We start from the raw sequence: 57,671 nt of genomic DNA, 5'->3' as shown, positions 1-57,671 counted from the left end.
CAATCTGTATGAAAATACCCTATTTTATCAATTCTCTTATAAGTATGCGCACCAAAATAATCTCTTTGAGCTTGAATTAAATTAGCTGATGAAGAAGAAGTTCGATAACTATCATAATATGATATAGCAGAAGAAAAAGCAGGAACGGGAATACCATATTTTATTCCATATATAACAATATTTCTTAAAGATTTTTCATATTCATTAGATACTTGTGAAAAATAAGATGTTAATAATAAGTTAGATATATTATTATCAATATTAAATGCATCTGTTATTTTTTCTAAAAAATTAGCTCGAATAATACATCCTTCTCTAAAAATTTTAGCAATTTCACCATATTTTAAATCCCAAGAATACTTTTCTGATGCTTTTTTTAATTGAGAAAATCCTTGAGCATAAGAAATAATTTTCCCTAAGTATAAAGCTCTTCGAACTTCTTCAATAAATTGTTTTTTATTTTCAAATGATATATGTTTTAAAGTAGGACCTTTTAGTATTTTTGAAGCAATAATACGTTGTTCTTTCAGCGAAGATAAATATCTTGAAAAAACCGATTCAGTAATTAATGTAAGAGGTTCTCTTAGTTCTAAAGCATTTTTACTGATCCACTTACCAGTACCTTTATCCTCTGCTTGATCTAGAATCAAATCTAACAAATAATTATTTTTTTTATCTTTTTTAAGAAAAATATTTTTTGTTATTTCAATTAAATAACTATTTAATTCCCCTTTATTCCAGTCAGAAAATATACTTGCAAGTTCTTCATTATTTAAATTTAATAAATTTTTTAAAATAAAATATGATTCTGAAATTAATTGCATATCACCATATTCGATTCCATTATGAATCATTTTTACATAGTGTCCAGAGCCATTAGGACCTATATAGGTCACACAAGATTCTTTGTTAAACTTAGCAGATATATCTTTTAAAATAGGAGAAATTAGTTCATATGCTTTTTTTGATCCACCTGGCATAATAGAAGGACCATGTAATGCACCAAATTCTCCGCCAGAAACACCCATTCCAATAAAATGTATACCTTTCTTCAAAAGTTCATTACTTCTTCTAATAGTCTCTTTATAAAAAGTATTACCTCCATCAATTAATATATCTCCTTTTTCTAAATAAGGAAGAATAGATGAAATAGTATTATCTGTAGGAGATCCTGCTTTTACCATTAATAAAATACATCTTGGTTTAATTAAAGAGTTTATAAAATTTTTAATAGAAAAATATGGAAAAATATTTTTTCCTTTATTTTTTCTTACTATTTCTTCCGTTGTTAATCTAGTTCTATTGAAGATAGATACACGGTAATTTTTACTTTCAATATTTAATGCTAAGTTTCTGCCCATTACAGCCATACCTACAACACCAATTTGTTGCTTTAACATTTGTTTCTCCAATTTTAAAAATATATAATTTTTTTAAAATTACACTATTAAATTATATTTATTACACAATAAATGATATTACAACTATTTTCAATTTTTCATTTTTTAAACAAAAAACATTTTAATAAACATATAAAAAATTAAGATTATTACAATACTAAAAATTAATTGTATATCTTGTAATTCTATAAATGTTTTGTTTTTTTGTTTGAATTGATTTGTACAATAAGAAAAATTTACATATATTATATGTTAATTTTATTGAAATTTTTTGAAATTAAAATAAACTTAAAATATTTTAAGTTAAATATTATTTTTATTAATTGTTTTATAAAAAATATCAATTTAAGAATAAAATTTTTACGATCTTATTGTCTTTCTTTTTTTTAAGTTTTCAATAATTAAATTAAAATTTAAATTTTGATCATGTAGTAATACAATTAAATGATAAATTAAATCTGAAGATTCGTTAATTAACTCATGTGTATCTTTTTTCATTGCAGCTAATATTGTTTCTACAGCTTCTTCGCCTACTTTTTGTGCAATTCGTTGAGTTCCAGATTTATATAAACTAGATGTATATGAATCTTTTAAATTATTATTTTTTTTGTCTTCTATTGTTCTTTCTAATTCAGAAAGAAAAGATAAATAACTATTTTTTAAAGAAAAACAACTTTTTTTATTTAAATGACATGTTTTTCCAGTGGGTTCAACTAAAACTAATAATGAATCATTATCACAATCTGTAGTTAGTTCTATCACTCTTAAAAAGTTTCCTGAAGTTTCTCCTTTTGTCCATAATCTTTTTTTACTGCGAGAATAAAAAGTCACAAAACCTTCTTTTTGTGTTTTTAAAAAAGCTTCTTCGTTCATATAACCATGCATCAAAACTTCATTAGACAAATAATCTTGAATAATTGTTGGAACCATACCATGAGTTTTATTCCAATCTAATTTTGGTATTTTTTTTGATTTTATTAACATTTTCGAATCTCTATTCCTTGTTGAATTAAGAAATCTTTTAAAAGTTTTATACTAACTATATTTTTATGAAAAACAGAAGCAGCTAATACACCATCAACATTAGAATAATATAGTGCTTCATAAAAATGCTTTAAATTTCCAGCTCCACCTGATGCAATTAAAGGTACTTTACATAGTTTTTTCATTTCTTTTAATTGCAATAAATCATATCCATTTTGTAATCCATCTTGGTTCATCATATTTAAAACAATTTCTCCAGCACCATATTTTTGAACTTGTTTTATCCAATCAGATGTTGTCCAGTTAGTTTGATAAGTACGATTAATATTACCTGTATATTGTTGTACCATATAATTTTTACTGACTTTATCAAACCATGAATCAATACCAACAACCATACATTGTACACCAAAACGATCTGAAATTCTTGTTATTAAAGTAGGATCAATTAACGCGGAAGAATTAATTGATATTTTATCAGCACCAAAAGATAATATATTTTCCGCATCCTTTACACTTTTAATTCCACCAGCTACACAAAAGGGAATATTAATTACTTCAGCGACTTTTTCAATCCAACTTCTATCGACTAACGTATTATTAGTTGCGGCAGTTATATCATAAAAAACTAATTCGTCAATACCTTCTTTTGCATAGCGTTCAGACAATGAAATTATGTTACCTACAATTTGATGATTTTTAAATTGAACACCTTTTACTACAACTCCATTACTAACATCAAGACATGCTATTATTCGTTTTGCCAACATTTTAAAGCCTCTTTTATTGTAAATCTTTTTTCTAATAAACTACGACCAACAATCACACTACTTACTCCAGTTTTTTTTAAAGAAAAAATATCAGATATACTTGATACTCCTCCTGATGCTTGAAATTGAATATGTTTAAATCTTCTTACAATTTCTTTATACAATATAGTATTAGGACCTGATAAAGTACCATCTTTAGATATATCTGTACAAAGTACATGTTTTAAATTTTCAGAAGAAAAAAAATCGATAATTTCTTCTAATGTAGAATTAGTTTCTTGTAGCCAACCATTAATTAATATTTTTTTTTCATTATTTATAATATTAACATCTAATGCTAAAACAATTTTATTAGAACCATAAATTTTAAACCATTTTTTTACTTCCATTTTATTTGTTACTGCAGAAGAACCAATAACAACTCTTTTAAAACCTAATTCAAATAATGTATTTATATCTTTTTCAGTTCGTATTCCCCCACCAATTTGAATGGGAATTTTAGTATAAGATATTATCTCCTTAAAAAGTTTTAATTGTCTTTTTTCTACATTCTTTGTACCATTTAAATCAACTAAATGAATAATTTTTACTCCTTTCTTTTTATATTCTATAAAATGTTCATATAAATTTATATTATAAAATTTTTTATGTAAATAATTGCCTTGATACAAACGAACTGCTTTTCCTTCTAGAAAATCAAATGCTGGAATAATCATAAAATTATATCTCTAAAAAATTTTTTAGTAATTGAGCCCCTACATCACCTGATTTTTCTGGATGAAATTGAACTCCAAAGAAATTATTTTTTTGAATAACAGAACTAAAAGATATTCCATAATTAGTTGTTGCTAAAGTATATTTATTCACTGGTACAATGTAGCTATGTACAAAATAAAATCTAGAGTTTCTTTGAATATTTTTAAATAATGGATGCACTTTATTAAAAGTAATATAATTCCAGCCAATATGCGGCAAAGATAAATGTGAATTTTTTAACAAAATAGTTGAAGAATTATTTAAAATACCAAGTGTATTTATTCCATTACATTCTTCACTAAATTTACAAAAAATCTGCATTCCAAGACAAATACCTAATACAGGTTGCTTAATACTTTTAATAATATTAATTAAATTTTTTTGGTTTAAAATATTCATGACTGCTGAAGCAGTTCCTACACCAGGTATTATAAGTTTTTTAGATTTTATTAACAAATTAGGATCAGAAGTAATTTGAGACGTATATCCTAATCTTTTAATAGCTATTTTAATTGAAGTTAAATTAGCACATCCAGTATTTAATATCACTATTGTCACTATAATATTCCTTTTGATGTTGGTAATGTTTCCCCTTCTATTTTAATTGATTGACTCAGTGCTTTTCCAAATGCTTTAAATAAACTTTCAACACAATGATGATCGTTATTTCCTTTAAACGATAAATGTAAAGTAATTTTCATAGATTGACAAAGAGAATAAAAAAAATGTTCTACCATATCAGTACTTAAATCCCCAACTTTCTGATATCGAAAACTACCTTTAAAATTTAAATATGGACGATTCGATAAATCAATTACACATTTTGCTATACTTTCATCCATAGGTAAAACAAAACCAAATCTAGATATTCCATTTTTATTTTCTAATGCTTTTAATAGTGCCTCCCCTAAAACAATACCTGTGTCTTCTACTGTATGATGATCATCAACTTTTAAATCTCCTTCAGCCTTTATATAAATAGAAATACCACTATGTATTGACAATTGTTCTAACATATGATCAAAAAAGTTTATTCCCGTTTTAATATTACTTGAATGTTCTGAATCTATCCAAACTTTGACATGTATAGAGGTTTCTTTTGTTTTTCTAAAAATTTCTCCAAATCTATTTTGTTGTGTAATTTCTTTTACAATATTTACCCAATTAAAAGTATCGTCTTTATATTGTATACCTTGTAATTTTATATTTTTTGCTAAATCCATATCTGTTTGTCGATCACCAATAACATAGCTACTTTTTTTTTCAATTTTATTTATCCATGTTTTTAACAATTTAATTTTAGGTTTTCTACATTCACAGTTATCATGTGCAAAATGTGGACAAATTAGAATATCTTCAAATATTATTCCCTCTGATCGAAAAACATCTAAAATAAAAAAATGAGGTATATTAAATTTTTCTAATGGAAATGATTGTGTACCTAATCCATCTTGGTTTGTAACCATAATAAATTTATAACCAAACTTCATTAATTTACATAATGAAGAAATTACCTTTTTTTTAAATATAATTTTATTAATTTTATCAACCTGGAAATTATCTTTAGGCTCATCAATTAAAGTACCATCTCGATCAATTAACAATATTTTTTGTTTCATTTATACAACCTTATAATTACAACATTATAGCTTAGATAAAATTTTAATTTCTTCAATAAAACGTGAACATTCTACATGAGAGCCAATTGATATTCTTAAACATTCTTTTAAATGCATCTTATGATGTTGATTTCTTAAAATTATACCTTTTTCCCATAATTTCTGAAATATTTTCTCAAACATATGAAACTTCACTAAAACATAATTAGCATGACTATTATAAATTTTTTTTACTAAAGAAATTTGTTTCAATTCATTAATCAACCAATTACGATTTAAATTTAGTTTTAAAACTCTATCTTTCATAATTTTTATTGCATTTTTACTTAAAGACTGGATGGCAATATCAGCAACAATTGTAGCAATTGGATACGGACTAATTACTTTATTTAAAATATCAATAATTTCCTTATTTGCTAAAGTAAAACCACATCTTATACCTGCTAATGAAAATGCTTTGGATAAAGTCCTTAAAATAATTAAATGCGGATAATTTTTTAAACAACTAACCATACTATTTTCAGAAGAAAATTCTATATATGCTTCATCAATTACAACTAGAGCACATCCCAAAGTTATTTTTAATAAATTAATAATATCTTTTCTTAAAATAATATTTCCAGTAGGATTGTTAGGATTACATATATATATTAATTTAACTTTATTAAGATTACGTTGAATATTTTCTAAATCTATTTTCCAAGTGTTTTTAAACGTAGGAATTTCTTTTATTTCAACATTTGAAATCTTTGCATTTAAAGCATACATATCATAAGTTGGGGGACAACAAATAATTGCATCTTTTTCAGGATTACAAAAAGCTTTAATTAATAATTCGATACCTTCATCAGCACCTCTAGTGACTAAAATTTGATTACTTAACAAACCAACATATTCAGAATAAGATAAAATTAAATTCTTAGGTTGACATTCAGGGTAACGATTAAATGACTCAATATTAGTTCTAAATAGACTGGGTATAGGACATTCATTTGCATTAAGCCATATATTACCATTTCCACCAATACGTCTTGCTGATTGATAAGGTTTTAAATTTTTTATATTTGATCTAACTAAATGTATTATACTATCCTTCATATCTATCCTTTAAAAAATTTACTCGAATTTTAACAGCATTATTATGTGCTTCTAATTTTTCTGCTTTAGATAAAACATCAAGCGTATTTGATAGATCCATAAATCCTTGAGATGTCAATTCTTGTACTAATATACGTTTTTTAAAATCAGATAAACCTAAAGCAGACTTGGAAATAGATTTTCCATATGTTGGAAGAACATGATTAGTTCCAGAAGCATAATCACCTGCTGATTCAGGAGACCAAGGTCCTAAAAAAATCGAACTAGCATTCAATATGTGACGAAGTAATGATCTTGGTTTTTTTGTATGAATAATTAAATGTTCTGGTGCATATATATTAGATATATTAATAGATTCAACTAAATTTTTTGTTAAAATTATTGAACTATTTTTTAAAGCAGTATATATATTAGAGGACCTAAAAAATTTTTTTAATTGCTTATTAATAGATAAAACAACTTTTTCTGCTAGTTGCATACAAGAAGTTAATAATATTACTTGAGAAGATATTCCATGTTCTGCTTGAGACAATAAATCAGCAGCAATAAAATCTGGATTAGAAGTTTCATCGGAAATAATTAATAATTCAGAAGGACCAGCTAACATATCTATTTCTGGACCATTTAACATAGAACTAACTTGCAATTTTGCTTCTGTAACATAAGTATTGCCTGGTCCAAAAATTTTATCTACTTTAGGAATACTATCAGTTCCAAAAGCCATAGCAGCAATAGCTTGAGCACCACCTATCTGAAATATTTTATTAATTCCACAAACATGTGCAGTATAAATAATTTCATCGCTAATTGGTGGGGGAGAACATAATATTACTTCTTTACAACCGGCAATTTTAGCTGGTATACCAAGCATTAATACAGTAGATAAAAGAGGTGCTATTCCATTAGGAATATAAATTCCAATAGAATTTAAAGGTAAATATATCTGTTGACAACGAATTCCAACTTGCGTTTCAATATCTGTTTCAGGTAAAATTTGGGCCTGATGAAATGCTGTAATATTTTTTTTTGCAACTTCAATTGCTTCTTGTAATATAAAATCAATTCTTAATAAAGAAGATGATATATTTTTTTGAGATAATTGAAATTTATTTAATAAATATTTATCAAATAAGTTGGTGTAATTTTTTACAGCTTTATCACCTAATACTTTCACATTTTTAATTATGTCTTTTACTTTTTTTTTAATAATATTATTTTCTAAATGAATAGGTCTTAATAAAATTTTTTTTTGTTCGTTAGAAGTTAACTTATTCCAATCAATAATTGTGTTAAAATATTGCATAAAACTCTACTCCATCATTTTCTCAATAGGCAAAACTAAAATTGAACTAGCTCCTAATGATTTTAATTTTTCCATTGTTTCCCAAAATAATGTTTCAGTGCTCACCATATGCATAGCGACTCGATTCTTATCTCCAGCTAATTTTAAAATTGTTGGTCTTTCCGCACCATGTAATAAAGATACTACTGCATCAAGCTTGTTAATAGGAGCATGTAACATAATATATTTTGATTCTCGAGCTTTAATAACACCTGTAATACGAGTCATTAATTTATTAATTACTTCTTTTTTTATAAGATTAATATCTCCTGGCTTGCAGATTAGACATGCATATGAACGAAAGATAACTTGTACTTCACGTAATCCATTTGCTTCTAATGTAGCTCCTGTTGATACCAAATCACAAATAGCATCAGCTAATCCAGCTCTAGGCGCAACTTCTACAGAACCGTTTAACATACAAGATTTAAAATTAATTTTTTTTTGATCTAAATAGTTTTTTAATAGATGAGGGTATGAAGTGGCTATTCTAAAGTTTTTTATAGATTCTATACCAATATAGGAAGTATTAACAGGAATTGCAAGAGATAGTCTGCAAACACCAAAATCAAGACGTCTTAACGTAATATAAGAACTATCTATATTTTGTGATTTTCGATTTAATAATTCTTCTTCTAAAACATTTTCTCCTACTATACCCAAATCAACTACTCCATCCATTACTAAACCAGGAATATCATCATCACGCACTAACATAACATCAATAGGCATATTTTCAGCAAAAGCTATTAATTTCTGTTGTTTTAAATTAATTTTAATTCCGCATAATATTAATAATTTTATAGATTCACTGCTTAAACGACCAGTTTTTTGCATGGCTATACGTACACGATTATTATTTAACATCTTCAAAACCCTGTAATATTTTTATGTTTAAAAGTAAATTTATAAAATTACACTTTCTATAAAGCAAAAAAACCCAAAAAAAATTAGGGTTTTTAAAAATTATTTTTATTTTAAAGATATTATTTATTATTATATTTTTAAGTTATACAAATATTTTTAAAAATATATACGTTTAATTTAATTTCTATTTATTATAAATTATATAAATATTTCAAATTATAATATATTTGTTATAAAATATATTTTAAATTTATTTTATCTTCAATTATAAACTTCTACTTTATTTTTAGTTATAAACTTCAATAATTACTATAATCGCAGCATCACTTCCAAAAATTCTAGGAGCTTGGTGAAAAGCAACTATATCAGGATGTTGCGATAACCAAAAAGGTATTTGTTGTTTTAAAATATTTTTTCCGTATCCATGTATAATATGGGCGCAAAAAATTTTTTCTTTTTGACAAATAGTAATTAGTTGACCTAATTTTTTTTGTGCTTGATATTGTGTTAATCCATGTAAATCAAGAGAAATATCTGGCAAATATTTTCCTTGTTTTAATCGTTTTAAAACATTATTTGAATTTTTACTACGTATATAAGAAACTGGGTTTTCCTTAAAAAAATTTTTTTCGTTTTGAAAACGAGAAAAATAATAGCTATGAGCTTCTTGTTCAAAAACCTTTCTTTTTGATGTTATATTTTTATTAACTATTTTATTTATTCTTGAATGAAATATAGTATCTTGTACTATTTCTCGTGTACCATTTAAATACTTACGAAATAAAATATTACCGTTATCAGTATATTCTCGATTTTTGTTCATAATCATTAATTACCAAAGCTTAAATAAATTCATATTGTTTAAAATTATTGTTTTAATAAATATTGTTTTAATTATATAATTTAGTTTTTATAAAAACAACAAAATAAAAATTTTATCATTATATTTTAATAAAAAAATTATTTTTTTATTTTTTTCTGTATAGTTATATTATTTAAATATAAGTTATTTCCATATAAAACAAATAAAAAAGAAGAAAAATATGGCTGGAAATACAATTGGAAAAATATTTTGTGTAACAACTTTTGGCGAATCACATGGAAAATCATTAGGATGTATAGTAGATGGCGTTCCGCCAGGTCTAAAATTATCTTCCGAAGATTTACAAAATGATTTAAATCGACGAAGACCGGGAACTTCTAGATACACTACACAAAGATGTGAATCAGATCAAATTGAAATACTTTCTGGAGTCTTTAATGGAATTACAACAGGAACAAGTATCGGTTTAATTGTTAATAATACTGATCATAGATCTCAAGATTACACAGCAATAAAAGACCTATTTAGACCAGGACATGCTGATTATACTTATCAAAAAAAATATGGTATTAGAGATTATCGAGGAGGTGGAAGAGCATCAGCACGTGAAACTGTGATGCGAGTTGCAGCTGGAGCTATTGCGAAAAAATATCTTAAAACAAAATATGGAATAATTATTAGAGCATATTTATCAACAATAGGTCATATTAAATGTACATTTGAATCATGGGAAGAAGTAAATAAAAATCCTTTTTTTTGTCCTAATTCAAAAAAAATTGAAAATATACAAGAACTAATTAAACAATTAAAAAAAATAGGTGATTCAATCGGAGCTGAAATAACTATTGTTGCTGAAAACATTCCTGTAGGACTTGGAGAACCAGTTTTTGATCGAATAGATGCAGATTTAGCACATGCATTAATGAGTATTAATGCAGTCAAAGGAGTAGAAATTGGAGATGGTTTTTCAGTTATCAACCAAAAAGGAAGTCAAAATCGTGATGAAATTACTCCAGATAGATTTACCAGCAATCATTGTGGAGGTATTTTAGGAGGTATTAGCAATGGTGAAAATATTATACTAAAAGCAGCATTTAAACCTACTTCAAGTATAAAAATACCAGGCAAAACAATTAATATAAACAATGAAAAATCAGAAATAACTGTAAAAGGTCGACATGATCCATGCGTAGGGATTAGAGCTGTACCAATAACTGAAGCAATGGTTGCAATTGTAATTATGGATCATATGTTAAGATTTAGAGCACAATGTGACAAGATAATTGATTAATATATAATTTATCAAAAATAATAACTTATTACTAAAATTATATATTTATTAGCATGATAAAATAGCTTTCAACTATATTTATATTTTAACTTATTTCACTTGATATTTTAGCCAGTTAAATTGAATTTAACTTTATTATAAAAAATAATTAGTATCTATGATATAACTATAAATTTTATTTTTTTTTAAATAAATTCAAATAGTATAATTTAATCGTATTTAATTTGAAATTACAACTTTTAAAAAAACATAATATTTTTGAATTATCTAATAAATTTATTTTATATTTATATAACAAATTTAAAAAACTAACTAAACAAATATTAATTAAACATTCAAAAGTAATCTTTAAAGTATATCATTAATCACATTAAAAAATTTAAATTCATTAAAATCATTTAAATATATTAAAATTGTTATTTGATTGATTTTAAATTTTATATAAATATACCATAAAATATAAAATATTTTTTATGAAGGAAAATAAAACTAATGTTCACAGGAAGTATGGTGGCACTAATTACACCAATGAATAAATCAGGCGGAATTTGTCATTCTAGTTTAAAAAATTTAGTCGACTATCATGTATTAAATAAAACAACAGCAATTGTTTCTGTGGGTACAACTGGAGAATCGGCTACTTTAAGTCAAGAAGAACATATTAAAGTTGTTATGTCAACATTAGAAATTGCAAATGAAAGAATTCCTGTTATTGCAGGAACAGGTGCAAATGCAACAAATGAAGCAATATCTTTAACAAAAAGATTTGAAAAATCTGGAATTTCGGCTTGTCTTACTGTAACTCCATATTATAATAAACCTACTCAAGAAGGATTATATCAACATTTTAAAGCAATATCAGAAAACACAGAACTACCGCAAATTTTATATAACGTTCCTAGTCGTACAGGATGTGATTTGCTACCACCAACTATTGCTCGTTTATCTGAATTTAAAAATATTATCGGAATCAAAGAAGCAACTGGAGAATTATCAAGAATTAATCAAATTAAAAAAATTGTAAAAAATAATTTTCTACTAATTAGTGGTGATGATGCAACAGCATTAGATTTTATACAGTTAGGTGGTCAAGGAGTAATATCAGTAACAGCAAATATTGCTGCTAAAGAAATGACAAAAATGTGTTCATATGCATTACAAGGAGATTTTATTAATGCAAGATTTATAAATGAACGTTTGTCTTTATTACATGAAGCATTATTTATAGAACCAAATCCAATTCCAATTAAATGGATTGCTAAAAAAATGGGTTTAATAAAAAATGATACCCTTCGTTTACCAATGACTCCAATTTCATCTTCTGGACAGATTCAACTTAAAAAAGCTCTTCAATATGCTAACCTTTAATAAAAATGTGTTTTTTTTTAAAAAAAAAATAATCATTTTAAAAATTTTTATTATACTTTCAGTAACTTCTTGCAACATAAATGTTTTACAAAAAAATCATAACCTTTTTATTAATGAAAATAATCAAAATCAATTTAAAAAACTAATTATTCCAAAAGAAATAAATATTCCTACTGAAGATCAAGAATATAAAATACCTTATACAGAAGAAGATTTAAAAAAAGATAAAATTGATATATTTCCTCCTGTATAAATTAATTAGATAAATTAATTAGATAAGAAATATATAAAAAACTTTATTTATATGCTAAAAAACAGGTGCAGATTATCTTAAAAGATTTTCTGCATCATTTATATTTGAATAATTAATAAGTTATTAATGTTTTATACGAATAAATTTTTCATAATATTTTCATAAATTAAAGTTAATATTTTTAAATCAGATATTTTTACACATTCGTTAACTTTATGAATAGTCTTATTAATTAAACCTAATTCAATTATTTGTGCATTAAATTTAGCAATAAAACGTCCATCTGAAGTGCCACCATCTGTAGATAAAATCGGTTTATTTTTGGTAATATTTAAAATAGATTTAATTACAGTATCTGTTAGTAATCCTTTTTTTGTAATGAAAGGAAGTCCAGATAAATGCCATTTTATAGAATAATTAATATTATTTTTTTCTAATATTTTTAAAAAATTTATTTTTATTTGATTTTCAGATATTTCATTGCTAAAACGAAAGTTAAATTGTACAAATAAAGAACCGGGAATTATATTATTACTTCCATTACCTGCATGAATATTGGAAATATTTACACTAGTTGGGGGAAAAAAATTATTACCTTTGTCTAATGGAACAGATAATAATTGCAGAATAACAGGCAATCCTTTATGAATTGGATTATCAGCTAAATGAGGATATGCAATGTGTCCTTGAATACCTAAAATTTTTAAATCTGCTGTCAAAGAGCCACGTCGTCCATTCTTTATAAAATCACCAATTTTATTAGAACTGGTAGGTTCTCCTATTATACAATAATCAATTATGTCTCTTTTAGATATTAAATAATCTACTACTTTTCTTGTTCCATCAATAGCAGAAGACTCTTCATCTGAAGTAATTAAAAAAGATAAACGACCTTTGTAATCAGGATATTTTATTATGAATCTTTTTGATGCTATTAGCATAGCAGCTAAAGCACCTTTCATGTCTGATGCGCCTCGACCAAATAAAACACCATCTTGTATTATAGGATCAAATGGATTATTATTCCAATCTTTATATTCTCCAGGTGATACTATATCGGTATGACCTGCAAATGTTAAAGTTTTTCCTGATCCTCTAGTCGCCCAAAAATTCTTTGTATCATTAATATTAATTTTTTTTATTTTAAATCCAAGATTAGATAAAAAATTTATCATAATATCTTGACAACCTAAATCTTTTGGACTGATAGATGGAATCCGAATTAATTTTTTTGCCAATTCAGTTACTGAACAAGTCATATTTTTCTCTTTAAAATATTTTTTTATAATTTGAAATATTTTTAAAAAATTATTAAAATGGGGCTTAAAGCCCCTTACAACTATTGCTAATAGTTAGAAAATTAATGTTTTAAAAAATTTTTTGATTTGTTAACTATATTATCTACAGTAAAACCAAACTGTTTAAATAAAACATCAGCTGGAGCTGACTTTCCAAAAGTTTCCATACCAATAATTAAACCATTTATTCCTACATATTTATACCAAAAATCTTTTGCACTTGCTTCTATTGCAATTCTTTTAGCAACATAAGAAGGAAGTATACATTCTTTATATTCATTTGTTTGTCTATCAAAAACATTGTTAGAAGGCATTGAAATTACACGCACAGAATAGCCTAAAGAAATAATTTTTTTTGCAGCTAGTAAAGTAATTTCGACTTCTGAGCCGGTTGATATAAAAATAACATCAATAGGTTCTTTAGAAGTATATAATATATACGCACCATATGAAATATTAGTTAATTGTTCTTTATTTCTATGAAACTGAGATAAATTTTGACGTGATAAGATTAATGCTGTCGGTCCTTGTTTCTTCTCAATTGCAAACTTCCATGCTATAGCAGTTTCTACTTGGTCGCAAGGTCGCCATACATCTAGATTAGGAGTCATTCTTAAATTAGCTAATTGTTCTATTGGTTGATGAGTAGGACCATCTTCACCTAAACCAATAGAATCATGGGTATACACAAAAATATGTTTAGTATTCATTAAAGCAGCCATACGAACAGCATTTCTTGCATATTCAACAAACATTAAAAATGTTGAAGTATACGGAATAAACCCACCATGATGTGCAATACCGTTAGCAATTGCAGTCATACCAAATTCACGAACACCATAATGAATATAATTTCCTGATGGATTTTCTGCTATAGAACTAGAAGATGAACAAAGAGTTAAATTGCTAGGAGATAGATCTGCTGATCCACCTATTAATTCAGGCAATAATTTTACAAATTTTTCTAAAGTGTTTTGAGAAGCATTACGACTTGCGATATTTTTAGGATTATTCTGTAATTTAGTAATATACTCATTACTTTCTTTATACCATGTTATAGGTAAATCTTTTTTAAAGCGTCTTAAATACTCTTCTGCAAGTTCAGGATATTTTGATTTATATAAAGCAAATTTTTTATTCCATTCTTTTTCTAATTCTAACCCTTGTTTAATAAAGTTCCATTTTTTATAGATTTCTTGAGGAATCTCAAAAGGTAAATAATTCCATTTTAAATTTTTTCTTGTTAAAATAATTTCAGATTCACCAAGAGGAGCACCATGAGATTCTGATGTACCTGATTTATTAGGAGATCCAAAACCAATAATCGTCTTACAAATAATAATAGAAGGCTTATCTTTTATAAACATTGCTTCTTTAATACTATTCATAATAGAATAGGAATCATGACCATTAACTTTATCTATTACATGCCAATTATAAGACTTAAAACGCATTACTGTATTATCTGTAAACCAATTTGATATTTTCCCATCTATTGAAATACCATTACTATCATAGAAAACAATTAATTTTCCTAACTTTAAAGTTCCAGCTAAAGAACAAACTTCATGTGAGATTCCTTCCATTAAACATCCATCTCCTACAAATACCCAGGTATAATGATTTACTATATCAAAATTTAAACGATTAAAATAAGAACTTAATGTTTTTTCTGCAATAGCCATTCCCACAGCATTTGCTAAACCTTGACCTAATGGACCAGTAGTAGTTTCAACACCTGGTGTTTCTTCTATTTCAGGATGTCCTGGAGTCTTAGAATCGAGTGTTCTAAATTTTTTAATTTCTTCTATTGATAAATTATATCCAGTAAGATGTAGCAAACTATATAGTAACATTGAACCATGACCATTAGATAATACAAAACGGTCTCGATTATCCCATTTAGGATTTTTTGGATTATGTTTTAAGAAATTTCTCCATAATACTTCTGCAATATCAGCCATACCCATTGGCATACCAGGATGACCCGATTTTGCATTTTGAACTGCATCTATACTTAACATACGAATGGCGTTCGATAATTCTTTTTCTAAAGACATAGATTTTTCCCAAATTCTAATTTTGTAAAAAATAAATCAATATTTTATTAAATATTTATATTAATTTTGAAATGATTTTCTCTAAAAGAAATTGATCTTTTCCAAAATTTCTTATACCTTCTGACAATTTTTGGACAGCCATTTCATCTTGATTATGTTCCCATCTAAATTCTGATTCAATAAGAGGGGCAGGTGGTTTAGAAAAAGTAGTAGGTGGATTTAATTTTCTATTAAATACTGTATTATTTAATTCAAGTTCTTTTAATAAGTCAGGAGAAATAGTTAATCGGTCACATCCAGATAATAATAAAATTTGTTGAATATTTCGAAAACTAGCACCCATAATAATAGTTTTATAATTATGTTTTTTATAAAAATTGTATATTTTACAAACAGACTGAACCCCGGGATCTTCGTTATAAGAAAAATTTAATGTTGAATTTTGAGCTATATACCAATCATAAATACGACCAACGAAGGGAGATATTAAAAATACATTAGATTCTGCACAAGCACGTGCTTGAGCAAAAGAAAATAAAAGAGTTAAATTGCAAAAAATATTATCTTTTTTTAATTCTTCTGCTGCTTTTATACATTCCCATGTAGCTGCTAATTTAATTAATACTTTTTTTCTAGAAATACCTTGCTCTTCATACATTTTAATTATTTTTTTTGCTTTTAAAATACATTTTTCTTGATTAAAAGATAAACGAGCATCTACTTCACTCGAAATATAACCCGGTATATATTTTAAAATTTCCACCCCAAGATCAACTAAAATTTTATCACTTGCATTTACTAATTGCTCTTTTTTTGAACCACCCTTTTTTTTAGCATATTTTACTGCTTGATTCAAAAACTTTTGATTGGTATTTAAATTTACTGCTTTCAATATTAAAGACGGATTTGTAGTTGCATCTTCAGGTTTATATTTACAAATAGAATCTATGTCACTTGTATCTGCAACAATTGTTGTAAATTTTCTTAATAATTCTAACTGATTCATATATCACCATTGTTATTAAGGTAGTAAAAATTTAATAAAGATATAAAATATATTTTTTATTGTATTAATAATATTAATATTTTATACATAATTTAAATAATATTTATTTTTATAAAAAAATTAGTATTTTTTTAATATTAAAGAAACATTAGTTCCTCCAAATCCAAAATTGTTAGACATTGCAGTCGTAATTTTTTTAGAAATAGTTTTTTGAATAATATTCATTTTTTTTGCATGAGGTTCTAATATTTCAATATTAATTGAAGGAGCTATAAAATTATATTGTAACATTAATAAAGTATAAATAATTTCATGCACTCCAGATGCCCCTAAAGAATGACCAGTGATAGATTTTGTTGCTGAAATCATTGGTTTTTTTTCATTTGAAAAAGATTTTTCAATTGCTTTTAATTCAATTAAATCACCAATTTTAGTTGATGTTCCATGAACATTTAAATAATCAATAGATAACTGTTTGTTACCTTTTGCTAAATTCATACATCTTAAAGCACCTTCTCCAGAAGGTATAACCATATTATCACCATCAGATGTTGCAGCATATCCAATAATTTCAGCATAAATATTAGCAGAACGAGAAATAGCAGAATTTAAATCTTCAATAACTAAAATTCCTCCTCCACCTGATATTACAAAACCATCTCGATTTAAATCATATACACGAGATGCTTTAATAGGAGTTTTATTAAAATTTGAAGAAAGTGCTTTCATCGAATCAAATTCAGCAGCTAATTCACAACTTACTTCTTCTCCACCACCTGCAAAAATAAGGTCTTGTTTGCCAGATTTAATTAATTCAAAAGCATTTCCAATACAATGTCCAGAAGTTGAACAAGCAGAATTAATAGAATAATTTACACCGTAAATTTTAAATATAGTTGATAAACAAGCCGAAATTCCAGACGTCATAGATTTAATTGCAGTATATGGACTTAAAGAACGAAAACTATAACTATTTTTTACAATATTTATATCTTTTAAATAGTCTTTACGAGAACCTCCTCCAGAACCAACAATCAATCCAACACGAGAATTTTTTTGATAATCTTTATTTTTTAAATTAGCATCTTTAATAGCTTGTTCCATTGATAAAAAAGCATAAATAGAGCCATCAGTCATAAAACGAGATGCTCTTTTACTTATTAAATTTTTATGGTCTAACTTAATATTTCCCCATACTTGACTACGCATACCTAATTCTTTCATTTGTTCTGAAAATGTTATCCCGGAACGACCATGATATAAAGAAGTTAAAACTTCTTGTTTATTATTTCCAATACTAGAAATAATACCAAATCCTGTAATAACAACTCTTTTCACTCACTTTCCTTATTAATAATAAATTTTATTAAATTTAATATTATTTATATAATAAATAATTAATTGTTTTCATTAAAATAAATATAAAATATATTTGGATAAAAAAGTGAGTTTATTTAAAAATACTGGAATTCTTTATATTGTACCAACACCTATTGGCAATTTATCTGATATTACTTATCGTGCTTTAGAAACATTAAAAGAAGTTAATCTAATAGCTTGTGAAAATATTCAACATACTAATATTTTACTAAAACATTTCAATATAAAAAATACTTTAATATCTTTTAGCAAAGATAACGAAGTTCAAAAAACTGATCATTTAATTAATATACTAAAAAAAGGAAAATACATTGCTCTAGTATCTAATGCTGGAACCCCAGTAATCAATGATCCAGGTTATTTACTAATAAAAAAATGCCATTTATTTAACATTAAAATTATTCCTCTCCCTGGACCTTGCGCTGCTATTACTGCATTAAGCGCTTCTGGAATATCTACTCATCGTTTTTGTTATGAAGGATTTCTTCCTTCTAAAAAAAAATTAAGACGTGATTTATTATGTTCTTTAAAAAAAGAAAAACGAACAATTATTTGCTATGAATCAAAACATAGAATAATTGAAACTATTAAAGATATAATAAATGAAATTGGAGAAAATAGACATATAGTAATTGCTAGAGAAATAACAAAAAAATGGGAAATAATTCATGGAAATAAAGCTAGTTTAATGCTTTCTTGGATAAAATCAGATGTAAATCGTCATAAGAAAGGAGAAAATGTTATTATTATAGATGGTTATAAAGAACTAAAAAGCATAAATCCTTCAGATAAGATAATCAATACTTTTACAATATTAAAAAAATTTCTATCACTAAAGCAATCAGTATTTATTACTTCTAAAATCCATAAAATTAATAAAAATAATTTATATCAATATGCAATAAAAAACAAAGAAAAATGACATTATTATTAAAATAACATATAATATTTTTAAGAAGTTGACTAAAACAGTCGCTGTTTAGTAGTTATTCACTAAAGAGAGGAAAGTCCGGGCTCCATAGAGCAAGGTGCCAGGTAACACCTGGAAAGTGCGAACTTATGACTAGTGCAACAGAAAAAAAACCACCAAACTTAATATTAAAGATATATTATTAAAAATGGAAAGGGTGAAAAGGTGTGGTAAGAGCACACCGCATAATTGGTAACAATTTATGGCATGGTAAACTCCACCTGGAGCAAAGTCAAATATAGGTTATTAAGTGTTGCTCGTACTAAAAAAAAACCTGGGTAGACTGCTTGAATTAGCAAGTAATTGCTAATCTAGATGAATGACTGTTTAAAAACAGAACCCGGCTTATCAGTCAACTTCTTAACATAAAATAATTATAATTATCAATAATAAAATATTTCAAAAGGTAATAAATTTATTACCTTTTTACTTAGATTAATTTATTAAAAATAAAAACTAATTTCCTGAAATCTGCATTTCAGATATTAATATAGAACCACATTGAATATTATTTCTAATATCAATATCATTACTAATACTAAGAATATTACACCACATATTTCTTAAATTACCAGATATAGTAATTTCATTTACTGGATATTGAATTTTCCCATTTTCAACCCAGAAACCCATTACACCTTGTGAATAATTTCCACTAACAATGTCTACTCCTTGTCCCATTAATTCCGTTACTAATAATCCGATATTCATATTTTCTAATAAGTTTTGAAATGATATATTTTTATGCGAAATTAACCAGTTATAAATACCTCCAGAATTCCCAGTACTAATTAATCCTAATTTACGAGCATTATAACTATTTAGCAACCAAGTTTTTAATATTCCATTTTCAACTATATATTTTACAGAAGTTGTTACACCTTCATTATCAAATGGTTTGCTGCCTAATCCTTGTTGGATATGTGGATTCTCTAAAATATTCAACCAAGTAGGAAAAATTCTTTTTTGTAAATCATGAAGTAAAAAAGTAGATTTACGATAAACGTTATCACCACTAATAGCCGTTATAAGATGAGAAAAAAAATTAGCAGATATTTCTCTTGAAAATATAATTGAAGCTTTCATAGTATTAATTTTTTTAGGAAATAATCGAGCAATAACACGTTGTGCAGTTTTTTTACCTAAAATATCAGGTTTTTCTAAATTTTCTATTTTTCTAGCAGTTGAATAATAAAAATCTCTTTGCATTGAATTTTTTTCTTTTGCAATCATACAATTATAAGCTGAATAAAGAGTAGACTTATATTTTTCTAACATTCCTAAACTATTTCCAAAAACATTTATAGTAATATGATTACTAAAAAAGCTCCCTTCACTATTAACAATTCTTTTATCAAATTTAAATGCTTCTTTTTCTACTATAGAAGCAAAATCAATTCCATTTTTAATATTCAGTTCAGAAGGATGAAATAAATTAAGATCTTTAGCATGAAAACAAAGTGATTTTAGATCTGGTAATCCCACAAAAAAATCAGAAGAAGAATTTTTAGAAATATCTACAGCAATTTCTAACATTTTTTTAATACTATTAGCACTAAAATCTGTAGATGAAACACTACCTTTAGCAAACTTATTATAAACAGTAATAAATAGTGCACCATCACTATTAAACTCGATATTTTCTACAATATTATTTCTAACATTAACATTAATTCCTATTGTTTTTTTAATAAAAACTTCAATAGAACAATTAGTTGTTTGCTTTGCTAATTGCAGGGTATTTTTTACTGTATTGATTAATAAATTTTCTTCAGTTTTAATTTGATGAATTAATTTCATTTGTAACTCCTAAATAATATATATAATATATAAGTAAGATATATTAATATTAATTTATAAATAACTATATAAAAAAATATAAAAAGGTACATATCAATGAATTATAATAAAATCATTGCAGGTGATAATATACCAAATGATATATATGTTATCATTGAAATACCATCTAATTCATCTCCTATTAAATATGAAGTAGACAAAGAATCAGGCTTTCTTTTTGTAGATCGTTTTATATCTACACCAATGTTTTATCCTTGTAATTATGGATATATTAACCAAACATTATCTATGGATGGTGATCCGTTAGATGTTTTAGTGCCATCTCCATATCCTATACAATCTCATTCAATTATTCACTGTAAACCTATTGGAATGTTACAGATGAAAGACGAATCAGGAGATGATGCTAAAATCATAGCTGTTCCAACAAGTAAAATTTGTACAACATATGAATGTATTAATGATATTTCAGATATATCAGAGTTATTAAAAAAACAAATAGAACATTTTTTCAAATATTATAAAAAAATAGAAACAGAAAAATGGACAAAAATTATAGGATGGGGTAATCATCAAGCTGCAAAATTAGAAATTAGTTCTTCATATGATCGATTTAAAAATAAAAAAAATATATAAAAATTTATTTTTAGTTTATTTTTTCAAAAAATAAAATTTTTTTCATCAATTTTAAAATAAAATAAATGAGATTTTAAATATCCAATTAAATCATATTTTAATAAAAAATAATGTAAATTCAATTGAGAACAAAGATTTAATTTCATTTTTGGAAGTACAAAAAAAAGAACATGATCACTATTAAAAAAAATATTCCATTCTAAAGAAGGAAGAAGATTATTTTTTGGATTTGAATATAATTTAAATAATACATTTCCTTGCTTTATAAAAATTGATTGATTAATTTTAACATATTTAATTAAATTTAAAGAAGGATAAAAAAACAAAACAATATATTTTAGTATTTTATTACTTTTAATATAAAAATTTTTTAAATGAATATCAGCCGATATATGAGGCTGATATAAAGTGCCTAAAAACTTTATATTACCAATACATGTTCCTTCTATTATTGTTGAATGTGGAATAAAAAAATTTAAAATAGAAGAAGGAAAATTCAATAAAAAATATTTACCTTGTATATTCTGTTTATGAAAAAAATCAAATACATTTAAAAATCCAAATAATCTTTTATTTTTATTTTTTAATGGATATATCGCCCAATGAGTGATAAGATTATTTTTTTTAAAATTTACAAATAATTTAAAACAAGATATTTTTTTAAAAAAAGATTTATTTTTTATTTTTTTTTGTAATTTTATATTATTAGCATGTAAAAATATTTTTATATTAGAAAACTTTTTTTTAGTTGTTGATATAAATTTTGTTTGAAAAAATAAATTAGTTTTAAAATTAATAGATGAGTTTAAAATAGACGAATATAAAAATTTTTTAACTATACGAATTTTAGAAGAAATAGAATTTTTATATTTTATTTCGTTTTTTTTATTTATTTCTATATTTTTATAATTATATAAAAATACAACTGGATGATTATTTATAATCCATTGCTTATTAAAAGTTGAAATATTTATTTTTTTAAAAATACCTTTCCAAAATCTTTTTTGATAATTAAATTTTCCATTTACAATAAAATTTATAGTGAAATTTTTATTTTTTAAATAAAAATAAAAATTTTGATTCATCTTATTCCAATGAAACTTAACATTTAAAAAATCTAAATAAAATTTCAAAAACTTTATTTTTTTCATAGTGAAAGAAATATTTTTTTTAGCATTTATATTAATGAGCATTTTAAAACTATTTAAATAAATCATATTATTCCAATTTAGTTTATTTCCTAAAACTAAACCAGAAACAATAGGTGAAAAATAAAAACCATATATATTGAATGTAGATGTAATTGCACCTTTTAAATTAGGTATAAAATAATCTAAATTGTTAGCATTGATAGACGAATTAATATTAATTAAATTTGATATTGATCCTGCTAAAAAGCCTTTATTTTTTCCTGAAAAAAAACTTATTTTAGGTATTTGTATACCATTAATTTGATTGTAGTATAAAGCACCTAATACTAATAATTTTTTATCTATTATATTAGCTTTTACATTAAAACTAGGAATATTAATACTATTTATTCCTTTTTTAAAATTATTTAATATATTAATATTTCCTTTTATTTTAGAAATATATTGATCATTATTTTCTTTATTTAAACCAACTAATTTATTATTTTTATATTTTTTAAAAAATGGAGTACAATGAATTTGATTTAAATAAATATTTGTTAAATTTCCACCACCGAAAATATTTAAAATAACTGATGGCATACCTGGTATATTAATAATATTTTTTAATGATACGTAATAATTATTAATGGTACCTTTTAAAGTTATATTAAAATTTTTTGAAGCAAATATTAAATTTTTCTTAATTGGAAATAATAAACGATGAATATATAGATTAATATATATAGGATGATTTAAATTATTTAATAATACTTTTCCATATAAATTACATTTAAAAAAATCATTAAATTTTAATTTAAATTTAAATTGACTATTAACACTTCCTCGAAATAAAATATTTTTAAATTGATAATGAAAAAAATTCATTTTTTTACATTGTATAGATGTTAAATTTATATTTATTGGAAATGAAAAATTTTTACGATATGAAAGAAAAGATAAAAAATTATTTATTTTTTTTTTATTAAAAATATTTTTTTTATTTAAAAAGTCTTTTGGATTATTTTTTTTTAAGTTTAAAGAAATAGAATCAACATAAGTACTAAGTATAGTAAAATTATTATTAATTAATTTTACTCCACTATTAACATTTGATAAAAGTATATTAATATCATGTGACTTTAGTAAAATTTTATCAGAATAAATGTTTTTTAAAATAATATAATTACTAAAAAAAATATATTTTTCTGATATATTTTTTTTAAAAGATTCTCTTTTTAACGAAAATAAATTATTTTTATTAAATAAAAAAATTAAGTTTTTTGTTTCAATTTTTTTAAAAATTTTATGTACTTTAAATAAAGATGTTGGATCAATTAATATATGAATACTAGTAGCTTTAATAGATGTCCCAAAAAAATTATAAGTAATGTTTTTTAATGTAAAATCACGCCAATTACCTGATATTGATTCTTTTTTTAACCCCAAAAAAAAATAATTAGTAATATTAAAAAACAATTTAAATCCCAAGTTACTTTCTAAGAAAAATACTATTAAAAAAATTAAGCTAGAAAAAAAAATCAAAGATTTAGATAAATATCTCTGATATATACTCATATAAATAATCCTGAATTAAATATTAATTAATACTTGAAAATGTCAAACTATATATTATATTAATTTAAAACAAAAATTTTTATCTCTTTAAATAAACTACTATTTAATTTTATTTTTTTTTTATAGTAAAATCATCTAAAAAATACATGAATTTTAGATTAATATATACTAATATGTATGTTTTTATACTATTCACTAGTTTTTTTAAATAAAAATAGCACAAAATTCATTCTAGGAAAAATTTTATATGTCTCGTATATGTCAAGTGACAGGTAAAAAACGCATGATTGGTAATAATAGATCACATGCTTTAAATGCAACAAAAAGAAAATTCTTACCAAACATTCAAAATCATCGTTTTTGGATTCCAGAACAAAAAAGATTTATTAAATTGCGTATATCTGCTAATGGAATGCGTTGTATTGATAAATATGGAATTGAATCAATTATAAAAAAAATAAAAAATAAAAAATAAAGGTTTTAATATGGCTAAAAAAAATAGAGAAAAAATAAAAATGATTTCTTCTGCAGGAACAGGACATTATTATACTACTACTAAAAATAAAAGAAATACACCTGATAAACTAGTTTTTAAAAAATATGATCCAACTATTCGAAAACATGTATTATACAATGAAGGAAAAATTAAATAGAAAAATTTTAAATAAAATTTAAAAACATTATTTTAAAACTAAAGTATAATTTAATATAAATTATACTTTATAAATAATTGATTATACTTAAAAATATTTAACAGATTATAAAAACAATAACTATAGTTTTAAAAAAGTATCAGATAAAAACAAAATTAATTGATTTAACAATTTATTAAAAATAGGAAAAGAAATAAATATTAAATAATACAACATTATTATTCCTATTAATAAATTTAATGGAAAACCAATAGAAAAAATAGATATTTGAGGAGATAAACGATTTAAAATACTCATTATTAAATTAGATAATAATAAAAAAATCATAATTGGTAGAATAAGCATAATACTATTCAAAAAAATATTACTAGAAAATTTTAATAAAATAAAAAACACGTTACTTTTTAAAAAAATCATATCAATAGGAATACTATAAAAACTATTAATTAATATAGATATTAAATATAGATGTACGTTAATTGATAAAAAGAAAGATAGCATTAAAACATTTAATAAACGAGATATTATAGAAACACCAATATTATTATTTGAATTAAAAAAAGTTGCAAACGATAAACCCATTTGCAATCCTATTAGTTCTCCTGAAAAATTAACTGTAGCAAACAAAAACTGACAAGTAAATCCTAAAGTGATACCAATCAAAATTTGTTCTAGTAAAAGTAATAAACCAATAAAAGAAAATAATTCTGTATTTACCTTTGGTAAAAATGGGAATGCTATCCAAGTGATTAATATAGATAAAATTATTTTAGTTTTTCTATTTATATGTTGATCATTAAAAATTGGAACAGTTGAAAAAAACGCTAAAATACGTACTAAAGGCCAAAAAAAATTACTTATAATCGTTATTAGCTGTAAATTATTAAATATTAACATTATTTTATAATTGCTGGTATATTATTAAATAAGTTATGCATATAATCCAACATAACACCCAACATCCAAGGACCAAATATAGCAATTGTAGCTAAAATAGAAATTATTTTAGGAATAAACGAAAGAGTTTGTTCGTTTACTTGCATAGCAGCTTGTAATATACTAATAATTAATCCGCTTATTAAAGCAGATAATAATAGTGGAGACGCAATCATCAATGCAACTTTCATAGCTTGACTAAATAAAACCATTATATATTCAGGAGTCATAAAAAATTCCATTAAAAAATTACATGTTAAAACTTTGAGATAAAGAAGTTACTAATAATTGCCATCCATCTACTAATACAAATAACATTAATTTAAAAGGTAAAGAAATTGTTGAAGGCGGAACCATCATCATACCAAGAGCCATTAAAACACTAGCTACAACTAAATCAATAATTAAAAAAGGTATAAAAATAGTAAAACCAATTTGAAAAGCTGTTTTTAATTCACTCGTAATAAATGAAGGTAATAAAATTCGCATAGGAATATCATTTTTATCTTTATAATAAGAAATATGTGCTATTTTCGAAAATAATTCTAAATCAGCAGTTCTTGTCTGATTAATCATAAATTTCTTTAAGGGAATTGAACCTTTTAAAATAGCTTCATCCATATTTATTTGTTCTTTACTAAAAGGAAGATAAGCTTCTTCATAAACTTTTTCAAAAGTGGGAGACATAATAAAAAAAGTTAAAAAAAGTGCTAAGCCTAACAATATTTGATTCGGTGGAGCATATGGAGTTCCTAAAGCATTCCTTAATAATCCAAAAACAATAATAATTCGTGTAAAACTAGTCATCATTAAAAGAAAAGCTGGAAGAAAAGTAAGTGCAGTTAAAAAAACTAAAGTTTGTATAGGTAGCGACCAAGTTTGCGTACCATCATTTAAATTATGAATTGTTGGTCCAGGTATATCGGCATAAACTAAAGGGCAAAACAATAATAAAAATAAAAATGGAACAGTTCGATAAAACATTATTTTTTTTAAAAATATTTTGGTAAAATTTTTGAAAGAATCATAATAATTTTTTTTTGGCAACATAATTTTTTCTTCTTGACTAGGCAACTCGTCTTTTAATTGAGATGTTAATGTATACAGATGAGTAATATTAGTTTTTGTAACACCTAATATTAATTTTACCTTTTTTACTTCTATCATGATAATAGATTCGTTTGATCCTATTGATGTTCTTTCTATAATATTTATGTAAGAATTTTTTTTATTTTTTTTTAATGAAATTTTTTTTATAATCCAACTTAAAACTAATATTAATAATATTATTTGTCCTAACGAACTAGCTATTTGAAAAAAATTGATACCATTAAGTACTGATTGGGGATTATTTAATGTTAATTGTGATGAAATATTATTTTTCATAAAATTTAAATTGATTAATTCATAGTATTGAAAGAATTTTTTATACTGATGATACGTATACCATATGTATTCTCTGACATAACAATTTCACCAAGTGCAATTAATTTACCATTTGCAAAAATTTTCAAAGGATCCTCTTTTTTTGTGTTTAAAAAAAACATGCTTCCTTCTGAAAAATTTAATAATTCTTTTATTTTAATTTTTGATCTTCCTAATTCTATAGTTATATTCATAGGTATATCAAATATTATTTCTTTTTTATTTATTATTGCTTCAGCACTAATAGATTTTTGTTCTTCAAAATTTTTTTCATTTTTAATGTTTTCATTATTTTTAATAGAATTACTCATATCTTCAGAATTATCTTTTTTTTTCAACTTATTCATTAAAAAATTCCTTATATCTATTTAAATCTAAATTTTTATTTATTATTTTCTTTAAAAAAACAACTAACTTTTTATTAAAATTTTTATAATAACCTAAAAATATAGGTATTTTTTCTATAGAAACAATCACTTTATCAGGACTCTCAACTATTAAAATATCTCCTACAGATAAACTATTACATTTTGTTTTAGAAGATATTATTAACTTTGTGATTAAATTAAGTTCAATATCGAATAAATTAACAATAGGAATATTTTTTGAAACATTTATATTTTTTATGAAAGATTTTTTATTGCTTTCTGAAAAAGATATTTTCTGAAAATTCTTTTTAACTATTGAAAGAGGAAAGACAATACTTAAAAAAATTTCTACATTATTTAAACTTAAACTGAAATAATTAGTTATATAATTTTCTTTTATGCAACAATCTTTTTTAATATCGAAAATTTTTATATTAAAATTTTTTATATCAATAGAAAAAATTTTTTTAAAAGATTCACAATAAGCATTAAAAATTAGTTGTAAAATTTTTTGAGAAATAATTTTTTCTGTATATGTAAGATCTCTTTGCTTATTAATTTTATCTGTATAAGTACCATTTCCTCCAAATAATAAATCTATAAAAATAGATAATAAATTATCTGAAAAAAATACATAAGATTTTTTGTTTAAATTTAATATTTCTACTTCACTTGAAAATAAATATTTTATATCTTTATCATGATCTGTATAAGAATTTATTTTAATAGAAAAAAAATTTAATTTTATATTATTTTGAATAAAATTTGAAAAAGATATTATTATTTTTTTTATAAAATTTTCATTTATTTTTTCTAATATTTTAATTTCATTTATATTTAAAATATTATGTATTTCTTTTTCTCTATTAGTTACTTCATTTTCAATATTCAAAGGATTACTTTTGCCCATTTATTATATACCTTATAGGTAAAAATGGTTAAAAATTAGATTAAAACTTATTTTTTAAGTTTTAAATGTAATTAAAATTTTAACTATATTTTTTATAAAAATTAAACATACATATCAAAAACTTTGTTTTGTGTTAAATATTCATAAAATGTTTTAATTGAACTAGATATTCTTGGTCTATATTTTGAAATCAATAAATTTTTATTTTTTTCTGAATTAAAAAAACTAGAAATATTAACTTTTTTTAAAAAAATACCATTTTTATTTAAAGAATCTCGTAAAAATGGAATGCAATTATTTAAAAAATTTTTAATTTCTGTATGATCTGAAATAAATTTTAGTTTTGCTTGATCATCTTTCATTTGAATTTTTACATATATTGAACCTAGAGATTCTGGTTGTAAACGAATTTCGGCTTTGTTTTCTTTGTTAGAAATAGATAATAAAACTTGTTGACTAATTGCTTTCTTCCATTGCATATTTTCTTTTTTACTTAAAAACAGTGTTGATTTTTTGTTTAGTTTAAAAACATTATTTACATCTGTTTTTTTTAAAGAATTTATTTCGCAAATAGAATTTTGATTTTTATGTGTATTTTTAGAATCAAGAATATTAGATATATTATTTATACGATTTTTAAAATATATAAAATTTTTACTATCTTTAATAGAGTTTTTTATACTTTTTATAATATTTAAATTACTGGTTTCATTAAAAGTACTTTTATTGTAGGGTTTTTTCGATAAATTAATAATTTTATCATTATAAAACAAAAAATATTTATTTTTAATATGTGTTAAATTTTTTAATATTTCATTACTTTTAAATATTTTATATTCTTTTTCATTTGTTTCTACATTAATTTTTGATCTATTTCTTAAAGACGTATAAGATTTTAATTTAATATTTTCATCTAATTTTTTTTTTTGTTTTTTTATATCAATATTTTTTTTAATATACAAACTATTTTTTATATTTTTTCCATTTAAAATATTTAATAAATTATTTACTATAAAATTAGTAGATATAATATTTTCATTATTTTTTTTCTTTTGTTTTGTAGAAATATTATCAAACTTAATTTCTTTGTTTAATAAATTTTTTTTACATTCATTTAAAATAAATTGATAAAAATTAAAATTATTCATATCATAATAAACATTATGATTTAAATTTAATACAATATTTTTTTTTAATAAAATATTATTGAGATGACTTAACATTAATAACTTCCTTTTTTAAGAAATTTAAATTGAGAAAATTCATCGCTAATAATATTCTCTTCTAAAATTCGACGTTTTTTAAATGCTATTTTATGTTTTTGATTTAAATAATTCCAAGTTTTTAATTTAATATTATTTTCCAACCATTCATCTAAATTTTTTTTAATTATTTTTTCATATTTTTTAATAATATTATTATTTTCTTCAACTGCAATATATAACATAAAAATAAAATTATTATATATTTTCCAAGAAGAAACGGATATTCCTAATTTGAGCTGAATATTTAATTTTTTAATATATTCATTTTGAAAATTAATCAATAATTTTAGTTGTTTAATATGTTTTTTTTTTGAATATATAAATTTTTAATATGAATTATTTGTTGTTCTATTTTTTTATTTTCTATATTTTCTAAAATAGAAAATAAAATTTTTTTATATTTCATAAAATATATCCTATTAAATTTTAAAATAAGATGAATTAATATAAAAATGAAAAAATCTTAAGTAAATATTTTACTTAATTTTTCACAAGAAACTGAATAATTACTTTTTTCTGATGGTTTTTGTTGCAAAAACTTTTCTAAATCTGTCCATTTTTTAATAGCATCATCTAAAATTAAATCATTACCTTTAACGTAAGCTCCAATATTAATTAAATCTCTATTTCTTTGGTAAGAAGCTACTAATTTTTTAAAATAGCAAGCTTTTGAATATTGTTCTTTGGTAATAATATCTGGCATTACACGACTGATAGAAGATTCGATATCAATAGCAGGATAGTGTCCTAAATCTGCGTAATAACGAGACAATACAATATGACCATCAAGGATAGAACGGCAAATCTGAGAAATAGGATCCTGATCTTCATCATTTTCAGTTAAAACTGTATAAAACGAAGTAATTGATCCTTTATTATCTATATTTCCTGAACGTTCTACTAAAATAGGAATCTTTGAAAAAATAGAAGATGGATATCCTCTAGATACTGGTAATTCACCTAAAGATAATGAAACTTCTCTTTGAGCCATTGCATAACGAGTTAAAGAGTCCATAATTAATAAGACATTTTTATCTTTATCTCGAAAATATTCAGCTATGCTTGTAGCATATGATGCAGCTTCAATTTGTAATAAAGGAGAAACATCTGCTGGGGAAGCAACCACTACAGACTTTGATAATCCATCTGATCCTAATATATTTTCGATAAAATACTTTACTTCCCTTCCTCTTTCTCCAATCAATCCTATCACTACTATATCTGCTTTTGTATATTTCGCCATCATACCAAGAAGAATACTTTTTCCGATTCCTGAGCTTGAAAAAATTCCTATTCTTTGTCCTCTTCCAATAGTTATTAATCCGTTTATAGCACATATTCCTGTATCTAATATTTCAGTAATTGGTTTTCTATTTAATGGGTTAATATGCCTTGTTTTAATCATAGTAAAAGACTTTGAATCTAATTCAGGCAGCCCATCTAATGCGCGTCCTTTGGCATTTAATACTCTACCTAACAAACTCATTCCTAATGGAACTTTTTTAATAAATACATCTGAGTTTTTAAGCGTTTTTAAAAAAACTTTGGCACCAGGTAAAATACCATAAGTTTCTTGAAAAGAAAATAATAACGTTTTTTCTTTATTAAATTTTATTACTTCAGCTGAAATATTTAATACTTTACCATCTATTATTCTTTCAATAATACACTCAGCTCCAATAGGAGCTTTTAAACCTATTACTTCTAATACGAAACCATTTATACTAATTACATGACCATATATAATAATATCAGAAAGATTGTTTATCTTATTTTCAAAAAAAGTAATTTTATCAAATAATTTAGAACATTTTAATTTCATTAATGCTCCTCTTCTCCAAGAATGATACGATATACTTCTTTCCATCTAGCATAAATAGTAGCATCTATATCACTCTGTTCAGAGTGAATTTTAAAACTATTAATATCAATACTTTTATTACAAACTAATTCCCATTTATTGTTTTTAGATTGTTTTAAAACTTTTTCTAATATTTTTTTATTATTAGGATGAATAATTAATTGTGGTTTTTTTAAAAAAAAATCATCATTTTTGATGATTTTATTTATTTTTTTTAATAAAATTGATTCATTAATTAAAAATTTTTCTCCAACAATATAAGAAGAAACTATTAAAATTGTTTTTAATAAACGTGAAAATAACATTTTTTCAAATATAGAAATTGTAGATTCAAAATTTACACATAAATTTTTTAATTTTTCATTTAATGAAATATATTCTTTTTCTTTCTCTTCAAGATTTTTTTTTATATTTAAATAATATGATTCTTCATTCTTAAAAACTTTTCTTTTAATTTGATCTGATTGTTTAAATTCATTAGTTAATTTATTTTGTTTTACAGCAGAAAAATCTGTTTCTTTTAATAACCTTGTATCAGAAAAAAAATCATAATTTTTTTTTGAATTATTTAAAAAAATTTCTTCTGGCGACCATTTTTCCCATACTTTTTTTAAATTTAGATTAGACATAATATTTTCCTAAATTTTCTATTGAAAACATACCATGATCTAAAATATTTTTAATCATCATTAAAATTAATTTTTGTTCATTTTCTATGGCTGTTTTAGAAACATAAGATTTTTCTTTTAAACAAAGTAATAATCTTGTTAATTTTTCTTTATCCATATTACTAAAAAATTTATTTCTTATAATTTTACTAGTTCCTTGAAGTGCAATATGTAATTTTTCTTCTTCTAAATAATTTACTACACATTTAATAACACTATCATCAATGTTTAATATATTTTCAAAATAAAATAGTTCTTTAACAATTTTATTAAATAATTTTTTATTAGAAAATTTAATTTTTTTAAGTAAATCTTTTTCATGTTCTATTTTCATAGAAGATAAAATTTTAGAAACAGTTTTTATACCTCCTTTATCTGAAAAAGTAAACTTTTTCTTTTTTATTAAATTATTAATAATATTCTTTAATTCAATAAATTTTGTTTCTTCAAGTCCATTAAATTCAGAAATTTTTATTATAATTTCAATTCTTTTTTCTTTATTTAAATAAGATAAAACTTGAGCTGCTTGATTTTTATTTAAATATACAAGTATTGTTGTGATAATTTGAGAATGTTGTTCTTCTAATAAATCAGCTAATTTCGCTGGATCCATTAAATTAAGAGATTCAATAGACATTTTAATGTTTCTTGTCTCTAATGCGTCATTTAATAAAATATTTGCTTTTTTATCACCTATCGCCTTGATCAACATATCAGATATATATTCATCATTATTATTATAAACTAAATTATTATTTTTCATAAACAGATTATAACATTCAGTTAATACTTGATTTAATGTTGAATTAGAAAACTGATTCATGTTAACCATGGAAGCAACTAATTCTTGAACTTCAAAAGGAGTTAAATATTTTAATACTTCTGATGCTTGATCAGCTCCTATTGACATTAATAAAAGAGCACTTTTCTCGGTACCATTTAAAGTCATTTTTTATCACTCATCCATTGACGAATAATCGACGCTATAACACGTGGATTTTGATTAGATATATTGCAAATTTGATGAATTAGATTATCTGTATTTTCTGTATTGGAATTTTTTAAAAATTTTGTTTCAATATTACTAGATAATTCATTTTCATTAGAGTTTATAATTTCTTTTTTTATATTTTTTTTATCTAATTTTTTATCTTTAAAAATAATTTTTGCAAAAGAACAAATATATTTTTTTAAAAAACACAAAAAAAACAAAGCTGAAATACACCAAGGGATTAAAATTGAAACAGTATTAAAAATATTAGGTTGATTAAAATGGTTAAATTTAGTAAAAGTATTTTTATTATATTGAGAAAAAGACTCATTAATTATATGTACACTATCACCTCTAATTTTAGAATAACCTATTGATTCACAGACTAAATTTTTAATATTTTTTATTTGTTCTGAATTTAAAGGAACTACTTGTCCAGTTTTATTTTTAATAAAATTTATAACTACTGCAGCAGATAATCTTTTAACTTCTCCAATATTCATTTTTATGTGCGATAAAGTATGATTTAACTCATAATTAATTGTATCATCATGATTAATAGCAGAATTAGAATGTATAAAACTATCTTTAAATAATTTATGATTTTGTGTCAAATCAGACTTATTAGCTTTATTATTATCGTTACTATTAGATAAATTATTTCGAAAAGAATAATCATTTTCATCATTTTCTTTTTTACTTTTTATCTTATCGTTGATACTAGTTTGATGTGAACGAATTGACTGATCTTTATAATGTGCATTAGGATCATATTGTTCTCGTGTTTTTTCTTGAGAATTAAAATCAATTTGTGCAGTTACTTGAGCGTGTACATTTCCAATTCCAAATAATGGTTCTAAAATACTTTGAATTTTATTAGCATATCTTAATTCAACTTGTTCAGAATATTTTAATTTCGCATCATTTATTTGATCTGACGAGAATGAAGAATTGTTTAATAACTTACCAAATTCATCAATTATGGTTATATTATCTATAGATAAATCAGATATACTATTAGAGATTAAATGTAATATAGCATTTGTTTGACTTGAGTTTAATGCAGTTCCGGATTTTAAACTTAAAATCACTGAAGCTGATGGTTTTTTTTTATCTTGCAAAAACAAAGAAGTTTTTGGAATTGCTATATGTATTCTTGCACTTTTTACAATATTTATTCTTTCTATAGTCCGAGCTAACTCACCCTCTAAAGCACGTTGATAGTTAACTTGTTCATTAAATTGACTAATTCCAAATTTTTCTTTATCTAAAATTTCAAAACCTACTCCATTACGAGGTAAATTTTTTTCTGACAAATGCAAACGTAAATCATAAATCTGGTTTTTTGGAACTAATAATCTCCCAGAATTTTCAGAGAACTGATAAGGAATTTTCATTTGATTTAAATAATCAATAATAAATTCTCCATCTTCAGTAGACAAGTGATTATATAAAACTTGATAATCAGAAGATTTCCTCCAGACAGAAATTGAAATAGTAGTAATTACCGCAAGTACTAATAAAATTATTAAAACACGCGCATTTTTAAAAAAATAAGATAAAAAATTACTAAATTTTTTTTTCTCTTCTGCAATTGATTCTTCTATAGCACTAAAATTCATAACAGCTTCCTAATCTAGTAGATAATCTTAACTATAATTGAACAACAATTAAATTTCACTTGAAATAAAAAAATTTCCTGATAAATTACCTATAACATAAAATATTCATCTTTATAAAAGATATGATATTATTTAAATAAGTCACAGTAAAAAGTTTAGAGGAAGACATGTTTATTGATAACATTCATAATCAAAATGTTTATACCAAGATTAATTTTTTAGATGAAAATAAACAAAATATTAAAGAATCTAATAATTTTATTCAATTTTTTCAAACAGCATTAGGAGAAATTAATAATACTCAAAATAATGCACAAAAAAATATTGAAAAGTTTGAATTAAATCCATCTTCTATGTCTTTAAATGACGTAATGATAAATTTGCAAAAATCTTTTATTTCTATAGAATTAGCTATTCAAATTAGAAATAAAGTTGTTTCAGCTTACAAAGAAATAATGAATCAACAAATTTAACTTAAAAAGCTGTGCTAAATTTATTTTCGCACAGCATTTTAGGATGCTTTTAAAAAATATTAAAATTATTTAATAAAAACCGTTTAACATGTAAAGATGATTTAAATTTTTGGAGCTAAGCGGAATCGAACCGCTGACATTTTGCATGCCATGCAAATGCTCTACCTACTGAGCTATAGCCCCAAAATTATTACAATATAAAAACACATGAATTCTGTCAATTTATTTTTCTATAAAATGATTTTTATATTAAACACTAATCAATTTAAAAAAAGTTAAAATAATTAAATTTAATATTATAAAAAATATTTAAAAAATCATTTAAGTTAACATTTCATATTAACTTGATTTTTTTCTATAAAAATCATTGCTTTTTTTAATCTAAATAAAGTTTTTTCTTTACCAAGTAAAAACATTATAGAGCTTATATTTGGTGAATGCATGTTTCCTGTTAATACAACTCTTAATAACATATTTATTTCTTTCAGTTCAATATTTGATTTTATAGATTGATTATTAATAATTTTAGATAATATTTCAATTGTCCAAAAAGAGCACTGTTGTAATTTTTTATAAATTTCTTTTAAAATAGAAAAACTTTTTAAAATTAAGTATTTATTATCAGATTTTATATCAAAAAATTTAAATTCTTCATAAAAAAATCTTAAAGAACATGAAATATCTTTTAAAGTATGATAACGGTTTTTATATAAATTTAATAAACATTCTAAATTAGGTCCTTTTTCTATATTTATAGTCTCATTTTCCATATAATCTTTTAAAAGTTTAGCAACATAATCTAATGGTAAATTATTAATATAATATTTATTTAACCATAAAAGTTTTTTCATACTAAAAGCACTAGCAGATTTGTTAATAGCATTTAAATTGAATAACTTTTTTAGTTCTGAAAGCGTAAAAATTTCTTGATTCCCATAAGACCAACCTAATCGTATTATATAATTAATTAATGCTTCCGGTAAAAATCCTTTTTTATAGTAATTCATAATATTTTCAGCATCATCTCTCTTAGAAAATTTTTTTCCATTTTCATTAAGTATCATAGAAACATGAGCATAAATAGGTATATTTGCTTTTAAAGATTTTAAAATATTGATTTGACGAGGTGTATTATTAATATGGTCTTCTCCACGAATAACATGTGTAATATTCATATCTAAATCATCAATTACAACACAAAAGTTATAAGTTGGAATACCATTTGAACGTTGAATTATAAGATCATCTAACTCTATATTATTAAAAGTAATTTTTCCTCTAATCTTGTCTTCAAATGTCACTGTTCCAAAAGTAGGATTTTTAAAGCGTACTGTGTATTTTTTATTTATACCATATTTAGTCTGTAAATTTCTACAAACTCCAGTATAACGTGGTTTTTTCCCTTCAGAAAGTTGTTTAAAACGTTCTTCTTCTATTTTGTTTGGAGAACAATAACATTTATATGCATTTCCTGTTTTTAACATAATTTCAATAACTTCTTTATAACGTTCCAATCTTTCAGTTTGAAAATAAGGACCTTCATCCCAGTTTAATCCTAACCATTTTAAACCTTGAAAAATAGATTGCACTGATAATGCTTTGGATCTTTCGAAATCAGTATCTTCTATTCGAAGTACAAACTTTCCATTATGACGACGAGCGAATAACCAAGAATATAAAGCTGTACGAATACTACCAATATGTAAATTCCCAGTGGGACTAGGTGCAAAACGAGTTTTAACTTTCATATATTCCTTGAAATATTTTAAAAAATTTATATAAAGTTTTTAAAATAAATTTTATATATAATAAATATAGATAATTATTTCATCGAAATGATTAAAATTACAACAAACAAATGATGTTTTTAAAAAAAAGATTGACTCTAATTTTCTTATCTTTACAATATAGATTATAAAAGGGTGATTAGCTCAGTTGGTAGAGCTCCTCCTTTACACGGAGGAAGTCGGCGGTTCGAGTCCGTCATCACCCAAAAAAATAATTTGGGTCGTTAGCTCAGTTGGTAGAGCAGTTGACTTTTAATCAATTGGTCGCAGGTTCAAATCCTGCACGACCCAAAAATAAAAAAATTTTAATTAGTATTATTTATTAAAAAATAAAATTCTTTTTCATTAATCATTTTTATATTGAATTTTTTTGCTTCTAAAAACTTACTACCAACTTTTTCTCCGTATATTAATAGTTCCGTTTTTTGAGAAACTCTATTATTAATACGAGCACCTAATTTTAATAAAATTTTTTTTAATTCATTTCTAGAATACTCTTTAAATACACCTGTTATAACAATATCTTTATTAAAAATACGTGTCATTTTATTATTAATAGAATGTTTACTACATGGAATAATATTTAATATTTCTATCAATCTTTTAACTAATCTGCGATTCTCAAAAATAGAAAAATAGTTAAATATATTGTTAGCAACTACTTTTCCTATTCCATCAATTGATTCTAACTCTTGTTTTGAAGCATTAATTAAATTATTGCAAGTATTGAAATAATTAGATAATTTTTGTCCTATAATTTCACCTACAGAAAAAATTCCTAAAGCATAAATAAAACGACTCATAGTAGTTTTTTTAGATTTAACAATAGTTTTAATAATTTTAATGCTCTTTTTTTTACCTACATTTTCTATATCTTTTAATTGCTCTTCTGTAAGATAAAAAAAATCTATTAAATTTAAAACAATTTTTTTTTGAATTAATTCATTAATAACTTTGGGACCTAATCCATTAGCATCTAATGCGTTTTTAGAGAAAAAATGACAAAATATTTTTTTTTTCTGAGCATCACATATTAATCCAGAAAGACAACGTATTATTTTTTCTTCTTTATTTGACATTAATTTTGAATTACACACTGGACAATAAATTGGAAAAAATATTTTTTTTGCATTGGTAAGACGTTTATTTTTAACAACATTTATAATTTTTGGTATAACATCTCCAGAACGCTTTATAATAATATAATCATTAAAATGTAAATTTAATTTATTAATTTCATTTTTATTATATAACGATGCTTTTTTAATCAATACTCCTGAAATATAAACTGGATTAAAATAAGCGACTGGAGTAATAACCCCGGTTCTTCCAACTTCAAATTTTATATCATTCAACTTAGTAACTTCTTCTTTAGAAGAATATTTAAAAGCAATAGCCCATCTAGGTGATTTATTATTAGAACCTAACTTTTTTTGAAAATAAAGTGAATTGACTTTAACAACAATACCATCTATATCAAAATCAAATGATAAACGGTTTTTTTCAAACTTTTTATAAAAATTTAATACTTCCAAGTAATTAGAACAAATTAACATTTCTTTATTAATAGGTATTCCCCAATTTTTTAGTTGTATAAGTACCTCATAATGAGTTTTAAAATATATTATTTCTTCAAAAAAGTTAAATCCATGGCAAAAAAACATTAATTTTCTTTTCGCTGTAATTTGAGCATCAATTTGTCTTAATGATCCAGCAGCTATATTTCTAGGATTAGAAAAATGTTTTTTTTTAACTGTAGAATCTATATTGTTTAACTGTAAAAAATCAGATTTTAACATAAAAACTTCACCTCTTACCTCTAACCTTTTCGGTATATTACATCCTTTTAGTTGTATCGGGATAGATTTAATTGTTTTTATGTTTTTTGTAATGTTCTCTCCAAAATAACCATCACCTCGAGTTGCAGCACGAACTAACGTTCCTAATTCATAAATTAAACTAACTGCTATTCCATCAATTTTTAATTCACAGCAAAAATCTATTACAGATTCATTAATAAATTTTTTTTTAATTCTATTTTCAAATTTTACATATCCATTTAAATCGAACGTATTTTCTAAAGATAACATAGGAAAAAAATGTCTTATTTTTTTAAATTTATTAAGTAAATTTGAACCGATTTTTTGAGTAGGTGAATCAGAAGTAACAAATTCTTTATGCTTTAGTTCTAAATCATATAATTGATTCAATAAATAATCATATTCTGGATCAGAAATAATTGGTTGATCTAAAGTATGATAAAAATAATCATATTTTAGAATTTTTTGACGTAATTTATTAATTTGATATTTAATTTTTTTCATAAATATATTAGACAATAAATTAATATAAAAAATAGAAATGCTATTAAAAGTTTTCATCAAAAACATTAATATTTTTATAATATAATTATTAAAATATAAAAAATATTTTATTTTCAGAAATGAATAGATTATAAAAAATAAAATTTTTATTATATTAATAGGTTAAAAGAATATTATTTTATACACTAAATGTATATAAAAAATAAAATAATATAAAAGTTAATATTTAAATTAAAATATACTATCTATAAAGGTCATAATATAAAAAAACAAAACACTTAAAAAAATTGAATAAAATTAAATTTTATCAATTTATAAAAATAAATTTTTCTAATTATTATACAAAGTATAATAAAAAAATATAAAATTAAAAAATTTTAAAAAATAAAAAATTTAATTTTAAAGAATATTTATATTACATACTATTAATTTAAAAACTGGAAAAAAATGAATAAAATATATAAAGATAATTCATTGACTATTGGAAAAACACCACTTGTTCGTTTGAATAAAATAGGAAATGGAAATATTTTAGTAAAAATAGAATCCAGAAATCCAAGTTTTAGTGTTAAATGTAGAATTGGTGCTAATATGATATGGGATGCAGAAAAAAAAGGAAATTTAAATGAAAATATTACTTTAATTGAAGCTACAAGCGGAAATACAGGTATAGCTTTAGCATATGTTGCAGCTGCTAGAAACTATAAGTTAATTCTTACCATGCCAGAATCCATGTCGATGGAAAGAAAAACACTACTAACATCTTTAGGTGCAAAGTTAATCCTAACAGATAGCAATAAAGGAATGAAAGGAGCTATTTCTAAAGCGAATGAAATTGCATCTTCTTCTCATGAAAAAAAATATTTTTTATTAAAACAATTTGAAAATCCTGCTAATCCAGAAATACATGAAAATACTACTGGACCAGAAATTTGGAATGATACAAATGGAAATATAGATATATTAATTTCAGGAGTAGGTACAGGAGGAACAATTACAGGAATTACAAGATATATAAAAAACATTAAAGGAAAAAAAAATTTTATTAGTATTGCTGTAGAACCTTTAGAGTCACCTGTAATTACACAATTTTTATCAGGAAAAAAAATAAATCCTGGATTACATAAAATTCAAGGTATCGGAGCTGGTTTTATTCCTAAAAATTTAGATTTAAGTTTGATTGATAAAGTGATTACAATATCAAGTGAAGAATCAATATTACATGCTCAAAATATAATGAAAAAAGAAGGAATATTAGCTGGTATTTCTTCTGGTGCTGCTATTGCAGCTGCTTTAAAAATACAAAATCAAAAAAAATTTTTAAATAAAAAAATAGTAGTAATACTTCCTTCTTCTGGAGAACGTTATTTAAGTACAGAATTGTTTTCTAAATCATTTCAAAATAGAAATAAATATTAAAAAATACAACTTCTTTAATAAGAAATAATAAAAATTTTATTATAGAAGTTGTATTTTAATATTTAAAATAAAAATATTCTCTAAAATTTAATATTACTAAGGAAAAAACATGTTTCAAAATGAAATAAAAATTACTGCGTTACATGGGTTACATACTCGACCTGCAGCTGAATTTGTAAAAGAAGCAAAAAAATTTATTTCTGATATTCACATTATCTATAATGGAAAATCTGTTAATGCAAAAAGTTTATTTAAAATTCAAACACTTGGTTTAGTTCATGGAAGTTTAATTACGTTATCTGCGGAAGGAAAAGATGAAAAAGAAGCTATTGAACATTTATCTAAAATAATGACAGAATTAGAATAATCATAATTAAAAATAATTTATGAATTTTTATAAAGATACGGAGGTTTAATATTACTTCCGGATTTCTCTTATAAAGACAATATATTCGCCTGACATTTAATGTTTTCCTCTCTGCAACAAATATAAAATTTATAGTTAAAGGTAATGTTATGATCTCAGGCATTTTAGCATCACCGGGTATAGCTTTTGGCAATGCGCTTTTATTAAAAAATGAAGATATTGTCATTAACCGGAAAATAATTTCTGCTGAAAATATTAAAACAGAAATAAACAAATTTTTTAACGGACGACAAAAATCAGTAAACCAATTAACAGAAATCAAATTAACTATAGGAAAAAAATTTGGAAAAAAACAAGAAGGTATTTTTGAAGGTCATATTATGCTTCTTGAAGATGAAGAACTAGAAAAAGAAATAATAGATTTAATTAAAGAAAAAAAAATATCAGCAGCAGAAGCCGCCGAATTTGTAATTGATAAACAAGCTAAAGCACTAGAAAAAATAAAAGATGAATACTTAAGAAATAGAGCAATTGATATAAGAGATATTGGGTTACGTTTATTAAAAAATATACTTAATATTAATATTATTGATTTAAATAATATAAAAAACAAAGTAATCTTAATTTCAAAAGATCTTACTCCTTCAGAAACTGCTCAAATTAATTTAAAATATATACTGGGATTTATTACAGATTTAGGTGGTCCAACATCGCATACTTCAATTATGGCAAGATCACTTGAAATACCTGCAATTGTAGGGACTGGAAATATTACAAATACAGTAAAACATAATGATTATATTATTTTAGATTCAATTAATAATCAAATTTTTATTAATCCATCTTCTGAATTGATAGATAAAAAACGAGAAGTAGAAAAAAAATATTTTCTCAAAAAAAATAGTTTTAAAAAATTAAAAGATTTACCAGCAACTACAACTGATGGACATAATATTAAAATTGGTTCTAATATTGGTAATATTCAAGATGTACAATCAGCAAAAAAACATGGTGCTGAATGTATTGGTCTTTATCGAACAGAATTTTTATTTATGGGTCGTAATACACTTCCAACTGAACAAGAACAATTTCAAGCATATAAAGAAATTGCAGAAACGATGGAAAATAAATCAGTTATTATAAGAACTATGGACATTGGAGGTGATAAAGATCTTCCATATATGAACTTACCAAAAGAAGAAAATCCATTTCTTGGATGGAGAGCTATACGTATTTTAATGGATAGAAAAGAAATTTTGCATACTCAATTAAAAGCTATACTTAGAGCTTCCGCTTTTGGTAAAATATATATTTTATTTCCTATGATTATATCCGTAGAGGAAATTAGAATATTAAAAACAGAAATTAAGAAATTAAAAAATCAATTAAATAATAATAATATACTTTTTGATAAAAATATTAAAATTGGCATTATGATTGAAACTCCTGCATCAGCTATAATAGCAGAATATTTAATAAAAGAAGTAGATTTTTTTAGTATTGGTACTAATGACTTAACACAGTATACTTTAGCTGTTGATAGAGGTAATGATTTAATTTCACATTTATATAATCCTATAAGCCCATCTGTATTAAAATTAATTAAAAAAGTTATTGATGTTTCGCATAAAAATGGGAAATGGACTGGTATGTGTGGAGAATTGGCAGGAGACGAACGTATTACTGCTCTTTTATTAGGCATGGGTTTAGATGAATTTAGTATGAGCTCAACAAGTATTCCTAAAATTAAAGAAACAATTCGAAAAATATCTTTTTCAAAAGCTCAAAATTTAGCAAAAAAAATATTAACTTTACCTACAACAGATGAAATTTTTAATTTATTAAATAAATTTAATTAAGGAGTCATTTGATTTTTTAAAAAAAATTTAATGATAGAAGTACTTAGGAGAATAAAATGGGTTTCTTATCAGATTTTTTTAATAGAAAAAAATCTAATTTTTTAAAAAAAATAGAAATTTTTGCGCCTTTATCAGGTGAAATAATAAATATTGAAGATGTTCCAGATGTAGTCTTTTCAAAAAAAATAGTAGGTGATGGAATTGCAATTAAACCATCAGGCAACAAAATGATATCACCAATAAATGGAACTATTGGTAAAATACTTGATAGCAAACATGCTTTTTCAATTCTTTCAGAAGATGGTGTTGAATTATTTGTACATTTTGGAATTGATACGATAAAACTAAAAGGGGAAGGTTTTAAACAAATAGCAAAAGATAATCAAAAAGTAAAAATAGGAGATACTATTATATTATTTGATTTAAATATATTAGAAAAAAAAGCACGTTCTATTTTAACACCTGTAGTAATATCTAATATGGAAAAATTTAAAAAAATAGAAAAATCATCAGGTTCTATTATTGCCGGTGAAACAATAATTATGTCTTTATATAATTAATTCCTAAAAAAATAAAAACGGTGCTATTATTTAGTACCGTTTTGCCTAAAAAAAGGAAAATAAATGATTTATATCTATAAAACAATTGTTTCTATAATTCTTGGAACAATAGAAGGAATAACCGAATTCCTTCCTATTTCATCCACAGGTCATATAATCGTTATTAGTCATTGGTTAGGTGTATTCAATAAAAACACGAATATATTAAAAATATTTATTCAATTAGGGTCAACATTAGCAATATTAATATTTTTTTTTAAAAAAATAATAAATTTAATAAACTTTACAAAACAAAAAAAAACAAAAAATATTCATATTTTAACATCTCTTATACCCACAGCATCTTTAGGTTTTATATTTTATAGCGATATAAAATTATTATTTAATCCTAAAAATATTATGTATGCATTAATTTGTGGAGGTATTTTTCTTATTATTTCTGAAATTTTCAAACCTAAAAAACCAATAATAAATTCTATTAATGATATTAATTTATTACAATCATTTATTATCGGGTGTTTTGAAGCACTTTGTTTATATCCAGGCTTTTCAAGATCAGGAGCTACTATAGGCACTTCGATATTATTAGGTATAAAACGCTCTGTTGCAATAGATTTTTCTTTTATTATTTCAATTCCATTAACAATAGGAGCATCTTTTTTAGATTTAATAAAAAACATAAATAACATTAATATTAATTATATACCATATTATTTAAGTGGTTTTTTTATATCCTTAGTCATTTCTTTATTATCAATTAAAAAACTAATCAAAATACTTAATAAAGTTTCATTAAATATTTTTGGATTTTATCGATTAATATTAGCTAGCTTAATTTACTTGATAAACTAATATTTAATGTTTTATACAACTAAAATGATTTACTAAAATTTTTTATTCTCCATAGATCTAACTTTTTAATTCTTAATCGATTTAATTCATTTTTGATTTGATTCCCTTTAAAACCTTTATTTAAAATTGATTTAATAGATATATTTTGTAAAATATAAAAAGATTTTTCTAAAAATAAACCAGGTAATAAATTAACATTATAAATATTATTTAATTTATTATTTAAAAAATTAAAATTACTTAAAAATGCAAATTTTTTAATACGATCTGGTTTTCTCCAAGCATCTATCTTACAAAAAAAATTTATGATATTTTCAGAAGATTGATGGTTAATTAAATTTAAAAAATTATAAAAACCAACACTTAATATAGCTATTTCTTTAATATGTACAGGAATATTAAGACGATTACAAAAATTTTTAACAATAGATGCGGACACTGTATCATAAAATTTTTTATTAGAAATATCACTGATATTTAAAGAAAGAAATTGAAATAAATAAGACAAACGTATTGAAATATCTTTAGTTAAAAGAGATATTTTAGATAAACCAATTGATAAAAAAAAATTATTTAAATGATTAAACATATTCGTAAAAAATAATTCTTTTTGATATAAAAAATATATTTCTGGAAATACTAAATTAAGTGCCTCACAAGCATATAATACTTGAAAATAAACATGTGGATTTTTAGTTTTAAATGCTTTTTCAGTTTCACTCCAAATTCTATTTATAGTTAAATACAATAGTTCTTTATTTTTAACTATTTTACGCATTAAAATCATAGTTTCTTTTGCAACTCTAAATCCTAAATGCATTAATTTAGCTGCAAATCTAGCCGTTCGTAAAACACGCAATGGATCTTCAATAAAAGATTCCGAAATATGACGCAATAAACGATTTTCTAAATCTTTGATACCTTGATATGGATCAATATAATTTCCAAATTCATCTTGAGCAATAGCATTAATTGTTAAATCGCGCCTAACTAAATCTTCCTCTAAAGTTATATTGGAATTAAAATTAGTATGAAAACCAGTATAACCTTGTCCTAATTTTCTTTCTTTTCTTGCTAAAGCATACTCTTCATGTGTATCTGGGTGCAAAAAAACTGGAAAACCTTTACCAACTTGTTGAAAATTTTTATTTAATAACACTTCTTTGGTAGCCCCAACTACTACCCAATCTCTATCTTTAATTTTCAACTTTAACAATTGATCACGAACAGCGCCACCAACTAAATATATTTTCATAAAAATTTTCTCATACTAAAAATAAAATATTATTTTAAATAAAAAATATAAAATACTTAAATGTTTAAAGATTATTTGTAATAATTAAGTATTATAATAATTTTATACATAATATTAATATATAAAAACACAATAATTATTTTAATAACATCTAAAAGGGTCCGCAATGAAAAAAGAAATCATTGATTTTAATAATGCACTTGTTCTTGTAGTCGGAGATTTAATATTAGATTGTTATTGGTATAGCAAAAATTATTATATGCTATCAGAACAATCAATGCCTGTTGCATTAATTAAAAAAATTAAAGAACAACCAGGTGGAGCAGGAAATGTAGCTAAAAATATTGCAGAAATAGGTGGAAAATGCAAAATTATTGGTTTAATTGGAGAAGATAGTGAAGGTATAATATTAAAAAAATTACTTAAACATATTAAAATTTATTCTGATTTAATAAGTATTAAAAATAGCAAAACAATTACCAAAATTAGAATTTTATCAGAAAAAAAACAATTAATTCGACTAGATTTTCAAGAAAAATATATTTTTAATGATTTTAATTTATTATATGAAAAAATTATAAATTCATTAAAATATTATAAAGTTTTAGTTCTATCAGATTATGCAAAAGGAACACTTTTTAATATTAAACAAATTATTAATTTAGCAAAAAAAATGTCTATTCATATACTAATAGACCCAAAAGGAGTTGATTTTAAAAAATATTCTGGAGCTAGCTTATTAACACCTAATCTTTCTGAATTTGAAAAAATAGTAGGCAAATGTAATGAAGAAAAACAAATATTAACAAGAGGAATGAAATTAGTATATGAACTAAATTTATCAGCATTATTAGTAACTCGTTCTAAAAATGGTATGACATTATTTCAACCTGAAAAAAAACCAATACATTTTCCAGCAATATCTAAAATAGCATCAGATGTAACAGGTGCAGGTGATACAGTAATTTCTATTATCGCTTCTGCTTTAGCTACAGGTTATTCTTTAGAAGAATCGTGTTTTTACGCTAATGTTGGAGCAAGTATAGTAATACAAAAAATAGGAACCGAAACCTTAAATATTAATGAATTAAACACAGTTTTAAATATGTAATCAATAATATCTAAAATAAATATTTATATTATTTATCAAAAAAACTAAAATAAATTTTATGTCTAAATATTACATGTAATACTTAGATATAAAAAATATATTTTTTAAATAATATACTTTAAGATTGATCTTAATTTTTGTTCAAGATACAATATATAATAATTATTTATTTTTTATATTATTATACATATGTAAAAAATTTTAAAATTATTTATTTAATAGTTTAATTTAATAAGATTTTCAAAATGAATCAAAAACTACTTTATAAGTTTGGAAACCCTATAGAACGTGTGGAAAAAGGAATATTAGCTCTAAAATCTGGAAAAGGTGTTATAATATTAGATGATGAAAACAGAGAAAATGAAGGCGATCTTGTTTTTGCATCTGAAAAAATGACAGTAGAACAAATGGCACTAACAATAAGGTATGGTAGTGGTATTGTATGTTTATGTATAACAGAATCTAAACGTAAAAAATTAAATTTACCTATGATGGTTAAAAATAATACAAGCACTTACCGAACAGGATTTACAGTTACAATAGAAGCTTCAAAAGGTGTTTCTACTGGTGTTTCAGCTCGAGATAGACTAACAACTATAAAAACAGCTATAGCAGATAATGCTAAACCCAGTGATTTAAATCGACCAGGTCATGTATTTCCTTTACGAGGTGATACTGGTGGAGTTTTAGCAAGAGCTGGCCATACAGAAGCAGCCATTGAGATAGTATCTCTTGCTGGTTTAAAACCTTATGGAGTAATCTGTGAACTAACTAATAAAGATGGATCAATGTCTCGTACGCCTGAAATTATTAAATTTTCAATAGAAAAAAAAATGACAATATTAACTATAAAAGATTTAATTCTGTATATTCAAAAAAATGGATGTATAAACAAAATATAATTATGATAATAAAGATAAATCATCTAAAGACCACTTTGGTTTTATTAAAATTTCTAATGAAGAAAAATTTAATTTGTTATAATACAACGATCCCAAATAAGCAATCATTGCGGCATTGTCTGTACAAAATTTTGATGCAGCATAAAATACATTTCCATTAAAAAATTTTTTCATCATAATCTCTGATTTTTTACGTAATAATTTATTTGCACTTACACCTCCAGCTATCACTAAATTATTCCATCCTTTTTGATATAAAGCTTTTTGAGTTTTAATTAATAATATATCAATAACTGCATCTTCAAAAGCTTTTGCAATGTTTGCTTTTTGTTGGATATTTAAAATACTACTTTTAATGATATTAGTAGCAAAGGTTTTTAAACCTGAAAAACTAAAATTTAAATTAGAATGATTTTTCATAGGACGAGGAAAATATAAGTCGCTTTTTACACCTTTTAGTGCCAAATTAGATAATTCTCGACCATTAGGATATTTTAAACCTAATAAATTTGCTATTTTATCAAAAGCTTCACCTGCAGCATCATCTAATGAATTTCCAAGAATTTCATATTTCCCTAATTTATAAGCTGCAATAATTTGAGTATGCTTACCAGATACTAATAATCCAATAAATGGAAATTTTATTGACTTACATTCTAACATTGGTGATAATAAATGTGCTTCCATATGATTTACTGGTAATACAGGAATATTTAAAGAAAAACCTAAAGAACAAGCAAATGTAGCACCTACCAATAAAGAACCAACTAAACCAGGCCCTGCAGTGTATGCAATAAGATCAATATCCTTCTTTATATTTATTTTTTTAAAAATTTTATCAATTAAAAAAATTATTTTTTTTGCATGTGCACGAGATGCTAATTCTGGAACAATCCCACCATAATTAGCATGTATTTTTTTTTGATTATATAATTCATTTATCAATAAACCTTGAACGTTATCATACACAGCAAGACAAGTGTCATCACAAGATGTTTCAATACCTAATACTTTCATTTCGATACCTATTCATTTAAAGTAAAACAATATAATTAATATTAAAATAATTAAAATTAAATTTTATTACAATAAAAAATAATTAAATTTAAAAGATGATACTTTACAAAATAATATTAATTAAGATAGGATTTATTTTATATTACTAAATAACATCGATAAAATTAAATAATAAATTTAAATGCTATAACTATGATATACAACATAAATTAAATAATTGAGGTAAATATTGAATGCCAATAATAAAAGTACGTGAAAATGAACCATTTGATGTTGCACTACGTCGTTTTAAAAGATCTTGTGAAAAAGCTGGTATTTTAGCAGAAATACGAAGAAGAGAATTTTATGAAAAACCTACTACTGAAAGAAAACGTGCAAAAGCTTCTGCTATAAAACGTTTAGCAAAAAAACTTACACGAGAAAATGCAAAACGAATCCGAATGTACTAAAATATTTTCAACGTACAAAAAAAATTAAAAACCGTTCTTTTAAAAGAACGGGATTATATTATAAAAAAATTTATGTCTGGAAAAATACCTAAATATTTTATTAACGATTTATTATTTCGAACTAATATTGTTGATCTTATTAATACACGAATAAAATTAAAAAAAAACGGAAAAAATTATCAAACTAACTGTCCGTTTCATAACGATAAAACACCATCATTTACAGTTAGTTATGAAAAACAATTTTATTATTGTTTCGGATGTAATAAACATGGAAATGCAATTGATTTTTTAATAAACTATGAAAATTTAAATTTTGTAGAAAGTATTGAAGAACTATCTTTAATACATGGACTTTCAATCCCATTTGAAAAAAATATAATATCTGAAAAAAATAATTATTTTAAAAAACAAAAATTATATTTATTAACAAAGAAAATGTCTGAATTATATCAAAAAAATATAATGTTCACTAGTTCTGCTTATGATTATCTCACTCATAGAGGAATTAGTAGAAATATGATGCAATTTTTTTGTATTGGTTTTGCAAGTTTTACTTGGGATTTATTTTATCAAAAATTAAACATAAAAAAAGAATTTGAGACTGAATTATTAAACTATCAACTGATTTCTATTAATCAAAGCAATAAAATATATGACCCGTTTCAAGGAAGAATAATATTTCCAATACATGATAAATATGGAAGAACTATAGGATTTGGGGGTAGAACAATACAAAATATTTTTCCAAAATATATAAATTCAACTGAAACAAATATATTTTACAAAGGTAAACAAATTTATGGGTTATACCAAGTAAAAAAGAAAAATTCAAAACCAAAATATCTATTAGTTGTAGAAGGATATATTGATGTTATTATGTTAACACAAAATAAAATTAATTATGTGGTTTCTTCTTTAGGAACATCAATTACAAAAGAACATGTAAAAATACTTTTTCGAAATACTGATACAGTTATATATTGTTATGATGGTGATGATGCAGGAAGAAATGCTGCCTGGAGAGCTTTAAAAATTACATTACCATATATTTCTGATAAAAAAACTATAAAATTTATAATTTTACCTGAAAATGAAGATCCAGATAGTATTATTAAAAAAGAAGGAGCTAAAAATTTTCAACTACGTATTCAAAATGCGCTTACAATGTCTAAATTTTTTTTTAAAAATATTTTAAAAGGAATTAATTTGTCATCTAATGATGATAAGTTTTATTTAAGTGTACGTGCTTTACCTTTAATAAATTGTATATCTAGTGATACAATACGAATTTACTTAAGACAAATATTAGCACGAATAATAGGAATTTTAGATGATTACCAATTTGAAAAATTTTTGTATCAACAAAAACAAAAAAATAAAATTTTACAATATAAAATTAAACAAACTCCAATGCGAACTCTTATAGGCTTACTTGTCCAAAACCCTAATTTAGCATATTTAGTAACTTCAACAAAACAATTAAAAAATTCAAAAATAAAAGGAATTCCTATCTTTTTAGAAATTTTAAAAACATGTTCAGAAAACATATCTTTTAATACAGGTCAATTACTAGAATTTTATAGAAATAGTAAAATAATAAATATTTTAAAAACCCTATCAATATTTGACCATATGATAGTTGAAGACAAAATTCAGAATGTTTTTTTGGATTTATTAAAAAGTATATATAAAAAAGATTTGGAACAAAGACAAGAACATCTAATTGCAAAAGAAAGAACTAACGGGCTTACAATACACGAAAAAAAAGAAATTTGGTCGATTAATAAAAAATTGAAAAATAGTTAATAATTTTTTGTGTTATTCATTGAAATTGCCTTATAGTATATCTTAAAATTAAAACAATTCTATATATTCATTATTGACTAAATAGTCAATTAATATTCATTATATTAACAGAATTTGGATATTTTCTTATGGAGCAAAACCCAAAGTCACAACTTAAGCTGCTTGTTACACATGGTAAGGAGCAAGGGTATTTAACCTATGCAGAAGTTAATGATCATCTTCCAGAAGATATTATTGATTCCGAACAAATCGATGACATTATTCAGATGATTAATGATATGGGAATTCAAGTCGTCGAAGAAGCACCTGATGCAGATGATCTAATTTTAAATGAAATAAATACGGATACAGATGAAGATGCAGTAGAAGCAGCAACACAAGTTTTATCAAGTGTTGAATCTGAATTAGGAAGAACAACTGACCCTGTTCGTATGTATATGAGAGAAATGGGTACTGTTGAATTACTTACAAGAGAAGGTGAAATTGATATAGCTAAGCGAATTGAAGAAGGAATTAATCAAGTTCAATCTTCAGTATCAGAATATCCAGAAGCTATTACTTATCTTTTAGATCAATATGATCGAATTAAAACTGGTCAAATAAGATTATCTGATATAATAATAGGTTTTGTTGATCCTAATGCAGAAGAAATGCTACCTCTTTCTAATAATATCCATCTAGGATCTGAACTTTTAGATGAAGTTTCTAATGATGAAGTTCATGATCATCATGAAGAAGATGAAGAAGATGAAGAAAATGAAGAAAATGAAGAAGATGAAGAAGATGAAGAAGATGAAGAAAATAGTATTGATCCAGAATTAGCAAATGAAAAATTTTCTGCATTACGGAAACAATACACTAACACAAGCAATACAATTAAAATCAAAAATAGAAATCATAAAGATTCATTGTTAGAAATTTATAATCTTTCAGAAATTTTTAAGCAATTTAGATTAGTTCCAAAACAATTTGAGCATTTAGTTAATAATATGCGTGATATGATGGAAAGAGTAAGAACACAAGAAAGAATTATAATGAAATTATGCATTGAAGAATGTCAAATGCCAAAAAAAAATTTTATAAAAATTTTTTCAGGAAATGAAACAAACATAGATTGGTTCATAAAAGAAAAAAATTTAAATCAATCCTGGTCTAAAAAATTAAAAGAAATTGAAGAAAGAATTTTTATAAGTATAAAAAAATTAAGTAATATAGAAAAAGAAACAGGTTTGACCATTCAAGAAGTAAAAGATATTAATAAAAGAATGTCTATTGGAGAAGCAAAAGCTAAAAGAGCAAAAAAAGAAATGGTAGAAGCAAATTTAAGACTAGTTATTTCTATTGCTAAAAAATATACTAATAGAGGCTTGCAATTTTTAGATTTAATTCAAGAAGGTAATATTGGTTTAATGAAAGCAGTAGATAAATTTGAATATCGTAGAGGATATAAATTTTCAACTTATGCAACTTGGTGGATTCGACAGGCAATTACTCGTTCGATTGCTGATCAAGCACGTACTATTCGTATACCTGTTCATATGATAGAAACTATTAATAAACTTAATCGTATTTCTAGGCAAATACTTCAAGAAACAGGGCGTGAACCAACTCCTGAAGAGCTTTCTGAAAAAATGTTAATTCCTGAAGATAAGATTAGAAAAGTTTTAAAAATAGCTAAAGAACCTATATCTATGGAAACCCCTATAGGAGATGATGATGACTCTCATTTAGGTGATTTTATAGAAGACACTACATTAGAACTTCCACTAGATTCAGCTACATCTGAAAGTTTAAGATCAGCAACACATGATGTTTTATCAGGACTTACAGCTCGTGAAGCTAAAGTTCTGCGTATGCGTTTTGGAATTGATATGAATACTGATCATACTTTAGAAGAAGTGGGAAAACAATTTGACGTTACTCGAGAAAGAATAAGACAAATAGAAGCAAAAGCATTAAGAAAACTACGTCATCCAAGTAGATCAGAAGTATTGCGTAGTTTTTTAGATGATTAATATATATAACAAATTAAAATAATAAAACTTCTGTAATAAATAATTATAACATATAAACTATGTTTTTAATAAAACACAGGAGTTTTAATTTTAAATAATATTAAATACCATCTCCATATTTAAATTGTTCTATACCATCTAAAAATGTATTTTTATCTTCTTTAAAAAAAGAACTTGAATTATTTATTTGCTTTACAATCTTAGCCGGAACTCCAGCAACTGTAACACATGGAGGTATGTTTTTTAAAACTACTGAACCAGCACCTATTTTTGTTTCGGAACCAATTTCAATATTCCCTAATATTTTAGCTCCTGCACCTATACTAACTTTACTCCGAATTATGGGGTGTCTATCTTTTCTATGGTTTTTACCTGTTGCACCTAAAGTAACAGAATGTAAAATTGAAACATCATCTTCTATAATTACCCCTTCTCCAATAACAATACCAGTTGCATGATCAAGCATTATTCCAGAACCAATAGATGCAGCTGGATGAATATCAACTGAAAAAACAGTAGAAATTCTACTTTGCAAATACATTGATAACGCATATTTTTTTTTATTCCAAAGATAATGACTGATTCTATAGGATTCTAATGCATGAAAACCTTTAAAATATAAAAAAGGTGTTAAATAGTTATTGACAACTGGATCTCTTTGTAAAATAGCTTTTAAATCCTTAGCTACTAAATTTAACATTAAACAATCATTTAGATATATATTATTTAAAATATGTTGAATATTCTTTTCAGAAATTGTTAAAGAAGATAACTTAGTCGATAATATATAACTTAAGGAACTACTTAATTTATCATGTTTTAATATATTTTCTTCATATAAAACAGATAAAATTGGCTCTTTTTTCGACGCAATTTTAGCTTCGTATAATATTATATTCCATAGTTCTAAAATTTCTGAAGAACACATATTTTTTCCTTAAAAACATTATTAAAAATTTAAAACATTAGTTTGTATTAATATTATTTTTTTTTAAAATATCATCAAAATTAATAGGAGCAAGATTTAATTGAGGAAAACTTCCATAGGATACTAAACTAGATATACATGTTCTAGCATATGGAAATAAAATGCTTGGACAATACGAACCTATATAATATTTTAATTCTTGTTCGTTAAAGTTATCAATAAGAAAGATACCTGCTTGATGTACATCACATAAAAAAACTAAACTATTTTTAGTTTGTACTATTACTCTAACTTGTAAAATAATTTCAAAAATATTTAATTTTAATTTTTTAACATTTGTATTCATATTAAATTTCATAGTTGGAATACATTGTTGTTCAAAAATTTCTGGTGTATTAGGTGCTTCAAAAGAAATATCTTTTATATAAATTCGATGAATTGAAAAAACTTTTTGATTTAATTTTTTTTCTGGCATGAAATATCCTAATACTTAATATTTAATTAAAATTTTATCTTATAATGGTTAACAATTATTATTTTAATTTTTAATAACAGGTAGATTTTCCATATTCCAAGAATCCATTCCATTTTTTAAAATATAAATATTTTTTATCCCATTATCCATAAAGTTTTTAATATATTTATTATTATTTGATGATGAATGTATTATAAGAATAACAGGAATAACAGTAGATAAATTTAATTCTTGAATTTTTTTAAAAGAAATTTTTTTTAATGGAATATGAATAGCATTTAAAATATGACCTGAATTATATAATTCTAAAGACCGTGTATCAATTATTTTAGCATTTTTTTTATTAATTAAATTAATTGCATAAAAACTATTAATTAATTTTGCTTTTAAATAAAATTGTTTAAAAGTTAAAAAAATGATAATACTAAGTAAACAAAACCATAGGGTACTAAGTATTAAATTGTTCGATATAAATAATAATATATTATTCACGAAATAAAAATCCTACTTTTTGTAAATTATAATAATTGTATATTTAAATAGTTTTAATTTTGGCATTTAAAAAAACTTTAAATGCCTGAAAATATAAAATTAAAAGTGATAATTATACTTTAATATTTAATAAAAAAATTATACGATATTTAATCGTATTTTTTCGTTTTTAATTGTTTCTTGAACTTGATTTAATGACACTCCACCTTTGGATACACGTTTTTTAATACATGCTTCTAAAGTAATATGATCATATATATCATTTTCTATAAGCTGACTATATTCTTGAAATTTAGATAAATCTAAATCTTTTAACGCTTTATTTTCATTTATAGCTTGCAATACTATTTTCCCAGATATATGATGCGCTTCTCGAAAAGAAATTCCTTTTTTCACCAAATAATCTGCAACTTCTGTAGCATTAGAATAACCTTTTTCTGCTGCTTGATAGCACAATAAACGATTTAATTTTATATTTTTTAAAACTAAGCTAGCCATTGACAAAGAACTATTCCAAGTTTTAATTGCATCAAAAAGACTTTCTTTATCTTCTTGCATATCTTTATTATAAGACAATGGTAAAGCTTTTAAAACAACTAAAATTGAAAATAAAGATCCATATACACGACTACATTTTCCACGTATTAATTCTAAAGCATCTGGATTCTTTTTTTGAGGCATTAATGATGAACCTGATGTGATAGAATCAGATAATTCAATAAAATTTGCTTCACTAGAATTAAAAAAAATTAAATCTTCAGAAAACCTAGATAAATGCATCATACTAATTGAAGCTGAAGCTAATAGCTCTATAATATAATCTCTATCTGAAACACTATCTAATGCATTATTAGTTGCGGAACTAAAACCCATAGATAATGCTAATTTTTCACGATCAATATTCCATGCCGTACCAGATAATGCACCTGATCCTAATGGGCTAATATCTAATCTTTTTAAAGTATCTTTTAAACGACCAAAATCACGCTTTAACATTTCTACATAAGCTAAACACCAATATGAAAAAGTAATGGGTTGTGCACGTTGTAAATGAGTATATCCAGGAATTATAACATCACAATGTAGTTCAGCACTTAAAATAAATTGTTTTTGAAGATATAAAATACTTTCTAATAAAATCTGAATATTATTTTTACACCATAATTTTAAATCAGTTGTAATTTGATCATTACGACTTCGACCTGTATGTAATTTCTTACCTACTTCTCCTATTTTTTTAATAAGATTAACTTCTATCCAGCTATGAATATCCTCACAATCACTTTTAAGAATTTGTTCTGGATTTTTATAAATTTCCTGTTTTAAAGAAATTAATGCGCATTCTATTTTTTCTTGCTCTTTTTTAGTTAAAACACCTGTTTCAACAAGTGCATAAGACCAAGCAATTGAAGCAAATATATCCTCTTGAGCTAAAATATAATCAAATGATAAAGAAGTATTAAATTTTTTAAATAATTTATTAGATTCATCAAGGAATCTTCCACCCCAAAGCGACATATATTTTCTCTAATAAAAGTAATGAACTCGATAAATAATTATTTTTTATAAAAATTATTTTAACTTATTTAAAGCACGTATTCTAGAAGAAAGAGAAAATAAACGAATAAATCCTTCTGCATCTGAATGTTTATAAACTTCATCTTTACTAAAAGTTGCATATTCTTGAGAATATAGCGAATCTAAAGATTTTTTTTGAACAGCAGTTACACTACCTTTATATAATTTTAAAACTACCTCTCCATTTAATGAAGCAGCTAATGAATCAGCAGCACATTGTAAAGATTCACGAATTGGAGTAAACCATCGACCATCATAAACTACTGAAGACATTTCTAAACCAATTTTTTCTCTCCATTGAAAACTTTCCCGATCAAAAACCAATTGTTCAATTGCTCTTAAAGCAATATTAATAATTGTACCACCTGGAGTTTCATAACAACCCCTAGATTTAATTCCAACAATTCTATTTTCAACAATATCTAATCGTCCTATAGCATGATTAGATCCAATTTTATTTAATTTACTAATACATTGTAAAGGAGTTACATCTTTATTATTAATAGATACTACAGATCCTTTAATAATATGTAACAAAATATATTCTGGTTTTTCTGGAGCTTTTTCTGGTTCTATAGTCCAACTCCAACAATCTGAATTTGTTCTGTTCCAAAGATTTTCCAGCAAACCACCTTCTGTAGAAATATGTAAAGCATTCTCGTCTTTGCTATAAATTTTTTCTAACGTTGCTGTAGTAGAAATATTTTTTTTATTTAAATACTTTAATAGTGATTCTCTTGAATTTAAATTCCATTGTCTCCAAGGAGCAATGACTTTAAGATGCGGAGCTAATGCTGCATAAGTAATCTCAAAACGAACTTGATCATTACCTTTTCCTGTTGCACCATGACATAAAAATTTAGCTCCAACA

53 protein-coding genes, 3 tRNA genes, 1 other RNA gene and 2 pseudogenes (2 of these 59 only partly in view) are annotated in these 57,671 nt (G+C 23.7%); 21 read left to right on the top strand and 38 right to left on the bottom strand.

The window, feature by feature from the left end; genetic code table 11:
• The 10 genes and pseudogenes from gndA to smrB all read right to left on the bottom strand — a co-directional run.
• Window positions 1-1,400: the 5' portion of an NADP-dependent phosphogluconate dehydrogenase gene (gene gndA, locus FQV33_RS02585; protein ID WP_158348328.1), read on the bottom strand. The gene continues 16 nt to the left of window position 1, outside the view; 1,400 of the gene's 1,416 nt are visible here — the first part of the coding sequence; the start codon lies at window positions 1,398-1,400; the stop codon falls past the left edge of the window.
• Window positions 1,401-1,760: 360 nt separating this feature from the next.
• Window positions 1,761-2,384, bottom strand: a complete 624-nt coding sequence (hisIE, locus tag FQV33_RS02580; RefSeq protein WP_158348326.1) for a bifunctional phosphoribosyl-AMP cyclohydrolase/phosphoribosyl-ATP diphosphatase HisIE — start codon at window positions 2,382-2,384, stop codon at window positions 1,761-1,763.
• Window positions 2,378-3,154: an imidazole glycerol phosphate synthase subunit HisF gene (gene hisF, locus FQV33_RS02575; RefSeq protein WP_158348324.1), complete on the bottom strand. Its 777-nt coding sequence runs from the start codon at window positions 3,152-3,154 to the stop codon at window positions 2,378-2,380. The genes hisIE and hisF overlap by 7 nt, the downstream gene beginning before the upstream one ends.
• Window positions 3,136-3,870: a 1-(5-phosphoribosyl)-5-[(5-phosphoribosylamino)methylideneamino]imidazole-4-carboxamide isomerase gene (gene hisA / locus FQV33_RS02570; RefSeq protein WP_158348322.1), complete on the bottom strand. Its 735-nt coding sequence runs from the start codon at window positions 3,868-3,870 to the stop codon at window positions 3,136-3,138. The genes hisF and hisA overlap by 19 nt, the downstream gene beginning before the upstream one ends.
• Before the next feature lie 4 nt (window positions 3,871-3,874).
• On the bottom strand, window positions 3,875-4,468 hold the full coding sequence (gene hisH, locus FQV33_RS02565) for an imidazole glycerol phosphate synthase subunit HisH (protein WP_158348320.1): 594 nt from the start codon (window positions 4,466-4,468) through the stop codon (window positions 3,875-3,877).
• Complete coding sequence (gene hisB, locus FQV33_RS02560) at window positions 4,468-5,529, bottom strand: bifunctional histidinol-phosphatase/imidazoleglycerol-phosphate dehydratase HisB (RefSeq protein WP_158348318.1); 1,062 nt, start codon at window positions 5,527-5,529, stop codon at window positions 4,468-4,470. Before hisB ends, hisH begins: the two co-directional genes overlap by 1 nt.
• A gap of 24 nt (window positions 5,530-5,553) precedes the next feature.
• Window positions 5,554-6,627, bottom strand: a complete 1,074-nt coding sequence (gene hisC, locus FQV33_RS02555) for a histidinol-phosphate transaminase (RefSeq protein ID WP_158348317.1) — start codon at window positions 6,625-6,627, stop codon at window positions 5,554-5,556.
• Window positions 6,617-7,930, bottom strand: coding sequence for a histidinol dehydrogenase (gene hisD / locus FQV33_RS02550; protein WP_158348315.1), 1,314 nt, complete (start codon window positions 7,928-7,930; stop codon window positions 6,617-6,619). The genes hisC and hisD overlap by 11 nt, the downstream gene beginning before the upstream one ends.
• Before the next feature lie 6 nt (window positions 7,931-7,936).
• Window positions 7,937-8,836 (bottom strand): ATP phosphoribosyltransferase, encoded by a 900-nt coding sequence (gene hisG / locus FQV33_RS02545; protein ID WP_158348313.1) that lies wholly within the window; start codon window positions 8,834-8,836, stop codon window positions 7,937-7,939.
• 261 nt (window positions 8,837-9,097) lie between these two features.
• Window positions 9,098-9,659 (bottom strand): annotated as a pseudogene (gene smrB / locus FQV33_RS02540) (endonuclease SmrB).
• Window positions 9,660-9,879: 220 nt separating this feature from the next.
• Between smrB and aroC the strand changes: the two are divergent.
• The 3 genes from aroC (at window position 9,880) to FQV33_RS02525 (ending at window position 12,571) form a co-directional block, all read left to right on the top strand.
• Window positions 9,880-10,950, top strand: coding sequence for a chorismate synthase (gene aroC, locus FQV33_RS02535; protein WP_158348309.1), 1,071 nt, complete (start codon window positions 9,880-9,882; stop codon window positions 10,948-10,950).
• Between the two features lie 492 nt (window positions 10,951-11,442).
• Window positions 11,443-12,318 carry a 4-hydroxy-tetrahydrodipicolinate synthase gene (gene dapA, locus FQV33_RS02530; protein WP_158348306.1) on the top strand — a complete coding sequence of 292 codons (876 nt, stop codon included), beginning with the start codon at window positions 11,443-11,445 and terminating at the stop codon, window positions 12,316-12,318.
• On the top strand, window positions 12,305-12,571 hold the full coding sequence (locus FQV33_RS02525) for a hypothetical protein (protein WP_158348304.1): 267 nt from the start codon (window positions 12,305-12,307) through the stop codon (window positions 12,569-12,571). The genes dapA and FQV33_RS02525 overlap by 14 nt, the downstream gene beginning before the upstream one ends.
• Window positions 12,572-12,702: 131 nt before the next feature.
• Here the strand turns inward: FQV33_RS02525 and dapE are convergent, their stop codons facing one another.
• From dapE to FQV33_RS02505, 4 genes are all read right to left on the bottom strand, one after another.
• Window positions 12,703-13,830 carry a succinyl-diaminopimelate desuccinylase gene (gene dapE, locus FQV33_RS02520; protein WP_158348302.1) on the bottom strand — a complete coding sequence of 376 codons (1,128 nt, stop codon included), beginning with the start codon at window positions 13,828-13,830 and terminating at the stop codon, window positions 12,703-12,705.
• Window positions 13,831-13,931: 101 nt separating this feature from the next.
• Window positions 13,932-15,929, bottom strand: coding sequence for a transketolase (gene tkt / locus FQV33_RS02515; protein ID WP_158348300.1), 1,998 nt, complete (start codon window positions 15,927-15,929; stop codon window positions 13,932-13,934).
• 55 nt (window positions 15,930-15,984) lie between these two features.
• Window positions 15,985-16,935, bottom strand: a complete 951-nt coding sequence (gene tal / locus FQV33_RS02510) for a transaldolase (RefSeq protein ID WP_158348299.1) — start codon at window positions 16,933-16,935, stop codon at window positions 15,985-15,987.
• Window positions 16,936-17,055: 120 nt separating this feature from the next.
• On the bottom strand, window positions 17,056-18,273 hold the full coding sequence (locus tag FQV33_RS02505; RefSeq protein ID WP_158348297.1) for a beta-ketoacyl synthase N-terminal-like domain-containing protein: 1,218 nt from the start codon (window positions 18,271-18,273) through the stop codon (window positions 17,056-17,058).
• A gap of 94 nt (window positions 18,274-18,367) precedes the next feature.
• On the opposite strand from FQV33_RS02505, the gene rsmI reads away from it, so the two are divergent.
• Together rsmI and rnpB are read left to right on the top strand one after the other, a co-directional pair.
• A complete protein-coding gene (rsmI, locus tag FQV33_RS02500) occupies window positions 18,368-19,237 on the top strand; it encodes a 16S rRNA (cytidine(1402)-2'-O)-methyltransferase (protein WP_413462925.1) in 870 nt (289 codons plus the stop codon).
• Between the two features lie 33 nt (window positions 19,238-19,270).
• Window positions 19,271-19,649, top strand: an RNA gene (gene rnpB, locus FQV33_RS02495) — RNase P RNA component class A.
• A 92-nt stretch (window positions 19,650-19,741) separates the two neighbouring features.
• On the opposite strand, the gene pmbA is transcribed toward rnpB, so the two are convergent.
• Window positions 19,742-21,085, bottom strand: a complete 1,344-nt coding sequence (gene pmbA, locus FQV33_RS02490; RefSeq protein ID WP_158348293.1) for a metalloprotease PmbA — start codon at window positions 21,083-21,085, stop codon at window positions 19,742-19,744.
• Between the two features lie 96 nt (window positions 21,086-21,181).
• Here pmbA and ppa point away from each other — a divergent pair, with 96 nt between their 5' ends.
• Window positions 21,182-21,721 (top strand): inorganic diphosphatase, encoded by a 540-nt coding sequence (ppa, locus tag FQV33_RS02485; protein ID WP_158348291.1) that lies wholly within the window; start codon window positions 21,182-21,184, stop codon window positions 21,719-21,721.
• Window positions 21,722-21,744: 23 nt separating this feature from the next.
• On the opposite strand, the gene FQV33_RS02480 is transcribed toward ppa, so the two are convergent.
• Complete coding sequence (locus tag FQV33_RS02480; protein ID WP_158348289.1) at window positions 21,745-24,429, bottom strand: translocation/assembly module TamB; 2,685 nt, start codon at window positions 24,427-24,429, stop codon at window positions 21,745-21,747.
• 247 nt (window positions 24,430-24,676) lie between these two features.
• On the opposite strand from FQV33_RS02480, the gene rpmB reads away from it, so the two are divergent.
• Together rpmB and rpmG are read left to right on the top strand one after the other, a co-directional pair.
• Window positions 24,677-24,904, top strand: coding sequence for a 50S ribosomal protein L28 (gene rpmB, locus FQV33_RS02475; protein WP_158348287.1), 228 nt, complete (start codon window positions 24,677-24,679; stop codon window positions 24,902-24,904).
• A 10-nt stretch (window positions 24,905-24,914) separates the two neighbouring features.
• Window positions 24,915-25,082, top strand: a complete 168-nt coding sequence (gene rpmG, locus FQV33_RS02470; RefSeq protein WP_158348285.1) for a 50S ribosomal protein L33 — start codon at window positions 24,915-24,917, stop codon at window positions 25,080-25,082.
• A gap of 120 nt (window positions 25,083-25,202) precedes the next feature.
• Here rpmG and fliR read toward each other — a convergent pair whose 3' ends face one another.
• The 12 genes and pseudogenes from fliR to fliF all read right to left on the bottom strand — a co-directional run bounded on the left by fliR (window position 25,203) and on the right by fliF (window position 35,128).
• On the bottom strand, window positions 25,203-25,979 hold the full coding sequence (gene fliR, locus FQV33_RS02465) for a flagellar biosynthetic protein FliR (RefSeq protein ID WP_158348283.1): 777 nt from the start codon (window positions 25,977-25,979) through the stop codon (window positions 25,203-25,205).
• Window positions 25,979-26,248, bottom strand: coding sequence for a flagellar biosynthesis protein FliQ (gene fliQ, locus FQV33_RS02460; RefSeq protein ID WP_158348281.1), 270 nt, complete (start codon window positions 26,246-26,248; stop codon window positions 25,979-25,981). The genes fliR and fliQ overlap by 1 nt, the downstream gene beginning before the upstream one ends.
• 19 nt (window positions 26,249-26,267) lie before the next feature.
• Window positions 26,268-27,002 carry a flagellar type III secretion system pore protein FliP gene (gene fliP, locus FQV33_RS03140; RefSeq protein WP_226856642.1) on the bottom strand — a complete coding sequence of 245 codons (735 nt, stop codon included), beginning with the start codon at window positions 27,000-27,002 and terminating at the stop codon, window positions 26,268-26,270.
• An 81-nt stretch (window positions 27,003-27,083) separates the two neighbouring features.
• Window positions 27,084-27,404: pseudogene (gene fliO, locus FQV33_RS03135) on the bottom strand (flagellar biosynthetic protein FliO); the annotation flags it as partial.
• Between the two features lie 14 nt (window positions 27,405-27,418).
• The gene (locus tag FQV33_RS02450; protein ID WP_158348277.1) at window positions 27,419-27,790 is read right to left on the bottom strand and encodes a FliM/FliN family flagellar motor switch protein; all 372 of its coding nucleotides are present in this window, start codon (window positions 27,788-27,790) and stop codon (window positions 27,419-27,421) included.
• Entirely contained in the window at window positions 27,783-28,721 is a 939-nt protein-coding gene (locus tag FQV33_RS02445; protein WP_158348274.1) for a hypothetical protein, read from the bottom strand. The genes FQV33_RS02450 and FQV33_RS02445 overlap by 8 nt, the downstream gene beginning before the upstream one ends.
• 101 nt (window positions 28,722-28,822) lie before the next feature.
• Window positions 28,823-29,944 (bottom strand): flagellar hook-length control protein FliK, encoded by a 1,122-nt coding sequence (locus tag FQV33_RS03130; protein ID WP_226856619.1) that lies wholly within the window; start codon window positions 29,942-29,944, stop codon window positions 28,823-28,825.
• Window positions 29,944-30,267 (bottom strand): flagellar export protein FliJ, encoded by a 324-nt coding sequence (locus FQV33_RS02435; RefSeq protein ID WP_264284751.1) that lies wholly within the window; start codon window positions 30,265-30,267, stop codon window positions 29,944-29,946. Before FQV33_RS02435 ends, FQV33_RS03130 begins: the two co-directional genes overlap by 1 nt.
• Window positions 30,268-30,449: 182 nt before the next feature.
• The gene (locus FQV33_RS02430; RefSeq protein WP_158348539.1) at window positions 30,450-31,808 is read right to left on the bottom strand and encodes a FliI/YscN family ATPase; all 1,359 of its coding nucleotides are present in this window, start codon (window positions 31,806-31,808) and stop codon (window positions 30,450-30,452) included.
• Window positions 31,808-32,476, bottom strand: coding sequence for a FliH/SctL family protein (locus FQV33_RS02425; protein WP_158348272.1), 669 nt, complete (start codon window positions 32,474-32,476; stop codon window positions 31,808-31,810). Before FQV33_RS02425 ends, FQV33_RS02430 begins: the two co-directional genes overlap by 1 nt.
• Window positions 32,469-33,464, bottom strand: a complete 996-nt coding sequence (locus FQV33_RS02420; protein ID WP_158348270.1) for a FliG C-terminal domain-containing protein — start codon at window positions 33,462-33,464, stop codon at window positions 32,469-32,471. Before FQV33_RS02420 ends, FQV33_RS02425 begins: the two co-directional genes overlap by 8 nt.
• On the bottom strand, window positions 33,461-35,128 hold the full coding sequence (gene fliF, locus FQV33_RS02415) for a flagellar basal-body MS-ring/collar protein FliF (RefSeq protein WP_158348268.1): 1,668 nt from the start codon (window positions 35,126-35,128) through the stop codon (window positions 33,461-33,463). The genes FQV33_RS02420 and fliF overlap by 4 nt, the downstream gene beginning before the upstream one ends.
• Window positions 35,129-35,295: 167 nt before the next feature.
• Here fliF and fliE point away from each other — a divergent pair, with 167 nt between their 5' ends.
• Entirely contained in the window at window positions 35,296-35,601 is a 306-nt protein-coding gene (fliE, locus tag FQV33_RS02410) for a flagellar hook-basal body complex protein FliE (RefSeq protein ID WP_158348266.1), read from the top strand.
• 110 nt (window positions 35,602-35,711) lie between these two features.
• On the opposite strand, the gene FQV33_RS02405 is transcribed toward fliE, so the two are convergent.
• Together FQV33_RS02405 and gltX are read right to left on the bottom strand one after the other, a co-directional pair.
• Window positions 35,712-35,784 (bottom strand) — tRNA-Ala (locus tag FQV33_RS02405).
• A gap of 143 nt (window positions 35,785-35,927) precedes the next feature.
• Window positions 35,928-37,349 (bottom strand): glutamate--tRNA ligase, encoded by a 1,422-nt coding sequence (gene gltX, locus FQV33_RS02400; RefSeq protein WP_158348264.1) that lies wholly within the window; start codon window positions 37,347-37,349, stop codon window positions 35,928-35,930.
• Window positions 37,350-37,521: 172 nt separating this feature from the next.
• Between gltX and FQV33_RS02395 the strand changes: the two genes are divergently transcribed.
• Both FQV33_RS02395 and FQV33_RS02390 read left to right on the top strand, forming a co-directional pair.
• Window positions 37,522-37,594, top strand: a tRNA-Val gene (locus FQV33_RS02395).
• 12 nt (window positions 37,595-37,606) lie between these two features.
• Window positions 37,607-37,679: transfer RNA gene (locus FQV33_RS02390), tRNA-Lys, on the top strand.
• Between the two features lie 14 nt (window positions 37,680-37,693).
• On the opposite strand, the gene ligA is transcribed toward FQV33_RS02390, so the two are convergent.
• Complete coding sequence (gene ligA / locus FQV33_RS02385) at window positions 37,694-39,712, bottom strand: NAD-dependent DNA ligase LigA (RefSeq protein WP_158348262.1); 2,019 nt, start codon at window positions 39,710-39,712, stop codon at window positions 37,694-37,696.
• Window positions 39,713-40,159: 447 nt separating this feature from the next.
• On the opposite strand from ligA, the gene cysK reads away from it, so the two are divergent.
• The 5 genes from cysK (at window position 40,160) to FQV33_RS02360 (ending at window position 44,769) form a co-directional block, all read left to right on the top strand.
• Complete coding sequence (cysK, locus tag FQV33_RS02380; RefSeq protein WP_158348260.1) at window positions 40,160-41,131, top strand: cysteine synthase A; 972 nt, start codon at window positions 40,160-40,162, stop codon at window positions 41,129-41,131.
• 109 nt (window positions 41,132-41,240) lie between these two features.
• Entirely contained in the window at window positions 41,241-41,498 is a 258-nt protein-coding gene (locus FQV33_RS02375) for an HPr family phosphocarrier protein (RefSeq protein ID WP_158348258.1), read from the top strand.
• A 149-nt stretch (window positions 41,499-41,647) separates the two neighbouring features.
• The gene (gene ptsI / locus FQV33_RS02370; protein ID WP_158348256.1) at window positions 41,648-43,357 is read left to right on the top strand and encodes a phosphoenolpyruvate-protein phosphotransferase PtsI; all 1,710 of its coding nucleotides are present in this window, start codon (window positions 41,648-41,650) and stop codon (window positions 43,355-43,357) included.
• Window positions 43,358-43,413: 56 nt separating this feature from the next.
• Window positions 43,414-43,917: a PTS glucose transporter subunit IIA gene (crr, locus tag FQV33_RS02365; protein WP_158348254.1), complete on the top strand. Its 504-nt coding sequence runs from the start codon at window positions 43,414-43,416 to the stop codon at window positions 43,915-43,917.
• A gap of 63 nt (window positions 43,918-43,980) precedes the next feature.
• The gene (locus tag FQV33_RS02360) at window positions 43,981-44,769 is read left to right on the top strand and encodes an undecaprenyl-diphosphate phosphatase (RefSeq protein WP_158348252.1); all 789 of its coding nucleotides are present in this window, start codon (window positions 43,981-43,983) and stop codon (window positions 44,767-44,769) included.
• Window positions 44,770-44,788: 19 nt separating this feature from the next.
• Here the strand turns inward: FQV33_RS02360 and FQV33_RS02355 are convergent, their stop codons facing one another.
• On the bottom strand, window positions 44,789-46,024 hold the full coding sequence (locus FQV33_RS02355) for a tRNA CCA-pyrophosphorylase (RefSeq protein ID WP_158348250.1): 1,236 nt from the start codon (window positions 46,022-46,024) through the stop codon (window positions 44,789-44,791).
• 166 nt (window positions 46,025-46,190) lie between these two features.
• Here FQV33_RS02355 and rfaE1 point away from each other — a divergent pair, with 166 nt between their 5' ends.
• Complete coding sequence (rfaE1, locus tag FQV33_RS02350) at window positions 46,191-47,135, top strand: D-glycero-beta-D-manno-heptose-7-phosphate kinase (protein ID WP_158348248.1); 945 nt, start codon at window positions 46,191-46,193, stop codon at window positions 47,133-47,135.
• A 245-nt stretch (window positions 47,136-47,380) separates the two neighbouring features.
• Complete coding sequence (gene ribB, locus FQV33_RS02345) at window positions 47,381-48,037, top strand: 3,4-dihydroxy-2-butanone-4-phosphate synthase (protein ID WP_158348246.1); 657 nt, start codon at window positions 47,381-47,383, stop codon at window positions 48,035-48,037.
• On the opposite strand, the gene tsaD is transcribed toward ribB, so the two are convergent.
• Window positions 48,038-49,054: a tRNA (adenosine(37)-N6)-threonylcarbamoyltransferase complex transferase subunit TsaD gene (gene tsaD / locus FQV33_RS02340; RefSeq protein WP_158348244.1), complete on the bottom strand. Its 1,017-nt coding sequence runs from the start codon at window positions 49,052-49,054 to the stop codon at window positions 48,038-48,040. It lies immediately after the preceding gene.
• A gap of 233 nt (window positions 49,055-49,287) precedes the next feature.
• Between tsaD and rpsU the strand changes: the two genes are divergently transcribed.
• The 3 genes from rpsU (at window position 49,288) to rpoD (ending at window position 53,327) form a co-directional block, all read left to right on the top strand.
• A complete protein-coding gene (gene rpsU / locus FQV33_RS02335) occupies window positions 49,288-49,503 on the top strand; it encodes a 30S ribosomal protein S21 (protein WP_053940044.1) in 216 nt (71 codons plus the stop codon).
• A gap of 72 nt (window positions 49,504-49,575) precedes the next feature.
• On the top strand, window positions 49,576-51,312 hold the full coding sequence (dnaG, locus tag FQV33_RS02330; protein WP_158348242.1) for a DNA primase: 1,737 nt from the start codon (window positions 49,576-49,578) through the stop codon (window positions 51,310-51,312).
• A gap of 128 nt (window positions 51,313-51,440) precedes the next feature.
• The gene (gene rpoD / locus FQV33_RS02325) at window positions 51,441-53,327 is read left to right on the top strand and encodes an RNA polymerase sigma factor RpoD (protein WP_158348240.1); all 1,887 of its coding nucleotides are present in this window, start codon (window positions 51,441-51,443) and stop codon (window positions 53,325-53,327) included.
• 100 nt (window positions 53,328-53,427) lie between these two features.
• Here rpoD and cysE read toward each other — a convergent pair whose 3' ends face one another.
• The 5 genes from cysE to FQV33_RS02300 all read right to left on the bottom strand — a co-directional run.
• A complete protein-coding gene (gene cysE / locus FQV33_RS02320) occupies window positions 53,428-54,255 on the bottom strand; it encodes a serine O-acetyltransferase (RefSeq protein WP_158348237.1) in 828 nt (275 codons plus the stop codon).
• Window positions 54,256-54,292: 37 nt separating this feature from the next.
• On the bottom strand, window positions 54,293-54,730 hold the full coding sequence (gene secB / locus FQV33_RS02315; protein WP_158348235.1) for a protein-export chaperone SecB: 438 nt from the start codon (window positions 54,728-54,730) through the stop codon (window positions 54,293-54,295).
• A 63-nt stretch (window positions 54,731-54,793) separates the two neighbouring features.
• Complete coding sequence (locus FQV33_RS02310) at window positions 54,794-55,222, bottom strand: rhodanese-like domain-containing protein (RefSeq protein WP_158348234.1); 429 nt, start codon at window positions 55,220-55,222, stop codon at window positions 54,794-54,796.
• Between the two features lie 138 nt (window positions 55,223-55,360).
• Complete coding sequence (gene argH / locus FQV33_RS02305; protein ID WP_158348232.1) at window positions 55,361-56,740, bottom strand: argininosuccinate lyase; 1,380 nt, start codon at window positions 56,738-56,740, stop codon at window positions 55,361-55,363.
• A gap of 54 nt (window positions 56,741-56,794) precedes the next feature.
• A protein-coding gene (locus tag FQV33_RS02300; RefSeq protein ID WP_158348230.1) for an argininosuccinate synthase crosses the window boundary here: on the bottom strand, window positions 56,795-57,671 show its 3' portion. Its footprint extends 332 nt past the window's final position; 877 of the gene's 1,209 nt are visible here — the last part of the coding sequence; its start codon lies off the right edge, out of view; its stop codon occupies window positions 56,795-56,797.

It is taken from the genome of Buchnera aphidicola (Aphis fabae) (genome assembly GCF_009069125.1).
GTDB classification, from domain to species: domain Bacteria; phylum Pseudomonadota; class Gammaproteobacteria; order Enterobacterales; family Enterobacteriaceae; genus Buchnera; species Buchnera aphidicola_BB.
Note: the sequence above shows the minus strand (reverse complement) of the source record. Positions and strands in the feature narration are given on the sequence as shown.

Excerpts from the sequence above, each read along its gene's own strand:
- gltX (WP_158348264.1), bottom strand. The coding sequence starts at position 37,349 with ATGAAAGTTAAAACTCGTTTTGCACCTAGTCCCACTGGGAATTTACAT.
- secB (WP_158348235.1), bottom strand. The coding sequence starts at position 54,730 with ATGCCAGAAAAAAAATTAAATCAAAAAGTTTTTTCAATTCATCGAATT.
- hisC (WP_158348317.1), bottom strand. The coding sequence starts at position 6,627 with ATGAAGGATAGTATAATACATTTAGTTAGATCAAATATAAAAAATTTA.
- rpmB (WP_158348287.1), top strand. The coding sequence starts at position 24,677 with ATGTCTCGTATATGTCAAGTGACAGGTAAAAAACGCATGATTGGTAAT.
- ptsI (WP_158348256.1), top strand. The coding sequence starts at position 41,648 with ATGATCTCAGGCATTTTAGCATCACCGGGTATAGCTTTTGGCAATGCG.
- FQV33_RS02445 (WP_158348274.1), bottom strand. The coding sequence starts at position 28,721 with ATGGGCAAAAGTAATCCTTTGAATATTGAAAATGAAGTAACTAATAGA.
- FQV33_RS02420 (WP_158348270.1), bottom strand. The coding sequence starts at position 33,464 with ATGACTTTAAATGGTACCGAGAAAAGTGCTCTTTTATTAATGTCAATA.
- tal (WP_158348299.1), bottom strand. The coding sequence starts at position 16,935 with ATGAATCAGTTAGAATTATTAAGAAAATTTACAACAATTGTTGCAGAT.
- FQV33_RS02450 (WP_158348277.1), bottom strand. The coding sequence starts at position 27,790 with ATGAATAAGTTGAAAAAAAAAGATAATTCTGAAGATATGAGTAATTCT.
- ribB (WP_158348246.1), top strand. The coding sequence starts at position 47,381 with ATGAATCAAAAACTACTTTATAAGTTTGGAAACCCTATAGAACGTGTG.
- dapE (WP_158348302.1), bottom strand. The coding sequence starts at position 13,830 with ATGACTTGTTCAGTAACTGAATTGGCAAAAAAATTAATTCGGATTCCA.
- hisG (WP_158348313.1), bottom strand. The coding sequence starts at position 8,836 with ATGTTAAATAATAATCGTGTACGTATAGCCATGCAAAAAACTGGTCGT.
- hisB (WP_158348318.1), bottom strand. The coding sequence starts at position 5,529 with ATGAAACAAAAAATATTGTTAATTGATCGAGATGGTACTTTAATTGAT.
- hisA (WP_158348322.1), bottom strand. The coding sequence starts at position 3,870 with ATGATTATTCCAGCATTTGATTTTCTAGAAGGAAAAGCAGTTCGTTTG.
- rpsU (WP_053940044.1), top strand. The coding sequence starts at position 49,288 with ATGCCAATAATAAAAGTACGTGAAAATGAACCATTTGATGTTGCACTA.
- rpmG (WP_158348285.1), top strand. The coding sequence starts at position 24,915 with ATGGCTAAAAAAAATAGAGAAAAAATAAAAATGATTTCTTCTGCAGGA.
- ligA (WP_158348262.1), bottom strand. The coding sequence starts at position 39,712 with ATGAAAAAAATTAAATATCAAATTAATAAATTACGTCAAAAAATTCTA.
- FQV33_RS02375 (WP_158348258.1), top strand. The coding sequence starts at position 41,241 with ATGTTTCAAAATGAAATAAAAATTACTGCGTTACATGGGTTACATACT.
- FQV33_RS02425 (WP_158348272.1), bottom strand. The coding sequence starts at position 32,476 with ATGTCTAATCTAAATTTAAAAAAAGTATGGGAAAAATGGTCGCCAGAA.
- fliE (WP_158348266.1), top strand. The coding sequence starts at position 35,296 with ATGTTTATTGATAACATTCATAATCAAAATGTTTATACCAAGATTAAT.
- rpoD (WP_158348240.1), top strand. The coding sequence starts at position 51,441 with ATGGAGCAAAACCCAAAGTCACAACTTAAGCTGCTTGTTACACATGGT.
- FQV33_RS02525 (WP_158348304.1), top strand. The coding sequence starts at position 12,305 with ATGCTAACCTTTAATAAAAATGTGTTTTTTTTTAAAAAAAAAATAATC.
- pmbA (WP_158348293.1), bottom strand. The coding sequence starts at position 21,085 with ATGAAATTAATTCATCAAATTAAAACTGAAGAAAATTTATTAATCAAT.
- fliF (WP_158348268.1), bottom strand. The coding sequence starts at position 35,128 with ATGAATTTTAGTGCTATAGAAGAATCAATTGCAGAAGAGAAAAAAAAA.
- hisF (WP_158348324.1), bottom strand. The coding sequence starts at position 3,154 with ATGTTGGCAAAACGAATAATAGCATGTCTTGATGTTAGTAATGGAGTT.
- aroC (WP_158348309.1), top strand. The coding sequence starts at position 9,880 with ATGGCTGGAAATACAATTGGAAAAATATTTTGTGTAACAACTTTTGGC.
- fliQ (WP_158348281.1), bottom strand. The coding sequence starts at position 26,248 with ATGACTCCTGAATATATAATGGTTTTATTTAGTCAAGCTATGAAAGTT.
- ppa (WP_158348291.1), top strand. The coding sequence starts at position 21,182 with ATGAATTATAATAAAATCATTGCAGGTGATAATATACCAAATGATATA.
- rfaE1 (WP_158348248.1), top strand. The coding sequence starts at position 46,191 with ATGAAAAAAGAAATCATTGATTTTAATAATGCACTTGTTCTTGTAGTC.
- FQV33_RS02360 (WP_158348252.1), top strand. The coding sequence starts at position 43,981 with ATGATTTATATCTATAAAACAATTGTTTCTATAATTCTTGGAACAATA.
- crr (WP_158348254.1), top strand. The coding sequence starts at position 43,414 with ATGGGTTTCTTATCAGATTTTTTTAATAGAAAAAAATCTAATTTTTTA.
- FQV33_RS03130 (WP_226856619.1), bottom strand. The coding sequence starts at position 29,944 with ATGTTAAGTCATCTCAATAATATTTTATTAAAAAAAAATATTGTATTA.
- FQV33_RS02355 (WP_158348250.1), bottom strand. The coding sequence starts at position 46,024 with ATGAAAATATATTTAGTTGGTGGCGCTGTTCGTGATCAATTGTTAAAG.
- FQV33_RS02430 (WP_158348539.1), bottom strand. The coding sequence starts at position 31,808 with ATGAAATTAAAATGTTCTAAATTATTTGATAAAATTACTTTTTTTGAA.
- cysE (WP_158348237.1), bottom strand. The coding sequence starts at position 54,255 with ATGTGTTCTTCAGAAATTTTAGAACTATGGAATATAATATTATACGAA.
- dapA (WP_158348306.1), top strand. The coding sequence starts at position 11,443 with ATGTTCACAGGAAGTATGGTGGCACTAATTACACCAATGAATAAATCA.
- tkt (WP_158348300.1), bottom strand. The coding sequence starts at position 15,929 with ATGTCTTTAGAAAAAGAATTATCGAACGCCATTCGTATGTTAAGTATA.
- dnaG (WP_158348242.1), top strand. The coding sequence starts at position 49,576 with ATGTCTGGAAAAATACCTAAATATTTTATTAACGATTTATTATTTCGA.
- fliP (WP_226856642.1), bottom strand. The coding sequence starts at position 27,002 with ATGTTTTATCGAACTGTTCCATTTTTATTTTTATTATTGTTTTGCCCT.
- FQV33_RS02480 (WP_158348289.1), bottom strand. The coding sequence starts at position 24,429 with ATGAGTATATATCAGAGATATTTATCTAAATCTTTGATTTTTTTTTCT.
- hisD (WP_158348315.1), bottom strand. The coding sequence starts at position 7,930 with ATGCAATATTTTAACACAATTATTGATTGGAATAAGTTAACTTCTAAC.
- tsaD (WP_158348244.1), bottom strand. The coding sequence starts at position 49,054 with ATGAAAGTATTAGGTATTGAAACATCTTGTGATGACACTTGTCTTGCT.
- fliR (WP_158348283.1), bottom strand. The coding sequence starts at position 25,979 with ATGTTAATATTTAATAATTTACAGCTAATAACGATTATAAGTAATTTT.
- argH (WP_158348232.1), bottom strand. The coding sequence starts at position 56,740 with ATGTCGCTTTGGGGTGGAAGATTCCTTGATGAATCTAATAAATTATTT.
- cysK (WP_158348260.1), top strand. The coding sequence starts at position 40,160 with ATGAATAAAATATATAAAGATAATTCATTGACTATTGGAAAAACACCA.
- hisIE (WP_158348326.1), bottom strand. The coding sequence starts at position 2,384 with ATGTTAATAAAATCAAAAAAAATACCAAAATTAGATTGGAATAAAACT.